Source organism: Empedobacter brevis, assembly GCF_965118635.1.
Lineage (GTDB): Bacteria > Bacteroidota > Bacteroidia > Flavobacteriales > Weeksellaceae > Empedobacter > Empedobacter brevis_A.
The window spans coordinates 1-57,671 of record NZ_CBCPHV010000009.1; the positions used below are offsets into that span (position 1 = coordinate 1).

Annotated in this window: 58 protein-coding genes (1 of these 58 running past the window's edge); 38 read left to right on the forward strand and 20 right to left on the reverse strand. The window is 30.4% G+C overall.

Translation table 11 applies throughout. The features are described from left to right. Nucleotides 1-329: 329 nt before the first annotated feature. Together ACMHJW_RS11425 and ACMHJW_RS11430 are read right to left on the reverse strand one after the other, a co-directional pair. Nucleotides 330-1,466: a hypothetical protein gene (locus ACMHJW_RS11425; protein WP_413533547.1), complete on the reverse strand. Its 1,137-nt coding sequence runs from the start codon at nucleotides 1,464-1,466 to the stop codon at nucleotides 330-332. Next, nucleotides 1,459-2,259 (reverse strand): hypothetical protein, encoded by an 801-nt coding sequence (locus ACMHJW_RS11430; protein ID WP_413533548.1) that lies wholly within the window; start codon nucleotides 2,257-2,259, stop codon nucleotides 1,459-1,461. Before ACMHJW_RS11430 ends, ACMHJW_RS11425 begins: the two co-directional genes overlap by 8 nt. Before the next feature lie 697 nt (nucleotides 2,260-2,956). On the opposite strand from ACMHJW_RS11430, the gene ACMHJW_RS11435 reads away from it, so the two are divergent. Together ACMHJW_RS11435 and ACMHJW_RS11440 are read left to right on the forward strand one after the other, a co-directional pair. Further along, nucleotides 2,957-3,493: an RNA polymerase sigma factor gene (locus ACMHJW_RS11435; RefSeq protein ID WP_413533549.1), complete on the forward strand. Its 537-nt coding sequence runs from the start codon at nucleotides 2,957-2,959 to the stop codon at nucleotides 3,491-3,493. 33 nt (nucleotides 3,494-3,526) lie between these two features. Beyond that, the gene (locus ACMHJW_RS11440; RefSeq protein ID WP_413533550.1) at nucleotides 3,527-3,934 is read left to right on the forward strand and encodes a hypothetical protein; all 408 of its coding nucleotides are present in this window, start codon (nucleotides 3,527-3,529) and stop codon (nucleotides 3,932-3,934) included. 5 nt (nucleotides 3,935-3,939) lie between these two features. Here the strand turns inward: ACMHJW_RS11440 and ACMHJW_RS11445 are convergent, their stop codons facing one another. From ACMHJW_RS11445 to mnmD, 3 genes are all read right to left on the reverse strand, one after another. After that, on the reverse strand, nucleotides 3,940-4,236 hold the full coding sequence (locus ACMHJW_RS11445; protein WP_171621907.1) for an ATP-dependent Clp protease adaptor ClpS: 297 nt from the start codon (nucleotides 4,234-4,236) through the stop codon (nucleotides 3,940-3,942). A gap of 11 nt (nucleotides 4,237-4,247) precedes the next feature. After that, on the reverse strand, nucleotides 4,248-5,075 hold the full coding sequence (gene prmA / locus ACMHJW_RS11450; RefSeq protein ID WP_413533551.1) for a 50S ribosomal protein L11 methyltransferase: 828 nt from the start codon (nucleotides 5,073-5,075) through the stop codon (nucleotides 4,248-4,250). 75 nt (nucleotides 5,076-5,150) lie between these two features. After that, nucleotides 5,151-5,867: a tRNA (5-methylaminomethyl-2-thiouridine)(34)-methyltransferase MnmD gene (mnmD, locus tag ACMHJW_RS11455; RefSeq protein ID WP_413533552.1), complete on the reverse strand. Its 717-nt coding sequence runs from the start codon at nucleotides 5,865-5,867 to the stop codon at nucleotides 5,151-5,153. A gap of 80 nt (nucleotides 5,868-5,947) precedes the next feature. Here mnmD and ACMHJW_RS11460 point away from each other — a divergent pair, with 80 nt between their 5' ends. The 3 genes from ACMHJW_RS11460 to ACMHJW_RS11470 all read left to right on the forward strand — a co-directional run bounded on the left by ACMHJW_RS11460 (nucleotide 5,948) and on the right by ACMHJW_RS11470 (nucleotide 8,621). After that, entirely contained in the window at nucleotides 5,948-7,009 is a 1,062-nt protein-coding gene (locus tag ACMHJW_RS11460; RefSeq protein ID WP_413533553.1) for a branched-chain amino acid aminotransferase, read from the forward strand. 106 nt (nucleotides 7,010-7,115) lie between these two features. Continuing rightward, nucleotides 7,116-8,138, forward strand: coding sequence for a DUF4407 domain-containing protein (locus ACMHJW_RS11465; RefSeq protein ID WP_413533554.1), 1,023 nt, complete (start codon nucleotides 7,116-7,118; stop codon nucleotides 8,136-8,138). A 54-nt stretch (nucleotides 8,139-8,192) separates the two neighbouring features. Beyond that, a complete protein-coding gene (locus tag ACMHJW_RS11470; protein ID WP_413533555.1) occupies nucleotides 8,193-8,621 on the forward strand; it encodes a hypothetical protein in 429 nt (142 codons plus the stop codon). Between the two features lie 33 nt (nucleotides 8,622-8,654). On the opposite strand, the gene folP is transcribed toward ACMHJW_RS11470, so the two are convergent. Continuing rightward, nucleotides 8,655-9,482: a dihydropteroate synthase gene (folP, locus tag ACMHJW_RS11475; protein WP_413533556.1), complete on the reverse strand. Its 828-nt coding sequence runs from the start codon at nucleotides 9,480-9,482 to the stop codon at nucleotides 8,655-8,657. 53 nt (nucleotides 9,483-9,535) lie between these two features. On the opposite strand from folP, the gene ACMHJW_RS11480 reads away from it, so the two are divergent. The 6 genes from ACMHJW_RS11480 (at nucleotide 9,536) to ACMHJW_RS11505 (ending at nucleotide 15,058) form a co-directional block, all read left to right on the forward strand. Next, the gene (locus tag ACMHJW_RS11480) at nucleotides 9,536-10,084 is read left to right on the forward strand and encodes a DUF1599 domain-containing protein (protein ID WP_413533557.1); all 549 of its coding nucleotides are present in this window, start codon (nucleotides 9,536-9,538) and stop codon (nucleotides 10,082-10,084) included. Then, nucleotides 10,081-11,205, forward strand: coding sequence for a BT_3928 family protein (locus ACMHJW_RS11485; RefSeq protein ID WP_413533558.1), 1,125 nt, complete (start codon nucleotides 10,081-10,083; stop codon nucleotides 11,203-11,205). The genes ACMHJW_RS11480 and ACMHJW_RS11485 overlap by 4 nt, the downstream gene beginning before the upstream one ends. Before the next feature lie 3 nt (nucleotides 11,206-11,208). Next, complete coding sequence (locus tag ACMHJW_RS11490; RefSeq protein WP_413533559.1) at nucleotides 11,209-12,291, forward strand: ABC transporter permease; 1,083 nt, start codon at nucleotides 11,209-11,211, stop codon at nucleotides 12,289-12,291. 77 nt (nucleotides 12,292-12,368) lie between these two features. After that, nucleotides 12,369-13,127 carry a triose-phosphate isomerase gene (gene tpiA, locus ACMHJW_RS11495; protein ID WP_413533560.1) on the forward strand — a complete coding sequence of 253 codons (759 nt, stop codon included), beginning with the start codon at nucleotides 12,369-12,371 and terminating at the stop codon, nucleotides 13,125-13,127. A 219-nt stretch (nucleotides 13,128-13,346) separates the two neighbouring features. Next, on the forward strand, nucleotides 13,347-13,967 hold the full coding sequence (locus ACMHJW_RS11500) for a hypothetical protein (RefSeq protein WP_413533561.1): 621 nt from the start codon (nucleotides 13,347-13,349) through the stop codon (nucleotides 13,965-13,967). Between the two features lie 176 nt (nucleotides 13,968-14,143). Beyond that, nucleotides 14,144-15,058 carry a helix-turn-helix transcriptional regulator gene (locus ACMHJW_RS11505; RefSeq protein ID WP_413533562.1) on the forward strand — a complete coding sequence of 305 codons (915 nt, stop codon included), beginning with the start codon at nucleotides 14,144-14,146 and terminating at the stop codon, nucleotides 15,056-15,058. 29 nt (nucleotides 15,059-15,087) lie between these two features. On the opposite strand, the gene ACMHJW_RS11510 is transcribed toward ACMHJW_RS11505, so the two are convergent. Further along, nucleotides 15,088-17,229: a DNA topoisomerase 3 gene (locus ACMHJW_RS11510; RefSeq protein WP_413533563.1), complete on the reverse strand. Its 2,142-nt coding sequence runs from the start codon at nucleotides 17,227-17,229 to the stop codon at nucleotides 15,088-15,090. A gap of 325 nt (nucleotides 17,230-17,554) precedes the next feature. Between ACMHJW_RS11510 and ACMHJW_RS11515 the strand changes: the two genes are divergently transcribed. The 4 genes from ACMHJW_RS11515 (at nucleotide 17,555) to ACMHJW_RS11530 (ending at nucleotide 20,577) form a co-directional block, all read left to right on the forward strand. Then, the gene (locus tag ACMHJW_RS11515; RefSeq protein WP_038336866.1) at nucleotides 17,555-18,367 is read left to right on the forward strand and encodes a MotA/TolQ/ExbB proton channel family protein; all 813 of its coding nucleotides are present in this window, start codon (nucleotides 17,555-17,557) and stop codon (nucleotides 18,365-18,367) included. Nucleotides 18,368-18,451: 84 nt separating this feature from the next. After that, a complete protein-coding gene (locus ACMHJW_RS11520; protein WP_413533564.1) occupies nucleotides 18,452-19,042 on the forward strand; it encodes a biopolymer transporter ExbD in 591 nt (196 codons plus the stop codon). Nucleotides 19,043-19,060: 18 nt separating this feature from the next. Continuing rightward, nucleotides 19,061-19,594, forward strand: coding sequence for an ExbD/TolR family protein (locus ACMHJW_RS11525; RefSeq protein ID WP_413533565.1), 534 nt, complete (start codon nucleotides 19,061-19,063; stop codon nucleotides 19,592-19,594). 32 nt (nucleotides 19,595-19,626) lie between these two features. Continuing rightward, nucleotides 19,627-20,577, forward strand: coding sequence for a hypothetical protein (locus tag ACMHJW_RS11530; protein WP_413533566.1), 951 nt, complete (start codon nucleotides 19,627-19,629; stop codon nucleotides 20,575-20,577). Nucleotides 20,578-20,897: 320 nt separating this feature from the next. On the opposite strand, the gene ACMHJW_RS11535 is transcribed toward ACMHJW_RS11530, so the two are convergent. Further along, nucleotides 20,898-21,965 (reverse strand): M20 family metallo-hydrolase, encoded by a 1,068-nt coding sequence (locus ACMHJW_RS11535; RefSeq protein ID WP_413533567.1) that lies wholly within the window; start codon nucleotides 21,963-21,965, stop codon nucleotides 20,898-20,900. Continuing rightward, the gene (gene argB / locus ACMHJW_RS11540) at nucleotides 21,959-22,726 is read right to left on the reverse strand and encodes an acetylglutamate kinase (protein WP_413533568.1); all 768 of its coding nucleotides are present in this window, start codon (nucleotides 22,724-22,726) and stop codon (nucleotides 21,959-21,961) included. Before argB ends, ACMHJW_RS11535 begins: the two co-directional genes overlap by 7 nt. Before the next feature lie 251 nt (nucleotides 22,727-22,977). On the opposite strand from argB, the gene ACMHJW_RS11545 reads away from it, so the two are divergent. The 8 genes from ACMHJW_RS11545 to carB all read left to right on the forward strand — a co-directional run bounded on the left by ACMHJW_RS11545 (nucleotide 22,978) and on the right by carB (nucleotide 32,268). Continuing rightward, a complete protein-coding gene (locus ACMHJW_RS11545) occupies nucleotides 22,978-23,556 on the forward strand; it encodes a GNAT family N-acetyltransferase (RefSeq protein WP_413533569.1) in 579 nt (192 codons plus the stop codon). A gap of 70 nt (nucleotides 23,557-23,626) precedes the next feature. Next, complete coding sequence (locus tag ACMHJW_RS11550; RefSeq protein ID WP_413533570.1) at nucleotides 23,627-24,079, forward strand: arginine repressor; 453 nt, start codon at nucleotides 23,627-23,629, stop codon at nucleotides 24,077-24,079. A 7-nt stretch (nucleotides 24,080-24,086) separates the two neighbouring features. Continuing rightward, complete coding sequence (argG, locus tag ACMHJW_RS11555; RefSeq protein ID WP_413533571.1) at nucleotides 24,087-25,268, forward strand: argininosuccinate synthase; 1,182 nt, start codon at nucleotides 24,087-24,089, stop codon at nucleotides 25,266-25,268. 125 nt (nucleotides 25,269-25,393) lie between these two features. After that, nucleotides 25,394-26,380, forward strand: coding sequence for an N-acetyl-gamma-glutamyl-phosphate reductase (gene argC / locus ACMHJW_RS11560; RefSeq protein ID WP_413533572.1), 987 nt, complete (start codon nucleotides 25,394-25,396; stop codon nucleotides 26,378-26,380). A 32-nt stretch (nucleotides 26,381-26,412) separates the two neighbouring features. Continuing rightward, on the forward strand, nucleotides 26,413-26,772 hold the full coding sequence (locus ACMHJW_RS11565) for a four helix bundle protein (protein WP_413533573.1): 360 nt from the start codon (nucleotides 26,413-26,415) through the stop codon (nucleotides 26,770-26,772). A gap of 36 nt (nucleotides 26,773-26,808) precedes the next feature. Further along, a complete protein-coding gene (locus ACMHJW_RS11570) occupies nucleotides 26,809-27,945 on the forward strand; it encodes an aspartate aminotransferase family protein (RefSeq protein ID WP_413533574.1) in 1,137 nt (378 codons plus the stop codon). Next, on the forward strand, nucleotides 27,938-29,026 hold the full coding sequence (carA, locus tag ACMHJW_RS11575; protein WP_413533575.1) for a glutamine-hydrolyzing carbamoyl-phosphate synthase small subunit: 1,089 nt from the start codon (nucleotides 27,938-27,940) through the stop codon (nucleotides 29,024-29,026). The genes ACMHJW_RS11570 and carA overlap by 8 nt, the downstream gene beginning before the upstream one ends. Nucleotides 29,027-29,037: 11 nt before the next feature. Beyond that, nucleotides 29,038-32,268: a carbamoyl-phosphate synthase (glutamine-hydrolyzing) large subunit gene (carB, locus tag ACMHJW_RS11580; RefSeq protein ID WP_413533576.1), complete on the forward strand. Its 3,231-nt coding sequence runs from the start codon at nucleotides 29,038-29,040 to the stop codon at nucleotides 32,266-32,268. A gap of 303 nt (nucleotides 32,269-32,571) precedes the next feature. On the opposite strand, the gene ACMHJW_RS11585 is transcribed toward carB, so the two are convergent. The 4 genes from ACMHJW_RS11585 to ACMHJW_RS11600 form a co-directional block, all read right to left on the reverse strand. Further along, complete coding sequence (locus ACMHJW_RS11585; protein ID WP_413533577.1) at nucleotides 32,572-33,201, reverse strand: hypothetical protein; 630 nt, start codon at nucleotides 33,199-33,201, stop codon at nucleotides 32,572-32,574. A gap of 95 nt (nucleotides 33,202-33,296) precedes the next feature. After that, the gene (locus tag ACMHJW_RS11590; protein WP_413533578.1) at nucleotides 33,297-34,004 is read right to left on the reverse strand and encodes a hypothetical protein; all 708 of its coding nucleotides are present in this window, start codon (nucleotides 34,002-34,004) and stop codon (nucleotides 33,297-33,299) included. A gap of 60 nt (nucleotides 34,005-34,064) precedes the next feature. After that, nucleotides 34,065-34,787 carry a ThiF family adenylyltransferase gene (locus ACMHJW_RS11595; protein ID WP_413533579.1) on the reverse strand — a complete coding sequence of 241 codons (723 nt, stop codon included), beginning with the start codon at nucleotides 34,785-34,787 and terminating at the stop codon, nucleotides 34,065-34,067. 11 nt (nucleotides 34,788-34,798) lie between these two features. After that, complete coding sequence (locus tag ACMHJW_RS11600) at nucleotides 34,799-35,458, reverse strand: TatD family hydrolase (protein WP_413533580.1); 660 nt, start codon at nucleotides 35,456-35,458, stop codon at nucleotides 34,799-34,801. 71 nt (nucleotides 35,459-35,529) lie between these two features. On the opposite strand from ACMHJW_RS11600, the gene mdtD reads away from it, so the two are divergent. Then, nucleotides 35,530-36,933 carry a multidrug transporter subunit MdtD gene (mdtD, locus tag ACMHJW_RS11605; protein WP_413533626.1) on the forward strand — a complete coding sequence of 468 codons (1,404 nt, stop codon included), beginning with the start codon at nucleotides 35,530-35,532 and terminating at the stop codon, nucleotides 36,931-36,933. Between the two features lie 59 nt (nucleotides 36,934-36,992). Here mdtD and ACMHJW_RS11610 read toward each other — a convergent pair whose 3' ends face one another. Continuing rightward, on the reverse strand, nucleotides 36,993-38,033 hold the full coding sequence (locus ACMHJW_RS11610; protein WP_413533581.1) for an asparaginase: 1,041 nt from the start codon (nucleotides 38,031-38,033) through the stop codon (nucleotides 36,993-36,995). A 125-nt stretch (nucleotides 38,034-38,158) separates the two neighbouring features. Between ACMHJW_RS11610 and ACMHJW_RS11615 the strand changes: the two genes are divergently transcribed. The 5 genes from ACMHJW_RS11615 to ACMHJW_RS11635 all read left to right on the forward strand — a co-directional run bounded on the left by ACMHJW_RS11615 (nucleotide 38,159) and on the right by ACMHJW_RS11635 (nucleotide 42,396). Beyond that, nucleotides 38,159-38,995: a hypothetical protein gene (locus ACMHJW_RS11615; protein ID WP_413533582.1), complete on the forward strand. Its 837-nt coding sequence runs from the start codon at nucleotides 38,159-38,161 to the stop codon at nucleotides 38,993-38,995. A 64-nt stretch (nucleotides 38,996-39,059) separates the two neighbouring features. Further along, a complete protein-coding gene (gene lysM / locus ACMHJW_RS11620; RefSeq protein WP_413533583.1) occupies nucleotides 39,060-39,515 on the forward strand; it encodes a peptidoglycan-binding protein LysM in 456 nt (151 codons plus the stop codon). A 146-nt stretch (nucleotides 39,516-39,661) separates the two neighbouring features. After that, the gene (locus ACMHJW_RS11625) at nucleotides 39,662-40,504 is read left to right on the forward strand and encodes an OmpA family protein (protein ID WP_413533584.1); all 843 of its coding nucleotides are present in this window, start codon (nucleotides 39,662-39,664) and stop codon (nucleotides 40,502-40,504) included. Nucleotides 40,505-40,591: 87 nt separating this feature from the next. Further along, complete coding sequence (locus ACMHJW_RS11630; RefSeq protein ID WP_413533585.1) at nucleotides 40,592-41,890, forward strand: cation:proton antiporter; 1,299 nt, start codon at nucleotides 40,592-40,594, stop codon at nucleotides 41,888-41,890. Next, on the forward strand, nucleotides 41,890-42,396 hold the full coding sequence (locus tag ACMHJW_RS11635; protein ID WP_413533586.1) for a hypothetical protein: 507 nt from the start codon (nucleotides 41,890-41,892) through the stop codon (nucleotides 42,394-42,396). Before ACMHJW_RS11630 ends, ACMHJW_RS11635 begins: the two co-directional genes overlap by 1 nt. A 578-nt stretch (nucleotides 42,397-42,974) precedes the next feature. On the opposite strand, the gene ACMHJW_RS11640 is transcribed toward ACMHJW_RS11635, so the two are convergent. Genes ACMHJW_RS11640 through dnaN form a run of 3 tightly spaced genes read right to left on the reverse strand, consistent with a single transcriptional unit; the run spans nucleotide 42,975 to nucleotide 47,005 of the window. Continuing rightward, nucleotides 42,975-43,409 (reverse strand): META domain-containing protein, encoded by a 435-nt coding sequence (locus ACMHJW_RS11640; RefSeq protein ID WP_413533587.1) that lies wholly within the window; start codon nucleotides 43,407-43,409, stop codon nucleotides 42,975-42,977. 12 nt (nucleotides 43,410-43,421) lie between these two features. Beyond that, nucleotides 43,422-45,851, reverse strand: coding sequence for a phenylalanine--tRNA ligase subunit beta (gene pheT, locus ACMHJW_RS11645; protein WP_413533588.1), 2,430 nt, complete (start codon nucleotides 45,849-45,851; stop codon nucleotides 43,422-43,424). 35 nt (nucleotides 45,852-45,886) lie between these two features. Beyond that, nucleotides 45,887-47,005: a DNA polymerase III subunit beta gene (dnaN, locus tag ACMHJW_RS11650; RefSeq protein ID WP_413533589.1), complete on the reverse strand. Its 1,119-nt coding sequence runs from the start codon at nucleotides 47,003-47,005 to the stop codon at nucleotides 45,887-45,889. 267 nt (nucleotides 47,006-47,272) lie between these two features. Here dnaN and ACMHJW_RS11655 point away from each other — a divergent pair, with 267 nt between their 5' ends. From ACMHJW_RS11655 to ACMHJW_RS11685, 7 genes are all read left to right on the forward strand, one after another. Then, nucleotides 47,273-47,551, forward strand: coding sequence for a GNAT family N-acetyltransferase (locus tag ACMHJW_RS11655; protein WP_413533590.1), 279 nt, complete (start codon nucleotides 47,273-47,275; stop codon nucleotides 47,549-47,551). 5 nt (nucleotides 47,552-47,556) lie between these two features. After that, nucleotides 47,557-48,183 (forward strand): carbonic anhydrase, encoded by a 627-nt coding sequence (locus ACMHJW_RS11660; RefSeq protein WP_413533591.1) that lies wholly within the window; start codon nucleotides 47,557-47,559, stop codon nucleotides 48,181-48,183. A gap of 63 nt (nucleotides 48,184-48,246) precedes the next feature. Continuing rightward, on the forward strand, nucleotides 48,247-51,075 hold the full coding sequence (locus tag ACMHJW_RS11665; RefSeq protein WP_413533592.1) for a hypothetical protein: 2,829 nt from the start codon (nucleotides 48,247-48,249) through the stop codon (nucleotides 51,073-51,075). Nucleotides 51,076-51,079: 4 nt separating this feature from the next. Beyond that, complete coding sequence (locus tag ACMHJW_RS11670) at nucleotides 51,080-51,829, forward strand: SDR family NAD(P)-dependent oxidoreductase (protein WP_413533593.1); 750 nt, start codon at nucleotides 51,080-51,082, stop codon at nucleotides 51,827-51,829. Between the two features lie 126 nt (nucleotides 51,830-51,955). Beyond that, a complete protein-coding gene (locus ACMHJW_RS11675) occupies nucleotides 51,956-52,465 on the forward strand; it encodes an RNA polymerase sigma factor (RefSeq protein ID WP_413533594.1) in 510 nt (169 codons plus the stop codon). Further along, nucleotides 52,437-53,138, forward strand: a complete 702-nt coding sequence (locus ACMHJW_RS11680; protein ID WP_413533595.1) for a hypothetical protein — start codon at nucleotides 52,437-52,439, stop codon at nucleotides 53,136-53,138. Before ACMHJW_RS11675 ends, ACMHJW_RS11680 begins: the two co-directional genes overlap by 29 nt. A 13-nt stretch (nucleotides 53,139-53,151) precedes the next feature. Next, a complete protein-coding gene (locus ACMHJW_RS11685) occupies nucleotides 53,152-53,631 on the forward strand; it encodes a DUF4252 domain-containing protein (RefSeq protein WP_413533596.1) in 480 nt (159 codons plus the stop codon). A gap of 29 nt (nucleotides 53,632-53,660) precedes the next feature. Here the strand turns inward: ACMHJW_RS11685 and ACMHJW_RS11690 are convergent, their stop codons facing one another. The 3 genes from ACMHJW_RS11690 to ACMHJW_RS11700 all read right to left on the reverse strand — a co-directional run bounded on the left by ACMHJW_RS11690 (nucleotide 53,661) and on the right by ACMHJW_RS11700 (nucleotide 56,438). Continuing rightward, nucleotides 53,661-54,119 carry a GNAT family N-acetyltransferase gene (locus ACMHJW_RS11690; protein WP_413533597.1) on the reverse strand — a complete coding sequence of 153 codons (459 nt, stop codon included), beginning with the start codon at nucleotides 54,117-54,119 and terminating at the stop codon, nucleotides 53,661-53,663. A 188-nt stretch (nucleotides 54,120-54,307) separates the two neighbouring features. Next, on the reverse strand, nucleotides 54,308-55,657 hold the full coding sequence (gene gdhA / locus ACMHJW_RS11695; protein WP_413533598.1) for an NADP-specific glutamate dehydrogenase: 1,350 nt from the start codon (nucleotides 55,655-55,657) through the stop codon (nucleotides 54,308-54,310). Nucleotides 55,658-55,856: 199 nt separating this feature from the next. Next, nucleotides 55,857-56,438, reverse strand: coding sequence for a DUF937 domain-containing protein (locus ACMHJW_RS11700; protein WP_413533599.1), 582 nt, complete (start codon nucleotides 56,436-56,438; stop codon nucleotides 55,857-55,859). 105 nt (nucleotides 56,439-56,543) lie between these two features. Here ACMHJW_RS11700 and ACMHJW_RS11705 point away from each other — a divergent pair, with 105 nt between their 5' ends. Then, on the forward strand, nucleotides 56,544-57,581 hold the full coding sequence (locus tag ACMHJW_RS11705) for a GyrI-like domain-containing protein (RefSeq protein WP_413533600.1): 1,038 nt from the start codon (nucleotides 56,544-56,546) through the stop codon (nucleotides 57,579-57,581). 86 nt (nucleotides 57,582-57,667) lie between these two features. Continuing rightward, nucleotides 57,668-57,671 carry the 5' portion of an excinuclease ABC subunit UvrA gene (gene uvrA, locus ACMHJW_RS11710; RefSeq protein WP_413533601.1) on the forward strand. It continues 2,819 nt past the right edge of the window, so the window shows 4 of its 2,823 coding nt (coding positions 1-4); the start codon lies at nucleotides 57,668-57,670; its stop codon lies off the right edge, out of view.

The following is a 57,671-nucleotide window of genomic DNA, read 5'->3' on the forward strand; positions in this document are numbered from 1 at the left end:
ATACCTTGAAAAGATTCTTAACTTTGCTGTTGCTACGTTCAGAATGACAGATTTATTTAATATTTACCGTTAGAAACTGTGTTAGGGATAGCAGTGGAAATCCTTTTATAGGATTTTAATTTTCTTGTTATGATTTTTATTTTTTTTCTACAAAAGATTGTAACGAATAGCCCGACCGAGCGATTGAATTAATTCTGTTTGATTTATTAGAATTTGTTCTAGGAAATATAGAATAGGAAGAAAAAAGAGCGAGGGAACGCCCAACTAATTTTCAAAATTGTATTGATATGAATTTACTAGATAAAAAATCCGACTATGAATCGGATTTACTATTTTTTTATAACTCGTTTGATTAAGTTAAACAGAATTAAGTAGAAAATAATTGATATAAAGATTAATTCAATGTTTACGTTTAAGTAATTGATTAATTCTTTTGGATGTTTTAAAGCTATTTTTACCAATTCTATTGGTCCTGTTATTAATTGATATTTGTAGGTAATAATAATATTAATAATCAGGTAAAACATGATCAATTGATTGAATAATCCATAAATAAGAAAAAAGAGCTCTTTCTTATTATCGAGTTTTAATTTTAGTGGATTTCTGAAAAAATCTTTTACTTTTTTAGAACTTACTGTTAATAAATTTGGTGTTTCTGTGATATCTGATAGAATCCAATATCCGTCAGTTCGGATGAATGGAATGAGCTGATAGAGAATAACCATTGTAGTTATCGCAATTATATCTTTGATATGATTATTTCCACTAATTAAATAGACTATAAATAAGCCTAGAATAGTAAATAATTGAATATAAACTCCTGCAAGATTTGTAATAATACGCTCTTGTTTTTTTACGGACCAAATTGGTGTTATATTAGAGTAGAATACCGGAAAAATGAAATAAACACCTATGCCTATTTCTCCATTTTTTTTAGCAAATCTATTACATGCTGCAATATGACCAAATTCGTGTATTAAAGCACTTATTAGATAGAAAACAAATAAATACAGCATATAATCCTTTTCAAAATTGATATGCTTAATTTGAGTAAGATTGTAGATAGAAAATAGGAATAATAATGTAAATGTTATCCAAAAGAAAGTAGGTTGAAATAAAGGTTGTAAAACTTTGGAAATTCTAGCTGCATTCTCTTTAGAGATTATTTTTGTTTCGAAGCGAATAAATGATTTTTTCTTTTTTATTTCTTCGTTTGCAACATTAAGCTCTAAACTATTTAAATTTTGTTCAACAATAGAATGAAAATCATCGTTGGAAACATAATCAAATTCTTCAATAAACTCGTTATAAGATTTATCTAAGTTGTATTGATTTCTTTTTAAAATTTCTAGAAGAGATTTTATTTCATCACTAACAATAAAGTATTTCTCGGAATGCTCAAATATCCAACTACGATCATTCTTTTTAGTGAATAAAAAATTTATATTTGTTAGAGAACTATACATTTCTAATTTCTTCAACCTTATTTTTCCATTCTTTTATTTGCGAATTGATAACATCAATCCAGTTTTCAATTTTAGTAAAATTATATTTTGTCACAATTTCTTTTGCTAATGAAAATTGTTCAATCATATAATTGAATTGTGGGTTGCATAATTCGTCAATTGCAAAAAATGCTTTGTGTGTGTACAATTGATTATCTGGATAATAATCTTTATCGTTCTTTAGATATTGAATGGTATTGGATATAATATAGGTAAATTGTTTTGCTTGCAAATCTTCTCCAATATCCGTAATATCATCATACATTTGGATTCCTTTGAAAATAAATGAAAGCATTAATTTTATATCCTCCGAATTGTAATTTGGTTGCAAAAGACTTATTCCATCAACAATAAAAAAAACAGGAATATGTTTTTCAACAGCAAGCTGCTCAAATTGATCTTTTGTAAGAATATGAGAATCAAAATCCCATAATTTTTCTTTAATTAAAACATCAAAATATATTTTACTGTATTTTGCTTTACTCTCAAAAATTGGAGAATTATCACCAAATAATTTGAGAAGTGTTTTTATGCATAATTCATAATGATCGGTTAAATTGACTAAAGGATTTGATTTCAATAAATTTTCATGAATTGGAATTTCATGATCAATCAATTTATCTAAATGAATTATATAATTATAATATGTTTTTGCAATAAGATCTAATTGACTTTTATTTTCATCTTTTAGTTCGATATTTTCAGTAAGAAAGTCGACAATTTCTTGAAAAAAAATTTGATTGATTTTGCTCATTTATGAACTTATTGTTTTGGAATTTTGTTTAGGTTGATAACTAAATTTTGCTGCGTAGAAAAAATAGGAATTTCATATACTTAATAGCAAAAAGTTTTTGTTTAAAGGATAAAATATGGTTAACCTTTTTGAGGTTAACCATATTTATGATTTTAATTACCTTCTTCTTAATTTTCAGGAACAGGTTTTTTGCATATTTTATCCAATAGGCAACAATAGAAAACAAACTCTTTTCTGTCTTCTAATTTTTCTACTTGAAAATCATTAATAGATTTTTTCATAATTAAATAGTTTTATGGGTTAATAAAAATTTATTCAAAATATTATCAAAGCATATATAGATATATCTAATGCTTGACGTAATGTATTCTTTTAAAAAATATGAGTGATACTTATTGAATGATATAAGTATAAATTGAAGTTTGTTTTTTCATAGGTAATTGAGTTATAGTTTGGTATTTTCAAATATAGAATAAATTCTAAATAATCTAAAAAAATGTGCGTATTTTAATTTATTGACATTCAATACTTTTTGTAAATCAAAAAAAAATAATTATTTAATAAATATTTATTTTTTCTTAGAATTATGATTTGAGATTAAATATCTTAAAAAAATGATAAATATTACATTTTTATGCATAATTGCCATTTTTGTATGAGCAAATTTAATAAGTTTACAGCTTCTTAAATTAATCGATTGGATCAAATTATTTTAAACTATATTCTTGAAAAAGATTTCGAAAAAGCATTTAAACTTATTGTAAAAGATTATCATCAAAAAGTTTATTGGCAGGTTCGTCGTATGGTTTTAATTCACGAAGATGCTGATGATATTACTCAAAATGTATTTATCAAAATATATCAAAATTTAAGTTCATTTAAAAGCGAATCAAAATTATCGACATGGATTTTTAGAATAACTTATAATGAAACAATTAATTTTATCCATAAAAATGCGAAAGAACAAAATGTTTCGTTTGAAGATTATTCAATAAATATTGCAAATGATTTATCTTCGGATGAATATTTTTCAGGTGATGAAATTGACCAAAAATTGCAAAAAGCGATTGCGAGTTTACCAGAAAAACAACGACTTGTTTTTATGATGAAATATTATGATGAGATGAAATATGAACAAATTTCAGAAATTTCAGGAACATCAGTTGGAGCTTTAAAAGCATCTTATCATCATGCGGTTACAAAAATTAAAGAATTTTTAGAAGATGAAGATTAAACCTTTTTAAATTTTTTTTGTCAAATGAATGATATGAAAACAAATGGATTAAAAAATAATTTTAAAGTTCCTAATGATTATTTTAAAGATTTGGAAAATGAAATTTATCTAAAAAGTATAAAACAAAAAGATAATTATACAGTTCCAAATAATTATTTTGATGATTTAGAGCAATCTATTTTATCGAAAACAATTCATAAGAAAGAAAATAAAATTATTCATTTTAAAATTTGGTGGGCTGCTGCTTGTATAATTATGCTAGCTTTAGTTGCAATTCCTTTTGTGATTAATTCAACTGAAAAATCTACAAATATTGTAGATACAAAAACAGAAACGCAGGTTTACGAGAAAATATATGATTCTTATATTGTGAGTGATCAAAATAAAAAATCGTCCAATATAACATTAGACGATTCTGATTTTGCTTTATATGATTATTAGAAATCTTAAATAATTTCTGCGCTCAAACCTCGGTTCAATAACTCTGTGCATCGAGGTTTTAAATCTTCTAATTCACCAGTCAATACTTCGCATTTACCTTTGTAGTGAATTAAAATTGAACATTGTTCAGCCTGTTCTGGTGTATGTTCACAAACATCAATCAAGGATTCGATAACCCAATCAAATGTATTAACATCATCATTGTAAACAATAATTTGATATTTGTGCGATTCCTGTTCCAATACATCAACAGCCGAATCTTTTTCCGTTTCCCATAATGGTTGCGTTGCGTATTTTATCATTTTATTTATTTTTATTTTTTGAAATGAAGTGCAATCCATTCATTTCGTTGTTTTTTAGATACAAATTTTAAACCATTTTCTGTACAAAAAGCCAAAATGTCATCAAAATCTTGTTCCATTAATCCACTTAAGAATAAATCTCCATTTTCATTCAAAACATTGATATAAGAAGGAATTTGACTTAATAGAATATTCTTGTTGATATTTGCCAAAATAATGTCAAAATGTTTGCTTCCTAAAAGTGAATTGTCACCCATTTTAGCATCTAAACTAACACCATTTCGTTTTCCATTTTCAATAGAATTTTCTACAGCCCATTCATCAATATCGATACATTCAGCATAGTTTGCACCACGTTTCATTCCTAAAATTGCAAGAATTGACGTTCCACAACCCATATCCAAAATATCTTTACCTGTAAATTCGGTTTCTAAGATATATTCTACCATTAAATGTGTTGTAGAATGATGTCCAGTTCCAAACGACATTTTAGGTTGAATGATAATTTCGTACGGAATATTTTCTACTGTTTCATGGAATTCTGCACGAATTAAACATTGATCATTTACTAAAATTGGAGTGAAATTTTCTTCCCAAGTTGCATTCCAATTTTGTTGTTCGATTTCTTGACGTGTATAAGAGAAATCAATATTTTCGATAGAATCTATAATCTCCTTAACTTGTTCAATATTTTCATCCGTTTTTGGCATATAAGCATCAAAACCTTCTTCGTTTTCAACAAAACTTTCAAAAGGTAATTCAGAAATCATTGCAATAATAATTTCATTAAAAGGCTCAACTTCCGCAACTTTAAATTTATATTCGATATAATTTGTCATAAAAAAATGTGGAAAACATCAAATTGTTTTTCCGGTGCAAATTTACGATTTTTATAATTAATTATAAAGTACAGATTATTTGTCGATAGCAAAGTCTTTTAGACCAACCATCATTTCTCTTTTACCTGGAGGTCCAGGACGTTTTTGTACAATATAGCCCAAATCTTTCAAGCCTCTTTTTATTGTTCCTTTTGCAGCATAAGTCGTAAAAATTGCAGATTTTTTAGTCAAAGAATCAACAATTTCTAATAAATCTTTTTCCCATAATTCTGGCTGAACACGAGAACCAAAAGCATCAAAATAAACCAAATCAAAATTATTTTCATTGATATTTTTTAGATGAAAGAAATCTTCTTTTACTTTTTTAATCTCGAAATAAGGAGATATTTTATGCCAATTTTCCCAACTTGAATGAAATAATTGTTCATAAAAATTCAAAAATTCATCTTTTCGATGTTCAAATTCGGGATAATGTTTAAAAACATCTTCGAAATAATTGACTAATTCAAATTCTTCATCCGAAACTGGAAACTTTTCAATTCCAACATATTGCACTTTAATTTTATTTTTTTCAGCTTCCATTAAAGTAATGAAAGAATTAAGTCCCGTTCCTAAACCAATTTCTATAATTTTAATCGGATTTGTTGTTTCAGTAAAATGATGAAATCCATTTTTTATAAATACATGAAAAGCCTCTTGTACAGCGCCGTGTTTTGAATGATAAGATTCATCCCAATCTTCAATATAGATAGTTTTTGATCCGTCTTCCGTTTCTTGAATAATTCTTTTCATCGTCGAAAGTTATGATATTTATTATGAAAAAGTGCAAATAAAATGTACCTTTGATAAGCACAAACAAAATATATCGCATAATGATTATAGAAAAAATTGCTGAATCTAAATTCAACGATTCAGTTTTCGACTCTACTGTTTTTGGTAAAGAGTTTACAGACCATATGTTAATTGCACATTACAAAGATGGTAAATGGGATGAACCAAAAATTGTTCCTTATGGACCAATTTCTATGACACCAGCCGCAATGTCTTTCCATTATGGGCAAACAATTTTTGAAGGAATGAAAGCCTACAAAAATGATAACGACGAAGTATTTATTTTCCGTCCAGAGAAAAACTTCGAACGTTTTAATTTATCTGCGGCACGTCTTAATATGCCTCAAATCCCAAAAGAAATTTTTATAGATGGTTTAGAAGCAATTATTGATTTAGATCGTCAATGGGTACCAAAAGATTATGGAACTTCTTTATATATTCGTCCTGTAATGTTTGCGACAGAAGAAGCTGTTTCTGCAAGAGCATCGAACGAATTTATTTTTGCTATTTTGTTAGCTTATGCTCCTAATTATTATGATAAACCTTTATCAGTAAAAATTGCTGATTATTATAGCCGTTCAGCTCAAGGTGGTGTTGGTTTTGCAAAATGTGGAGGAAACTATGCAGGTTCTTTCTTTCCAACTTCTGAAGCTCAAAAAGATGGTTATGATCAAGTGATTTGGACAGATTCAATCGAGCATAAATATATTGAAGAAGCTGGAACAATGAACGTAATGGTACGCATTGGAAATAAAATTTTAACTGCTCCAACATCTGAGCGAATTTTGAAAGGAGTTACTCGTGATTCTGTTTTAACATTGGCAAAAGATAATGGATATGAAGTAGAAGTTCGTCCAATTGAAGTACAAGAGTTATATGAAGCTTATAAATCTGGAGAATTAAAAGAAGTATTCGGTTGTGGAACGGCAGTTGTTATTACGCAATATGATGAAGTTGGTTTTGGTGAAGAAAGAGCTCAGTTACCAACTTTAGCTGAAGAAGATTCTTTTGCTTTACAATTGAAAGAAAAATTAAAAGACATTCAATACGGATTAGCAGAAGATCCTTATGGATGGAGAGTTAAAATAGAAGAAAAAGCTTAATCTTAATAGAAATAAGTTTTTTATAAATATAAGCTGACAATTTGATTGTCAGCTTTTTTTGGCACGATATTTATTATTATGTTATACAAAGTACTATATTTGAAAAATGAATGGACTACAGAAATTTTTAATCATCTGTTCAGGGAGTAGTCTTGAACTCTTGAAAAAAACACCAACAGATATCAATAAGCATGTCGGTATTGGCGGTGTCATATTATTTACAGGAATTTTGGCAGCTTTGTCTGCTGGCTATGCATTGAATACTGTTTTTGATAATATATATGCAGCAACTGCTTTTGGGCTTTTGTGGGGATTGATGATTTTTAATCTCGATCGTTATATTGTTACATCAATGAAAAAGTCAGGTGGATTTTTTCGTCAGTTTTTTGTGGCTTTACCACGTATTTTGGTTGCAATTCTATTGGGAATTGTAATTTCTAAACCATTAGAATTAAAAATATTTGAGAAAGAAATCAATAAGCAATTAAATATTATTGTCAATAGAAATAAAGCAGAATTGCAAAAAGGAATTGATGCGCGTTATGCAGAATTAGGAACACCCTTTTCGAATGAACGTAAAGAGATTTATGCTCAAATTGATCAATTAAGAGCTGAGTATAATTCTGCTTCTACAGAATTGGAAAAAGAAGTTGTAGGAACACAAACGGAAACAACAACTGGGAAAGAAGGTTATGGACCAAATGCTAAACGAAAAGCTGAATTGAAAAAACAAAAAGCTGCAGAAATCGAAACCTATATTCAACAATCTACACCGCGTTTAGTAGAAATCAATAAAGAATTAGATCGACTGAATATTGCCAAAGAGAAAGAAATTGAAGCTGCTAAACCGACAGAAGAAAATTACAATGGTTTTGCTGCGCGAATGCAAGCATTAGATGAATTGTCGGTTAATAATCCAATTTTAGGAACAGCTGCTATTTTTATAGCTCTTGTGTTTGTCTCCTTAGAAACAGCGCCAGTTTTGGTGAAATTAATTGCGCCAAAAGGCCCTTATGACTTTCTTTTAGAGAAACATGAACATTCATTCAAGGTTTTTAGTAAAGAATCCATTCAGATTATGGATATCAAAGCCGAAAAACGAATAAAAAATGAGTTAGAAAAAACATAAATAATTAAAAAAGTAACTTCTGTTTGAAGTTACTTTTTTAATTTTGTACAAGATATGGAAACTTATAAAATAGAAATTTACGGAGAAGACGAAAACCAAATTCAACGAATGGAAGAGGTGATCGCTCCTATAAAAGATATTCAGAATTATTTTTGGAAAATTCTTTGGATTGATGGCGAAAGCGAAACAGATGAATATTCTGTTTTCGAGTTGCAAGAAGTTATTGATCAACAAGACGGAATTTTTGTAGAATATGATCAATTGGAAAGTTTATGTTACAAAATGGAAACTGTAACAGAAGCATTGATTATTGGAGATAGAAAAGAAAATAATTTGCATGTAAATATTGAGGATGAAAATTTATATGATAACGAAGTTGTCCTTGAATTAGTGAAAGATTCGCATTGGCAAATTTTGACTTCGGATCTTAATATTGTTGATACATTCAAAGTTTTCTTTCCGAATAGTAAAATTATTGATTAAAAATAAAAGCCACTTTTTTAGTGGCTTTCTTATTTATTTTTGATTCAATTTATGAAAAATTTCTAACGTTTCTTTTGCTTCTTTTACATCGTGAACACGCAATATTTTTGCACCTTTTTGCAATGCAACCATATTTAGAACAGAAGTTCCATTTAAAGCTTCTTTTGGAGTTGTTCCAAATAAATTATAAATCATAGATTTTCTCGAAACTCCAACCAATAAAGGATAATTTTCAAATCCTAAAACATCCATTTTACTGAATAATTCATAATTATGATCTAACGTTTTAGCAAAACCAAACCCAGGATCTAAAATAATATCATTCACTTTTGCAGCTTTCAATTGAGCAATTTTCTCTGAAAAATATTCATTTACTTCTAACGTAATATCGGTATATTCAGGATTGTTTTGCATTGTTTGCGGCGTTCCTTTCATGTGCATTAAAATGTACGGAACTCGAAGTTCTTTAATGGCATCAAACATATTTTTGTCCAATTCCCAACCTGAAACATCATTTATAATAGAAGCGCCTGCATTTATAGCTTCGCGGGCAACATTTCCACGAAATGTATCAATCGAAATGATTAGTTCAGGATATTCAGCAATAATTTTTTCGATAATTGGCGCAGTTCTGTCAATTTCTTCTTGTTCCGAAATATTTTCAGCTCCAGGTTTTGTCGAATAACCACCAATGTCAATTATATCGGCACCTTCGGACAAATGTTTTTCGACTTTTTCTAAAATCAAATTGATTGATTGATTACTTCCGCCATCATAAAATGAGTTTGGCGTTGTATTCAAAATTCCCATAATTTTAGGTTCGTTCAAATCAATCAAACGACCATTACAATTAATTGTCATATCTTAGAAGTTCTTTAAGCAATTTCAATTATTTTTGAAATCGAAACGAAATTATGAAAAATACCTCAATTCAATTTAAAGAAATCATCTCAGTTTGTCGAGATTTATATACAAAAAAGTTACAAGATTATGGTCCGGCTTGGCGTGTACTGCGTTTGCCATCTTTGACAGATCAAATTTTTATAAAAGTAAATCGCATTCGTACTTTGCAAGAAGCTACGGAAAGATTGGTGGATGAAGACGAGGAAGGAGAATTTATTGCAATTGTTAATTATTCGATCATGGCATTGATTCAATTGGAACTTGGTTTTGTAGATCAACCTGATTTGACAGATGAACAAGCAATTGAGTTTTATGATAAATATGCTACAATAGCGCACGATTTGATGATGAAAAAAAATCATGATTATGGTGAAGCTTGGCGCGATATGCGTGTTAGCTCGATTACAGATTTGATTTATCAGAAAGTTTTACGAACAAAAAGTATAGAAGATAACAAAGGAAAAACGATTGTATCAGAAGGTTTGGATGCAAATTATTTGGATATGATTAATTATTCGATTTTCGCAATGATTTTAATTAACGAACAAAAAACATCATGAAATATCTTGTACAATTTTCCAGAATTATAGTAGGAATAATTTTCATTATTTCTGGATTTGTAAAAAATGTAGATCCAATAGGATTAAGTTTCAAATTAGAAGAATATTTTTCGCCAACAGTTTTAAACATTCCATTTTTAGAAAGTTTAAGTTTGCCTTTGGCTACATTTTTCTCACTTTTTGAAATCGTTTTAGGAGTTTTATTATTACTTGGCGTTTGGAGAAGATTTACGACAATTGCTTTATTGTTAACAATTATTTTCTTTACGTTCTTAACATTCTATTCAGCTTATTTCAACAAAGTAACCGATTGTGGATGTTTCGGAGATGCGCTAAAATTAGAACCTTGGACTTCATTTTACAAAGATGTTGTGTTATTGATATTGATTATTATTTTAGTCATTGGTCAAAAATATATCAAACCATTATTTGTAGAAAAAGCAAATTATGCAATCAATATTATTACAATTTTAGGTTCTGCAATTATTGCTTATATTGGAATTTATCATTTGCCAATTATCGACTTTAGACCATATGCTGTTGGTAAAAACTTGATAGAAGGAATGAAATCACCACAAGAATTAGGATTAAAACCAACAACATACAAAACTATTTATACGATGAAAAATAGTGTTGATGGAAAAGTAATTGAAATTGACGATAATCAATATGTTTCAGATGATAAATGGTACAAACATGGAACACCTTGGGTAATTGAAGCTGATAAAACGCGTACAATTGTGGAGAAAAAAGGTTATGAACCACCGATTCATGATTTTAATTTTGATTGTAATGGAGTTGATAAAACTTCTGAAATTTTAAACGCTCCAAAAGCAATTGTTTTTGTGATTCCTTTTGTTGAAAAAGTTAATAAAGAACAAATTGCAAAATTGAATGTTTTAGGAAAAGAAGCATCTAAATATAAAGGCTATAAAGTTGTAACAGTTTCCAATAATCCTATTCAAGGATTAGAACTTGAAAATTGTTTTATGGATCAAACAACGATGAAAACGATTATCAGATCAAATCCAGGTGTGATGATTTTAGAAAAAGGAACAGTAAAAGCGAAATTTCATTACAATGATTTTCCATCTCTTGATCAATTAGAAGAATTATTTTAAAAAGTGATTAATTATATTTTAAACAAAATTTTCTACGGATTTCTAACACTTTTTGGTGTAGTAACTGTTGTATTTCTATTGTTTTCAGTTCTTCCAGGAGATCCTGCACGAATGATGTTAGATCAGAAAGAAGATCCAGAACAATTGGCTCAAATTAGAAAAAACTTAGGTTTAGATCAACCTTTGTGGAAACAATATGCTTTTTATATAAATGATTTATCGCCAATTTCATTTCATAATATTGATGAAAAAAATACAACTTATACTTCATTAAGCTCGAATAAATACACGTATACAAAATTGTTGAATTTCGGAACAAATGAAATGGTTCTGAAAGCGCCTTACTTGCGAGAATCATTTCAAAAACAAGGAAAAAGTGTAAGTACAATTATCGGTGAAACTTTGCCAAATACAATGGTTTTAGCTATTTCAGCAATTATTATTGCAACTTTAATTGGAGTTGCATTGGGAATTGTTTCTGCTTTATTGAAAGATACTTGGGTAGACAGAGTTTTATTAGTTGTTACAAGTTTTGGTATGAGTATTCCATCTTTCTTTTCGGCGATTATTATCGCGTATATTTTTGCCTTTTTGTTACATAATGTTACGGGACTTAATATGATTGGAAGTCTGTACGAAGTAGATGATTTGGGCGAAGGAAAACATTTGGTATTGAAAAATTTAATTCTTCCAGCAATTACATTAGGATCTCGTCCATTAGCTGTTTTTACACAATTAACTCGAAATTCTTTGTTAGAAGTTTTGAACCAAGATTATATTCGAACAGCTTTTGCAAAAGGACTTTCAAGAAAAACAGTCATTACAAAACATGCCTTACGAAATGCAATGAATCCTGTTGTAACAGCAATTTCTGGTTGGTTTGCATCTATGTTAGCAGGTTCTGTTTTTGTGGAATTTGTTTTTGGTTGGAATGGTTTAGGAAAAGAAATCGTAAATGCATTGAACACTTTAGATCTACCAATCGTAATGGGAGCAGTTTTGGTAATTGCTGTAATGTTCATCATTATAAATATTTTAGTAGATATTCTTTACGGAATTTTAGATCCGCGCGTTCGCATAAAATAAATCAGTTATAAATTCGCGATAAATAATTATCTTGCAATAAATATTAAAACAAAAAATCAAATAAAATATACATTTTTATGCGTGATAAAATAATAGCAGGAAACTGGAAAATGAACTTAAACTTTGAAGAGGCAATTCATTTAGCAACTAATCTTAATGCTTGGGTAGCAGACAATCAACCAATTGCACAAGTTATTATTGCGCCTTCTTCTATTTATTTGCAAACATTATTAGAAACTGTTGATGAACAATATGTGAAAGTTTCTTCTCAAGATATTTCGGCTCACGAAAAAGGAGCATATACAGGAGATATTTCAGCAGAACAATTAGATAGTATCGGATTAGATTTCGCTATAATTGGACATTCTGAACGTAGAGAATATCAAGGAGAAACTGATACTATTATTGCTCAAAAATTAAAGCAAGCTTTCAAACATCAAATTAATCCAATTCTTTGTGTTGGAGAAAAATTGGAAGAGCGCGAAGCAAATGATCATTTTCAAGTCGTAAAAAATCAATTAATGAGTGCATTAGTTGAACAAAAACCAGAAGATCTTTCTCGTTTAATTATTGCTTACGAACCAGTTTGGGCAATTGGAACAGGAAAAACAGCTACACCAGAACAAGCACAAGAAATTCATGCCTTTATTCGTCAAATTCTGAATGATGAATTTGGAGTAGAAGTAGCGAATGATACAAGTATTTTGTATGGAGGAAGCGTAAATGCTCAAAATGCAAATGAAATTTTTGCTCAACCAGATATCGATGGTGGTCTTGTTGGTGGTGCTTCATTAAAATATGATGATTTCGTGCATATCATTACAGCATGTAAATAATTCAAATTATAAAATAGTCAAAAAGCTCAACATTGTTGAGCTTTTTTTATGTTCAATATTTTCATCAACAATGTTCAACATTCTAGTTCTTCACTCAAACTTGATATAAATAACTCTTCTATTAAGAAAATTATAACATTTATTAGGATTAATTAAGATTTTTCGGAACGGTGTCTGCAAAAATTTATAAATATATACAAACAGAAAAAACACATTATTATGAAAAAATTAATGCAAGTATTAGGAGTCGCAGCAATAGGATTAGTTTCTTTCTCTTTTAGTACAAAAAATGAAGCTCCAATAACAAAATCTCAATACAATGTAAATATTGTTGATGAAGCTCCAAAAGTTGTTATTCTCGATATTGTAGATAATATCGCAGCACCTTCAGAAACTAATATTGCAACAGAATTTAAATCTAAAGTTGAAGCTTTAAATAAAGAAAACGTTCAAGTACTTTTATGGAAAGATTTAACAAAAGGATTGAAAGAAGAAGAAAAAAAATCAATTATCGATAGTTTAAAACCAGAATTAATCATGACTTTAAGCTTTGATAAGTCGGATGATAACACAAATAAAGTTGCAGCTGTTGTTTCTAAACAGAATGTAGCTTTCGAAGATACATTCAAAGTTGCACGCGATTTAGCTGAAAATCTAAATTCAACTTCAGTTAAAAATGATGGAGTATATCAAAACGACTCAAATTATATTCAAGATAATTTGGCTCCTTCAATCTTTTTAAGTGTAAAAGTGAAAAATGAACCAACTTCAAATGCTGAAATTATCAATAAACTTTCTAATTTCATCGAAACAGTTCAAGTTAATGAGCAAGAATTGTAAAATTCACAACAAGAATTTATAAATATTCATTTTGCAAATTCAGCAATAAATAATAGAATAATTTTTTGAATATTACATTTTTATTAATGGAAAAAAGTAACATTTTATAAGGAAATGTTACTTTTTTTTGTTTTTAATTGTAGATGACTTAAGTTTGTTCAAACACTTACAACTCAATGTCAAAACAAGGTTATATTGCGCGTTATTTCAATATTGTTCGTAAATTATCACAACAAAAGTATTGTTCTTATGAAGATTTAGAACGTTTTTTGGAACGAGAATTTGAGATGTTACAACTTCAAGATGATACATTAGAATTTAATTTTTCGAAAAGAACATTGCAGCGCGATATACGAGAAATTAGAACTATTTTGGGAATCGACATTATGTACAGTCGCAGTCAGCGCGGATATTATATTATTCAAGATAATTATAGCGATGATTTATTTCTGAAAACTTTAGAAGAAATCAATAGTTTTTCTGCTTTAAAATTGACGAATTCATTGGATTCTATTGTCTATTTAGAAAAAAGAAAACCAAAAAGAGCTGAGTTTTTACCAGATATTATTCAAGCAATTCAGAAGAAAAAGAAAATAGAATTTCATTATCAAAAGTTTGGAGAGGAAAAAGAAACAGTTCGTAAAGTTTCGCCAATTGCGATAAGAGAACACAATAACCGTTGGTATTTAATTGCTGATGATAAAGGAATTATCAAAAATTTTGGTTTGGAACGAATGAATAAAGTTTCGATTCATCGCGAAAGAATTGATGATAATATTGAGTTTAATTACGATGATAAGTATAAATATTCATACGGAATTATTGTTCCAACTTCTGAAAAGCCAGAAAAAATAATCCTTTCTGTGACCAAAAAACAAGCAGCATATTTAGAATCTTTGCCTTTGCATGAATCGCAACAAATTTTAGGAACTAAAAATGATGAAGTTTTAATTGGTTTAGAATTATTTTTGACCGAAGATTTTATTAGCGAAATTCTTTCTCTCAGCCGAACAGTTACGATTATTGAACCCAAAAAACTGAAAGAAAAAGTAAAAACAATTTTACTAGAAACGTTAGAGAAATATAATTAACGAGTTTCGAATTTCGAAACTCGTTTTTCTTACATTTCTTCAAATTCTAAATCGAAATTCATTCCCAAAATAGCTTTCCCAGAAACTTTAGCTCCATTCTCAGGATTGATTAATCCAGCCATTTTTCCAGTTTTTTGTTTGGTTACTAAATCTAAAATCTGTTTATCAGTTAATTTTTTGCCCATAAACTCAAATGGAATTTTAAATCCACATTCTTTAAAATTAGAACAACCGTAAGCTGCTTTTCCTTTAACCAATTTGTGTGATTTACATTTTGGGCAAGTGGCATCTTCTAGATTAATTTCTTCTTTTGGTTTACGTTCTTTTTTAGGTTTTTCCGTTGTTTGAACTGAATTTTGGTGAGAAGCAATTGGTCTGTAATAACTGTTTTTAACATCAAATGTTAATTTCGAAACCATTTCAATTAATTCTTGTTTAAACTGGTCCAATTCGTATTCACCTTTTTCTATTAAACGAAGTTTTCTTTCCCAAACACCTGTTAATTCAGGAGATTTTAATAATTCATCTTGAATCGTATCAATCAAATCAATACCAGTTTGTGTTGCAACTATATTACGTTTTTTCTTTTCAATGTATTTTCTACGAAACAATGTTTCGATGATATTTGCTCGAGTAGAAGGGCGGCCAATTCCGTTTTCTTTCATCAATTCGCGCATTTCTTCATCGTCTACTTGTCGTCCAGCAGTTTCCATTCCACGTAACAGCGTTGCTTCTGTATAATGTTTTGGTGGAGTTGTTTTTCCTTTATGAATAAAAGGTTCGTGAGGACCTTTTTCACCAATCTCGAAAATTGGCATTATCTTTTCTTCGTCCTTTTCATCCTCTTTTTTATCCTTTGCATAAACTTCACGCCAGCCCATTTCAAGGATTTGTTTTCCTGTTGCTTTAAAATTTATTGCAGAAAGTTGTCCATCTTTTCCTGTGTTTTCAACTTTTCCTTCGACAGTTGTATTTGCCACTTTACATTCTGGATAAAAAACAGCAATAAATCGTCGTGCAACCAAATCATAAATACGTTTTTCTTCGTTCGATAAACCTTGCGGAAAGATTTCGGTCGGAATAATCGCATGATGATCAGTTACTTTTGTATTATCAAAAACAGCTTTTGACATTGGGATAGGTTGCGTCATCAAAGGAGCAACCAAATTTTGATAAGCTGTAAGTTTATTCAAAATCCCTGGAACTTTAGGATAAATATCTTCAGATAAATAAGTTGTATCGACACGCGGATAAGTCACAAATTTTTTCTCGTAAAGACTTTGTATATATTTTAAAGTATTCTCCGCAGAAAATGCATATTTTTTATTCGCTTCTACTTGTAAAGCTGTCAAATCAAACAAACGAGGATTTTTTTCGCGTCCTTCTTTTATTTCGAAATCAATGATTTCAAATTCTTGATCTTTTATAAAATCTAAACCTTGTTTGGCTTTTTCTTCAGATTTTAAGCGAGGAATTGTCGCATTAAATTCAACTTCTTTGAAAATTGTTTTTAATTCCCAATATTCCTCTACAATAAATGCATTGATCTCCTTTTGGCGCTGAACAATCATCGCTAAAGTTGGCGTTTGTACTCGACCAATAGAAAGAACAGTTTTGGGTGGAGCAAATTTTTTGGTAAACAATCGTGTAGCATTCATTCCTAATAACCAATCGCCGATTGCACGAGCTTGTCCAGCAGAAAAAAGATTGAAATATTTTTCACCATCTTTTAAATTCTCGAAACCTTCTTTTATAGCTTCTTCTGTTAAAGAAGAAATCCAAAGTCGTTTCATGGGTGCTGTCGCACGTGCTTTTAATAATACCCAACGTTGTATCAATTCACCTTCCTGTCCAGCATCACCACAGTTTATAATCTCTTGAACTTGATTATTTGTTACTAATTTTTCAATAATATGAAATTGTTTTGATACACCTTTGTCAGCAATTAATTTAATCCCGAAACTTTGCGGAATCATTGGTAAATAATTAAGATCCCAACTTTTCCATTCAGGTGTATAATCTTGCGGTTCTTTTAGCGTACATAAGTGCCCGAAAGTCCAAGTTACTTGAAATCCATTACCTTCATAGTATCCATCATGCTTCTGATTTGCACCAATTACTTTGGCAATATCTTTAGCAACACTTGGTTTTTCGGCGATACAAACTTTCATAGGATTTATAATTATTGATGTGCAAAAATCAAAATAATAATTTAATTCTTAAAAAAAAATATAAATATGTATAATTATTGAATAAATTTGCGATAGGTTAGGTTTTTGTGAAGAGGCTGATTTAAATAAAATTATTAATTGTTTATTATTAGGTATATTGTTTTTGAATTGTTTTTAATTATCAAATCAAAAAAAAAATCTATTGATTTTAAATAGATTGTAAATTTAATATGATAACAACGTAAAAAATTTAGAAGAATTAAAAAATTTTCACTTAATTTACACCCACATTAATAAAAATCATAATATTTAAAAGAATTAGTAAATGGAAAAGAATGTAACAGTACCAGCTAAAACTAAAAAGGGAGGTCTTAACCCTGTGATTACTATGATCATTTTAATTGCAATTGCAATGGGGATCTTCAAGTTTGTATTTGGAGCAGAAGGTAATTTTGAAGGAGGTGATGTAGAAAAAGGTAATCCTCTAAACTTTTTAGGAATTATTCATAAAGGGGGGGTAATCATCCCATTCTTAATGTCTTTCTTCTTTATGGTAATCGTTTTCTCAATCGACCGTGTTATCGCTTTAAACAAAGCTAAAGGAACTGGATCTGCTGAAAAGTTTGTTAACGACATTCGTGCTTTATTAAACAAAAATGAAGTAAACAAAGCAATTGAATTATGTGACAAACAAAAAGGAGCTGTAGGTAATGTAGTTAAAGAAGGTTTAACAACTTACAAAGCTTTAGAAAATGATACAACTTTAAACAAAGAGCAAAAATTAGCTCAATTAGGTAAAACGTTAGAAGAGGCTACAACATTAGAAATGCCAACGTTAGAGAAAAACATGACAATTATCTCTACAATTGCTTCTGTAGGTACGTTAATTGCCTTAATGGGTACTGTAATCGGTATGATTAAAGCATTCTTCGCATTAGGTGAAGGAGGAGGATCTCCAGATGCTGCACAATTATCAGTAGGTATTGCCGAAGCCTTAATTAATACAGGTATGGGTATTGGTGCTTCTGCATTCGCTATCATTATGTACGCTTTCTTAACTTCTAAAATTGATGACTTAACATTCAAAATTGACGAAGTAGGAATGAGTATTCAACAATCTTTCTCTGCTCACAATTAATATTCATTGACGAAGCCTTAGAAGGATAGTATAAGGACAAAATCAAATAAAAAACAATTTAGAATATTAAATAATACAGAGAAAATGGCAAGAGTAAAACCAAAAAGAAGAGGTCCTTCGATGGACTTAACAGCTATGTCTGACATGGCTTGGCTTTTGTTAACTTTCTTTATTTTGACATCTAACTTTAGAGAACCTGAAGTTGTTCCTGTCGTAACACCAACATCTGTTTCGAACCAAAAAATGGCTGCAGAAAACATGATGGTTATCAAAATTGATAATGAAGGGAAGTTCTTATTCGGATTAGAAGAAAAAGATCGTATTCCTACATTAGAAAGAATGGGTGATAAGTACGGAGTGAAATTTACAGATGCTGAAAAGAATGCATTCAAAAGCATAGTAGAGTTTGGTGTACCAATGAATGAAATGAGAAATTATTTAAATCAGTCTACTGATAAACAACAATCATATCATCCAGGTATTCCATTAGATACGATACCTAACAAAAATCAAGAATTAATTGATTGGGTATTTGAAGCAAAAGAAGCGAACCCAGATATTTTCTTAGCAATTAAAGGTGATCAAAAATCTGAATATATTAAATTCAAGACATTGATCCAACAATTGCAAGAAAAGAACATGAATAAGTTCCAGTTAATTACATCTCAAGAATAATTATTAAGAAATTAAAAAATGGCACAAATAGAAAGTCACGATGACGGTGGCGGAAAGAAAGTCCGTTCCAAAAAGAATTCGACGAAAGTCGATATGGCTCCTTTGGTTGATTTAGGTTTCTTATTAATTACTTTCTTTATGTTTGCAGCGACTTCGATCAAACCAAACGTAATGAACTTGAACATGCCTCCAAAGATTCCTCAAAATGTTGTACCTCCAACAGAAGTTAAAATTGAAAACTCAGTTACAATTTTAGTTGCAAAGGATAATAAATTATTTTGGTATCAACAAGAGGCTGGTAAATTAAATGCCGGAAACTTAAATGAGACTGATTACTCTGCTGAGGGTATTCGTAAAGTAATCACTACTGCTGCATCTAGAGCAAGTGACAAAGAAAAATTTACTGTAATTATCAAACCAATGGATAATGCTACGTATGATAATTTAGTAAATGTGTTAGATGAAATGGAGATTACTAAATCTACACGATACGGTATCGTTCAAGTAACACCTGAAGAACAAAAGGTTTACGATGAAAAAGTAGGTAAATAATTAGTTTAATTGTTAAATTTAAAAGAATTAAAATGTCAGAAAATAACAACAAACTAAAATCCTTAGACGAGATTGTATTTGAAGGTAGAAATAAAGCGTACGGTGCTTATGATATGAGAATGTCTGAGAAAAGTACATTATTAAAAGCTTTCATACGTGGATTTATAGTAATTGCGATTTTAGCTTTCGCTCTTATTGCATCTGCAACAGGAATGTTCAATAGTAAAAAGACAGAAGATGTAGTCGTAGACGTACAGCTTGAAGATTTGAATATGCCTGAACCTCCAAAAGAGGAAGAAGTGGTAGAACCAGAACCGGAGCCAGAACCAGAACAACAAGAAAATCATTATCAAGAGGAAACTGCCCAAGAGAAATTCGTGATGCCAGAACCTAAAGAACAACCAAAGAAAGAGGAAACGATTCCTCCTAAAGAAGAATTGGTTGGTAAAGATTTATCTTTTGAAAAACGTGAAGGGAAGGAATCTGATGGTCAAACTGGAGGGGGACCTGTTAATTTAAATAAAGAAGCTCCTAAAAATACAACTCAAGCTCCTAAAACAGAGGATAAAGGTGAAAAACCTGCTGCTCCTTCTACAGTAACTGCTCGTACAGCTGCTGTAATGGCAGTATATCCTGGTTGTGAAAAGGAAGCTGCGAAAGGTAAGGATGCCGCGACAAAATGTTTATCAGACAGATTGTCAAGAGATTTGACGGATGAGTTGCAAGATTTTGCAAATGATCAAGCTGGTCAAGGATCTGGTATAGTTTCAGCTAAATTGACTTTCCAAATTGATACTGAAGGTAGAATTGTTGGAATCTCTCCAATGGGTGATGCTAAGTTAGGACCTGAAGCTAAAAAAGCTTTAGAGCGTATTACACAACGTCAACAAAGAAGAGGAAAAACGATTAAACCTGCTCAGACAGAAGATGGTCGTGCTGCGAAGTTGAATTTCAACATCCCAGTGAAAATGCAAATTGAGTAATACTTAATTACATTATATACGAAAAGAGGCTAATTTTATTAGCCTCTTTTTTATGTTAATAACTTTTGATATTAATAAAGTTAAGCAACTTCCATTCAAAACATAAGGAAGACTTGCTAAAAAGCCACGTAGCTTTTAACCAAAAGGTAAGCTTGAGTTACTGAAAACCTGCGCAGCTTTTTATCGAAACCTGTGCGGCTTTCTATTGACTATTGCTTAAGTTGTATGCTTAATGTAGTTTATGATGAAAAAGAAAAGCATCTTCAATACTCTTGAAGATGCTTTTGTTCTTTATTTATGTGAGGGATATTATCTTTCGATTAAAATATGAAATCTTTTAATAGACTGGTATATCGCTCAATTCCATGCTCTATTTCTGATAGATAAATATACTCGTCGGGTGTGTGCGAACGTGCTGAATCTCCAGGTCCCATCTTTACCGTTTCAAAATTCATCATTGCCTGATCCGACATTGTTGGTGATCCGTAAGTAGAGCAACCTAATTCGATTCCTTTTTGTACAATTGGATGATTTTCTGAAATACGAGAAGAGTTTAATCGTAATGAGCGTGCTTTTACTTCTGCATTTGGTAGAGAACTTGTAATAATATCAAAAACTTCTTGATTCGAATACAATTCATTTACACGACAATCAACAACTAAATGGCATTCATCTGGCACGACATTGTGTTGTTTTCCTGCTTCTATTTGCGTAACAGTCATTTTTACTGGTCCTAACATATCTGAAACTCTTTCGAATTGATAATTTTTGAACCAATTGATGACTTCTAACGCTTCGTAAATCGCATTTACACCTTCGTTGCGTGCCGCGTGTCCTGTTTTACCTTTTACAATAACATCCATCACAACTAAGCCGCGTTCTGCAATAGCCATATCCATTTGCGTAGGCTCGCCTACTATTCCCAAATCTATTTTTGGTAAGTTAGGCAGAATACTTGCGACATTCAATTGCCCAGAGCTCTCTTCCTCTGCCGTAATTGCAACGATAAGGTTGTAAGGCAAATCTTCATTCAAGAAATTGATATAAGTAGCCAACAAACTTACTGCCGAAGCACCCGCGTCATTGCTACCTAATCCTACTAATTTGTCGCCTTCGATAGTTGCTTGTAGGGGATCATATGTCCATGTAGAGCCGAATTTTACTGTATCGTGATGCGAGTTTAGTAATATTGTTTTCTTATTCTCATCGAAATTTGGATGAATACTCCAAACATTGTTATTTTGACGATGAGCTGTTGCGCCATGATCGGTTAAAAACTTGAAAATAATATCGGCTGTTTTGTCTTCTTCACTTGAAAAAGATTGAGTTTCGATTAATTGGCATAACAAATCGACAGCTTTCTTTTTTAGAACTGCTAATTCTAACATAAAATTGTTTTAATCTCTGAGTTAATGTTGCGCGCGTGAACTAAACATACATTTTTTACACCCGCTTTAATTACTTTGAATGAATTGTCTAATTTCGGAATCATTCCTTCGAAAATTACACCTTCTTCTTTTAATTGCAAATATAAAGTTTCGTTAATTTCTGGGATCAATGTTTTGTCATCATGTACATCGCGAAGAACACCAATTTTATCGAAGCAGAAATTAAGCTCAACCTCATTTTCTTGTGATAATGCAACAGCAATTGTGGAGGCTATTGTGTCTGCGTTTGTATTTAGCAATTGTCCATTTCCATCATGTGTAATGGCACAAACAACTGGCGTAATATTATTGTCGATTAACAATTGGAATAATTCTTTGTTAACGCTTTCATCTGTTAAATCTCCAACAAAACCATAGTCAATTGTTTTTACAGGTCGCTTAGAACCTTTGATAGCATTGCCATCAGCACCAGATAATCCTAATGCATTACAATCGAATTCTTGTAGTTTAGCGACAATTGTTTTATTGATATTTCCGGCATACAAACCTGTTACAACATCTAGTGTTGGTTTGTCTGTTATGCGACGACCTTCTACCATATTTGGTTCTATTCCGAGTTGATTTAACATCTTCGAAGCACCTTTTCCTCCTCCATGTACCAATATTTTTGGACTATCAATTTCTGCAAAAGTTTTAAGAAACTGCTCTAACTCTTGGCTGTCGTCTATAATTCCACCTCCGATTTTAATAATTTTCAACATCTTAATAAATATGTAAATTTTGTTTGCTTTTTTTTGGTGTTACAAAAATATAATATTTAACTTTGCATCTCAGTATAATAACTGAATATCTTGTTGATTAATGGAAGAAATTATTGAAATTATTCTTCTCAATTATGAGAATAGCTTTCTATCAGAAAGCGGCCTTTCGGGTTCTCAAATTTTACTTAAATGTGATGACAAATGGTCGTTTGTTTTCAAACCCTCTTTATTAATCAACTTTCCCTTAAATTATGTATGTTAGAATAGCAAATGCAGATGATGCCCAGTACACAGAATTGCTGTGCGAATGGTACGAAGAATCCGCTCGTATGAGAAAAACGGGTATTGCTAAACGAAATCCAGTTTATCTAGAACGCAAAATGCGTAATGGAAATGCTGTGATAGCTTTTGATGATGATGATCAATTAGCAGGGTTTAGCTACATAGAAACTTACGAAGAAGAAAAATTCGTGGTAAACTCAGGTTTAATTGTTCGTACAGATTTAAGGAGTTCAGGAATTGGACGCGAAATAAAACAAGCTGTTTTTGAATTGTCTCGTACTAAGTTCCCGAAATCAAAAATCTTTAGTATTACAACTTCTTTAGCTGTAATGCGTATGAACACTAAATTAGGATACAAGCCAGTAACTTTTTCAGAATTAACGCAATCAGATGAATTTTGGAATGGATGTAAAAGTTGTAAAAATTATCAAATCTTGATGGACAATGATCGCGAACGCTGTATTTGTACAGGCTTGGTTTATGATAACCTTGATGATGAGTACGTGAAACGTGCAAAAGAAAACGATAATAAAAAAGAAAATGAATAAATATACGAATTAAGGTTTTTTTTTGTCTAAAATGAGTATATTTGCCTAAAATCCCGAATAAATATTCAAAATGAGTAATAAAAAATACAGATTCCAGATTATAAAAGATTTAATAATCGATCAAGAAATTAGTAATCAAGACGAATTATTAAAAAAATTAATTGATTTAGACATCTCCGTTACTCAAGCTACTTTATCCAGAGATTTGCGCGAATTGAAAGTTTCAAAAGTTCCTAATAATTCGGGACAATACATTTATCGCCTTACAGAAAGTGCTGCACCAACTGCAACAGTAACACATAATGAAAACGCAAGTTTAATTTTCTCAAATAATTTGGGAGTTATTAAAACAAAGCCTGGTTATGCAAACAGAATTGCTTTTGAGATAGATAACATACATTTCAATACAATAATTGGAACAATTGCTGGAGACGATACAGTGTTAATTGTAATGAAAGAAGAATGTAGCCGAGAAGAGGTTATTAATGAATTAAGAAGAATTATTCCCAATATAAACAAATAAACAAACAATGAGCAACAAAGCAGTTTTAGCTTACAGTGGAGGTCTCGATACATCGTACTGTTTAGTAAACTTAACAAAAGACCAAGGAATGGAAGTGCATACAGTAATTGTAAATACTGGTGGATTTTCAGCAGAGGAGTTAAAAGATATCGAAACACGTGCATATGAATTAGGATCTTCTAAACACGTTACGATTGATATTACAGATAAATATTATAACGATTGTGTTCGATATTTAATCTATGGAAATATCCTGAAAAATAATACTTATCCATTGTCAGTGAGTGCAGAACGTATGTTTCAATCAATTGCAATTGCTCAGTACGCAAAAGATGTAGATGCAGAATATATTGTTCATGGATCGACTGGAGCAGGAAACGATCAAATTCGTTTTGATGTTGCGTTTGCAGTCATTTCACCACAATCAAAAATTATTACACCAATTCGTGATGAAAAATTATCTCGCCAACAAGAAGTAGATTATTTACAAGCAAATGGTGTAAACTATAGTTGGGAAAAAGCTAAATATTCTATCAATAGAGGGATTTGGGGAACATCTGTAGGAGGAGTAGAAACTTTAACATCAGATTTAGCTTTACCAGAAGAAGCTTATCCAACACAATTATCAAGAACAGAACCATCTGTTATAGAAATTGAATTTGAAAAAGGAATTCCTACAGCTTTAGATGGAGAAAAATTATCTCCAGTAGCTTTAATTCAAAAATTAAATGAAATAGGAGGCGAATATGCAATCGGTCGCGATATACACGTAGGGGATACAATTTTAGGAATCAAAGGACGTGTAGGTTTCGAAGCACCAGCAGCTTATATCTTAATCAAAGCACATCACTTATTAGAAAAACATACTTTAACAAGATGGCAATTGTTGCACAAAGATTCTTTATCAAACTGGTACGGAACTTTATTGCACGAAGCACAATACTTGGATCCAGTAATGCGTGATATCGAAGCATTCTTAGAATCTTCTCAAAATCATGTAACAGGAAAAGTGAAAGTACAATTAAATCCTTATCATTTTTCAATGATAGGAATCGAATCGCCTTATGACATGATGCAATCTAAAGTCGCTACTTATGGAGAAGAGAACGAAGCTTGGGATAGTAGAGATGCAAGAGGTTTTATCAAAATATTTGGTAATCAATTAAAGATTGTTCATAGTTTCGATTAATTGATTTTTTAAAGTGGATTTCAACGAGTCCACTTTATTTTAGATAAATAGATGTTAAAGTAATAAAAACATCAAAATAAAGTAGGTGACATTTACCTTAAAAAAACACGCGCAAAACATAACAAATGACAAACAAAATTAACGTAAGCATTGTAGGAGGTGCTGGCTACACAGCAGGCGAACTGCTAAGAATATTGATTCATCATCCGATGGTTAATATTTCGTCTGTGTACAGTACATCAAATGCAGGCAACCCCGTTACCAAAGTGCACGACGATTTGTTTGGAGAAACTGACATCGTATTTTCGGATAAAATAGACGAAAATGCTGATGTCGTTTTTTTATGCCTTGGTCATGGAAAATCGGCAGAGTTTTTACAAAACAATAAATACTCAGCCAACACAAAAATTATTGATTTGAGTAATGATTTTCGATTAAATGCGAACCACATTTTCGAAGATAGAACCTTTGTTTACGGTTTGCCTGAATTGGACAGACAAGCAATCAAAACAGCTCAAAATATTGCAAATCCAGGTTGTTTTGCAACAGCTATTCAGTTAGCATTGTTACCATTGGCAGCGAAGAATGAAATCAAAAATGATATTCACATCAATGCTGTAACAGGTTCTACAGGAGCTGGACAGAGTTTATCTGCTTCCACACATTTTAGTTGGCGAAATAATAATGTTTCTTTTTACAAAGAATTTACGCACCAACATGAAGGAGAAATTTATCAAACATTGAATCTATTAGAAAAAGATTTCAATAACAAAGTATATTTCTTACCAATGCGAGGAGATTTTGCGCGCGGAATTTTAGCAGGTGTTTATTTAAAATCTGATTTAACAGAAGAAGAAGCAAAAAATATCTTCAACGAATATTATAAAAACGAACCTTTTACGCATGTTTCTGAAGCACCAATAGCATTGAAACAAGTTATAAATACCAACAAATGTTTTTTACACGTACAGAAACAAGATGATGTATTGTTAATAACTTCTGTTATTGATAATTTAACGAAAGGAGCTTCTGGACAAGCTATAGAAAATATGAACTTGATGTTTGGTTGGGAAGAAAACTTAGGACTGAATCTTAAAACAGTTGCGTTTTAAGAGTTGTGAGTATTGAGTTATAAGTTTTGAGTATGCAAGATTATAGAAAATTACAAGTTTGGAATCGTTCACATCTCTTGGTTTTGGATTTATATAAAATTGTAAATCAATTTCCAAAAGAAGAACAATTTGGATTAATTTCTCAAATCAAAAGAGCATCATCTTCTGTACCTGCAAATATTGCAGAAGGTTGTGGAAGAAACTCAAATAAAGACTTTGCTCAATTTTTAAATATTTCTTTAGGCTCTTTAAATGAAGTAACATACTTTATTTTACTAGCTAAAGATTTGAATTATATAAATATTGAAGAATATTCAAAATTAACGGATGAGTGTAATGAAATTAAAGCAATGTTAATTGGATTAATCAATAAAATTAGAACAATCGCTTAACTAATTACTCAAAACTCATCACTTAAAACTTATTAAATGAAACTATTCGACGTATATCCATTAATGAATGTAACTCCGGTAAAAGCTAAAGATTGTATTCTTTGGGACGAAAACGGAAAAGAATATTTGGACCTTTATGGAGGTCATGCAGTGATTTCTATTGGTCATTCGCATCCATATTATGTTGAGAAATTAACAGAACAAATTAATAATATCGGGTTTTATTCAAACTCAGTAAATATTCCAATTCAACAAGAATTGGCAGAAAAATTAGGAAAAGCATCAGGTTACGAAGATTATACATTATTCTTAATTAACTCTGGAGCAGAAGCCAATGAAAATGCTGTAAAATTAGCTTCTTTTCATACAGGAAAAGATCGTGTAATTGCTTTCAAAGATGCATTTCATGGACGTACTTCCGGAACAGTTGCGTTAACAGATAATCCAAAAATTGTTGCACCATACAATGCTCATCACAAAGTATCTTTTGTAGAATTTGATATTAATCAAGTAAAAGAAGTTATCGCAGGAGGAGATGTAGCAGCAGTAATTTACGAACCAATTCAAGGAGTTGGAGGAATTATTTTGCCTTCTGATGAATTTGTACAAGAATTGAGAAAAGTTTGTACAGAAAACGGAGTAATTTTAATTGCAGATGAAATTCAATGCGGTTACGGACGTTCAGGAAAATTCTTTGCGCATCAACATTCTGGTATCAAAGCAGATTTGATAACTATGGCAAAAGGAATGGGGAATGGATTCCCAATTGGAGGAGTTTTAATCTCGCCAGAATTCAAAGCTTCTTATGGATTATTAGGAACTACTTTCGGTGGAAATCATTTAGCTTGTGCAGCTGCAGTAGCTGTTTTAGATGTGATTGAAAAAGAAAATTTAATCGAAAATGCAAAAGAAATTGGAGAATATGTAGGAATCCAATTAAACAAATTCCCTAAAATTAAAGAAGTTCGTGGACGTGGTTCTATGATTGGAATTGAATTTGATTTCCCAATCAACGAACTAAAAAATAACTTAGTTACAAAACACAATATTTTTGTTGGATATGCTGGTACAAACGTTATTCGTTTATTACCACCTTTAACAGTAACAAAACAATACATAGATAAATTCATATCAGCTTTAGAAACTGAAATTAACATTATCATCAATGGATAAGACAGTAAAATTAGTATTCCAAGACGGATTAGAAATCGAAGGAAAATCTTTCGGTGCATATACTTCTGCCGCAGGAGAAGTAGTATTCAACACAGCTTTAGTTGGATATAATGAAAGTTTGACTGACCCTTCTTACAAAGGGCAGATTATGGTGATGACAGCTCCAATGATTGGTAATTATGGTGTTCCGGATGATAAAGCAATGATTAATGAAATTGAAGCTTGGATGGAATCGAACCAAATTCAAGTAACTGGATTGGTTGTTTCTTATTATGCTGATGATTATTCTCACTGGAATGCTATTCAAAAATTAGGAGCTTGGCTAGAAAGTCAAAATATTCCTGGAATTTATGGCGTTGATACACGTATGATTACTAAAAAATTACGTGAACAAGGTTCTACTTTAGGAAAAATAGTAGCAGATACAGATATTGAATATTATGATCCAAACGAAGATAATTTAGTAGATCAAGTTTCTTGTAAAGAAGTGATTCGTTACAACGAAGGAGCAGCTATCAAAATAGTTTTAATTGATTGTGGAGTGAAAAATAATATTATTCGTTGTTTTGTGAATCGTGATGTTGAGGTGATTCGAGTTCCTTGGGATTATGATTATTCAACACTAGAATATGACGGATTATTCATTTCGAATGGACCTGGAGATCCAGCTTTATGTGTTCCTACAATCAATCATATCAAAGAATCTTTGAAAGCTGATAAACCAATTTTCGGAATTTGTTTAGGAAATCAATTGGTAAGTTTAGCTGCAGGAGCATCTACTTTCAAATTAAAATATGGACATCGTTCGCATAATCAACCAGTGCAATTAGTTGGTACAAAAAGATGTTTCATCACTTCTCAAAACCATGGTTTTGCTGTAGATGATTCAAAATTACCAGAAGGATTCAAAACATTCTTTACAAACTTAAATGATGGAACATGTGAAGGAATTCGTCACGAATCAAAACCAATCTTCACGGTTCAATTTCACCCAGAAGCAATGGGCGGACCAGTTGATACAGAATATTTATTTGATGAGTTTATTGAAGAAGTAAAAAAATATAAAAGCGCAAACGCATAATCAGAATCACGATGTTAAAAAAAGATATTAAAAAAGTATTAGTATTAGGATCAGGAGCATTAAAAATTGGTCAAGCTGGTGAGTTTGATTATTCTGGTTCTCAAGCGTTAAAAGCGTTAAAAGAAGAAGGGATTAAAACAGTTTTAATCAATCCAAATATTGCAACTGTTCAAACCTCTGAAGGAATTGCAGACGAAGTTTACTTTTTGCCTGTAACACCTTACTTTGTAGAAAAAGTAATTCAAAAAGAAAAACCAGACGGAGTTTTAGTCGCTTTTGGTGGACAAACTGCTTTAAACTGTGCAGTAGAATTAAACAAAGAAAAAATATTCGAAAAATATGGAGTTGAGGTTTTAGGAACACAAATTCCTGTAATCGAAGCAACGGAAGATCGCGATATTTTTATTGAAAAATTAGATCAAATCGGTGTTTTAACAGCTCGTTCAGAAGCAGTAGAAACTGTTGCAGATGCAATGGAAGCAGGAAAACGCATCGGTTTCCCATTAATCATTCGTGCAGCATATGCTTTAGGAGGTTTAGGTTCTGGTTTTGCAAATAACGAAGAAGAATTATTAGATTTAGTTGAAAAAGCATTCAATTATTCTTCTCAAGTTTTAGTGGAAGAATCATTAAAAGGATGGAAAGAGATTGAATACGAAGTAGTTCGTGATGCTTACGATAACTGTATTACAGTTTGTAACATGGAAAACTTCGATCCAATTGGTGTGCATACAGGAGAATCAATTGTTATTGCGCCTTCTCAAACTTTATCAAACTCAGAATATCATAAATTACGTGAAGTTGCCATTCGTACAATTCGTCACCTTGGTGTTGTTGGAGAATGTAACATTCAATATGCTTTCGATACAGTTTCTGAAGAATATCGTGTAATCGAAGTAAATGCTCGTTTATCTCGATCATCAGCTTTAGCATCAAAAGCAACAGGTTATCCATTAGCTTTCGTAGCTGCTAAATTAGCTTTAGGTTATTCATTAGACAAATTAAAAAATAGCGTAACGCAAACAACATCTGCGATGTTCGAGCCAGCGTTGGATTATTGTGTAGTGAAATTGCCTCGTTGGGATTTGAATAAATTCTATGGAGTTCGTCGTAATATTGGTTCTGCAATGAAATCTGTTGGAGAAGTTATGGCAATTGGACGTTCTTTCGAAGAAGCAATTCAGAAAGGAGTTCGTATGTTAGATATCGGACACAGAGGTTTCGTAGCAAATGGATTCAAAATTCCAGAAGGAGAATCATTGGATACTTGGTTATCAGAGCCAAATGATGAGCGTTTATATGCCATTACAGAAGCTTTTAAAGCAGGATATTCGATTGAAAAAATTCATGATTTAACAAAAATCGATTTATGGTTTTTACAACGTTTAGAAAGAATTTTTAATGTATCAAAAGAATTTGAAGCTTTAGAAAGATTCGAACAAGTAGATGCTGATTTAGTAAAACGTGCAAAATTATTAGGATTCTCGGATCAACAAATTGCAGTTTTAGTAAAAGGTGATCAAAATGTACATCGAAATGAATTAACTGTTCGTGAATTACGTAAAAACTTTGGAATAAAACCAGTTGTAAAACAAATCGATACATTAGCAGCAGAATTCCCAGCACAAACAAATTATTTATACGTTACTTATCATGGAACTGAAAATGATTTAGCGCCAGAAACAGAAAAATCAGTTTGTATTTTAGGATCTGGAGTTTATCGTATCGGTTCATCTGTTGAGTTCGATTGGTGTTCTGTAAATGCAGCACATACTGCTTCTAAAAATGGATATAAAACAATCATCATCAATTATAATCCAGAAACAGTTTCTACAGATTATGATGAATCGGACCGTTTATATTTCGAAGAATTATCGTTTGAACGTGTAATGGATATTTTAGATTTTGAACAACCTGAAGGAACAATTATTTCGACAGGAGGTCAAATTCCAAATAACTTAGCAATGAAATTGTACGATCAATCAATCAATATTTTAGGAACATCTCCTTTAAGAATTGATGATGCAGAAAATCGTCACAAATTCTCTGAAATTTTAGATGAATTAGGAATCGATCAACCACGTTGGAAAGAACTTTCTTCTCTAGAAGCGATTCACAAATTTGTTGAAGAAGTTAATTTCCCAGTATTGATTCGTCCTTCTTATGTCTTATCTGGAGCTGCGATGAATGTTGTTTCAAATACAGAAGAATTAGATGCTTTCTTGAAATTAGCAAAAGAAGTTTCTCCAGATTATCCAGTTGTTGTTTCGGAATTCGTACAAGGAGCAAAAGAAATTGAGTTGGATGCAGTTTGTCAAAACGGAGAAATTGTAGATTATGCAGTTTCTGAACACGTAGAATTTGCTGGAGTTCATTCTGGTGATGCAACGATGTATTATCCACCACAAAAAGTATATATCGAAACAATTCGTCAAATGCGAAAAGTAGCAGCTAAAATTGCAAAACGTTTCGAAATTTCTGGACCAATGAATATTCAATTCTTATCAAAGAATAATACAGTTCGTGTGATCGAAACAAATATTCGTGCTTCTCGTTCGTTCCCATTTGTATCGAAAGTTGCAGGAAATAATTTAATCGAAAAAGCAACAAAAGTTTTATTAGGATTAGAAGTAGAAAAAGGACATTCAGAAATCGTTTACGATTTAGATTATGTAGGAGTTAAAGCTTCACAATTTTCATTCACGCGTCTTGCAGGAGCCGATCCAGTTTTATCTGTGGATATGTCTTCAACAGGAGAAGTAGGATGTATTGGAGATACAGCAGAAGAAGCGTTATTAAAATCGATGTTATCTGTTGGATATGAAATTCCAGAGCGAACAGTTTTAATTTCTGGTGGACCAATTGCTTCTAAAGTTGCTTTATTAGAACCAGCAAAACAATTAATTGCGAAAGGTTACAAGATTTATGCAACGGAAGGAACACACAAATTCTTTACAGAAAATGATGTGTATTCTACTTTAGTATATTGGCCTTCGGATAAAAAAGAACCAAATGTAATGTCTTATTTACACGATAAGAAAATTGATATGGTGATTAATATTCCGAAAAACTTAACAAAAGCGGAATTAGATAACGATTATCAAATTCGTCGTACAGCAGTAGATTTCAATATTCCATTAGTTACAAATGAGCGTTTAGCTTCGGCTTTCATAAATGCATTTACAACATTATCAATGGATGATTTAAAAATTAAAACTTGGAACGAATACCGTAATAAGTAATCTGTTTTAAGGATTGAGTTATAAAAGAAAGCCTCGCATTTGCGAGGCTTTTTATGTTGGTGAATTTGTCATTCCAAGGAATCTTTATTAAACATTTAAATAAGAATAAACCAAAATTCCAAGTATAATAAAGCTAAAGATAAAAGTATTAATTCCTAAAATTAAAATTCCTTTGATTGCCAAGAAAAATGAGTTTTTTATCTTTATATATTTATTGTAAAAAAATCTATAAGATTCATCATTTCGTAGTCGCTCCGTTCTGAATGACAATTGAGTTTATGTCATTCCGACAAAAGCAGGAATCTAAATTTTTTTTCTTTTTCTAAAGTTGAAAAATAAACTAATTATTAAGATAAGAGTAAGACTACAAATTAAAATAATATAAATTTTATGAACTGATTTTAGCTTTAGAATTTCATTTTCATATTCAGACAATAATTCATTATTGTGATCTGAATAATCACCATAAATATCAATATCAACAATATCTTTTTTATTTTGGAAAAATTGATCACTTTTTAATTGTAAAGAATCTAATTCAATTTTTTCTACAAATTCTAAATCAGAAGTTCTTGTACAGATACTTGTAATTGTTCCAATTTCAGAACGATATCCATAAACTAAATATGTTTCATTTAAACTAAATGAGCTTCCACAGCCTCCACCTATAGAATATGATGGAGTATAGATAGTAGTATAAAATTTTTCAGATTTATTTTCTTGATGTTTTCGTTTGAAATCTTTTGTTATTTCGAATGTATAGGCATAAACCCGGTTGGAAGAGAAATCATATTTTGTTTCATCTATTCCAATCACTTTTCCCATAAATACAGCGTCAGCTTTATCAAAAGATTCATTTATTGATGATTGAGCACAACTACAACCAAAAGTAAAAGTTGAGAATAAGAATATGAAAGTAAAAAAGTATTTCATTCAATTAGTGTTTCCTCTAATTTACAATATTTATTCAAACAAAAAATCCACTTCAATAGAAGTGGATTTTTTTATTTCTTGTAAAAATTGTTGTCTTAAAACTCAGTAAAAAAAGCTTCTACTTTTTCTACGCCGTTTGCGTCCAAGGTTTCAACTAATTCTTTTTTGATTTCTGTTAATTCTTTCTTTTTTGCTTTTTTCAAAACAGGTTTTGCAGTTTCCAAAAAGTTTTCGATTTGTTCTAATCCGCGAGAACTTAAGAATTTTTCGTCTGTTTTTTTCAATTTAGTATAAACTTGCAACAACATTTTACATTGTTCCAAAGCCAAAGCATATTCTTTTACAGAAGCTAATGTAATCATGTAATGTAGCATCAATTGTACAGATGGCATATTACGTTGATGTCCAAATTTTGTGTATTTTTCCAATGCAATTCCAAAAGATTCTTGGCTACGTTCGATGTTTTTATTTAATGTTGCAGAAATAACAACATTAAACCAATCGTCCGAATTATCAGAATTCTGAGCAATATCAAAAAATGCATTATCAGCATTCTCAAAATCTTGTAAACTGTAATAAGATAAAGCAATTAGCTTTTTTGCATCGTACAATTGTTTTGGATCTTTTGCATCTAATAAGCCTTCACAAACTTTGATACACATCTCGAAATTGCTATTTCCAAATAAATCTCTCGCAGTGTTCAACAACGAATTAGTCGCATTCTGTTCCAACGCTTGCTCGTACATAAATTGACGTGCTCTCAAAACATCCTCGTATGTGATATAATCGTAATTGATTTTCATTTTTTTGTCTCTTTGTTAATATGCAACTAAATTAATTAAATCTTTAAGAAAGAACTTATATTATTTATCTTTTTTTAACAAATAATGAACGACAGTTTCTGCTGCATACAAACCAAATAATGCGGGCATCCATGAATTAGTTCCGTAAAAAGATTTTTTATAATTTTTTCCATCAGTCAATTTCAAAGATGATTCATCTGGAAATTCTGTTGAGAAAACAGCTTTTACACCTTTATTAATTCCTTCTTTTTTTAATCTTTTTCGAACATTTTTAGCCAAAGGACAAACAGCAGTTTTACTAATATCGCGAACTTGTACTTTGCTCGCTTGAGTTTTTCCTCCAGCGCCCATGTTACTAATGACTTTTACTTTTTTGCGTTTTGCAGCCATTATTAAATGAACTTTTGGTGTAACAGAATCGATACAATCTAATATATAATCAAAATCGTTTGTAACGATTTCTTGTGTTCGTTCCGGACTTAAAAATTCATTGATTCGTGTTAATTGTAATTCTGGGTTTATATCCATCAAACGATTACCAACAACATCTACTTTATGTTGTCCTACTGTAGAATGTAAAGCAGGTAATTGACGGTTAATATTTGTAATATCTACCGTATCTCCGTCAACAATTGTCATTTTTCCTACACCAGCTCGTGCAATAAATTCTGCTGCAAAAGAGCCAACTCCTCCCAAACCAACAATTAAAACGTTTGAATTTTTTAGGTTTTCTATACCTTTTTCTTTAAATAATAACTCAGCTCTTTCTTGCCAAACTGCCATTGAAATTTATTTTATTTTGATTGAACTTCGTAACCGAAAATTGCTTTCCAATTTTTTGCTTGTTGAAGTTGTAATTCCTCGATTGTAATCTTTCTTAAATCTGCTGCGAAAGTATAAATTTCTTCAATAGAAATATCACTTGCATCATTCTCTAAAAAGAATTGATCTGCCGAAAGATTTGCAAATATAATTTGTAAGTTTTTGTTAGAAAGAAGATTTTTTCCAAAAGATGCAAAACAATTTTGCGCAATAATTTGATTGAGTAATTGTTCATTCTTATTAAAACCATGAAAAATAAACGGAATTGTCAATTTCATCTGTTTTCGAATTTGTAAAATTTCTTGATAAGCACGAACCGAATGTATAATAACAGGAAGTTGATGTTGTGCTGCAATTTCTAATTGTTTTTCAAAAATATTTATTTGAACATCAAAATCTGTTTCGCATAATTTGTCCAATCCAATTTCGCCAATTGCTAAACAATTTTTCGTTAAAATAGTTTGATTGATAATTTCTATTTCTTCTTCTATTGTTGAGGTTTTGATATAAGCTGGATGAATCCCAATCGAAAATATTTTGGCATTTATATTCAGCTCATTTGGAAACTGATTATACAATTCCAAAATATTTGATTGTTTCGATAAGTTATGTGTATGTGCGTTGAGAAACATAATTCAAATTTAATCTTTTCATATGATTGAAAAAAGTAGAAATAGGAATAGATTTTGCTGTGTCAGGATTAATGAATTCAGAAAATATTTTAAGTCCAAAAATTTCTAAGTTTTTGCCATGGCTCGGCGCGATGGCAATTTTTATGCAAGCTTTGGACGCTACGATTTTAAATACCTCTTTACCTACAATTGCAAAAGAATTAGGAAAATCGCCTTTAGAAATTCAATCTGTTATTGTTGCTTATACTTTAACAATCGCTTTATTAATTCCTTTGAGTGGGTGGCTTTCGGATAAATATGGAACGAAAAAAGTTTTTCAATCAGCGATATTCATTTTTACACTTGGTTCCACGCTTTGTGCTTTTGCAACAACTTTACCTTTTTTAGTTATTTCGAGAATTGTACAAGCAGTTGGAGGATCGATGATGGTTCCTGTCATTCGATTGGCAATTTTGTATGCTTATCCGAAAAGTGAATTATTGAAAGTGATAAATTTTATTACCATTCCAGGATTAATAGGACCACTTTTAGGGCCAACTATTGGAGGAATTTTAGTCGAAACATTGTCATGGCATTGGATTTTTATAGTGAATATTCCGTTTGGAATTATTGCGCTTTGGATGACAACTTTTGCATTGCCTGATTTTAAACATCCTGTTTTTAAATTTGATATTAAAGGTTTAATTCTTTTTAGTGGTGGTGTTACAGTTTTAACATTGATTATGGAACTGACATCTACTCGTGTTATTGGTTTAAAAACCATTTTGATACTAATTGTTGTTTCTGCTTTTTTGATAGGCTCATATATTTATCATGCTAAACATAAGGCACATCCTTTAATTGATTTGAAATTATTTAATATAAGAACCTTGAGAATAGGTATTATTGGGAACCTTATTACACGTTTGGGAATAGGAGGAATTCCTTTTTTAATTCCGCTTTTATTACAAGTTGGTTATGGATATTCGGCAACTGTTGCAGGTTTGATAATGATTCCTGCTGCGGCGAGTAATATTATTGCAAAATCATTTGTTGTACCAATTGTGAATAAATTTGGTTATCGAAATACATTGGTTTCTAATACAATTATTTTAGGATTAATTATCTGTATGTTTTTTTTCTTAGAATCTGAATCGCCAATTTATTACATTATTCCTTTAATGATTTTAAATGGATTTTTTAGTTCTATACAATTCACAGCAATGAATACTTTGTCTTTAGCAGACTTGGACGAAAAAACATCTAGCGAAGGAAATAGTTTGTTATCGGTTACACAAAAATTATCATTAACCTTTGGGATTTCTGTTGCCGCATTAATTTTAGGAATTTTTAGAGAAGCAGCTTTTGTAAATGGAGTACAAGTGCAAGCTTTCCGATATTCGTTTTTAACAATGGGAATAATGACGATTCTGTCAACATATATTTTCTTTAGATTAAGAGAATCTGATGGTTCTTCGATGTCAGGAAAGAAATAATCTATAAAAATGAAAAAATCTCTACTTAGTAGAGATTTTTCATTTTATATTATTTTGATTTAATCATTGTAAAAATGATGACGAAGTTCACCTTTCAGGTTTGTTTCGTATTGCGTTTTGAATTCTTCTTTCGAAAGATTTTGGCCTAATAAATAAATAGCTTTGGTAATGGCAGCTTCCATTGTCAAATCATAACTCGAAATTGCGCCCATATTTAGCAACGCATCACTTGTTGCATAACGTCCAAGTTCTACCATTCCTCCAGCACATTGCGTATTGATGATGAGATGAATTCCTTTGTTTGTTATTTCTTCCAACAATTCGATAAACCAATCATCGGTAAAAATATTTCCTGTTCCGAAAGCTTCAATAATAAAGGCTTTCATATTTGGAGCATTCAAAACACTTTCGATAAATGAACGATTCATCCCAGGAAAAATTTTCAAAACACCAACATCAGCATTTAGATTTTTGTTGATAGAAAGTTTATCCGTAACAGTATTTTTTAATAACAAATCTTCTTTCACTTCAAGATGAACACCAGAAACACCAATTACTGGATAATTTGGAGATTCGAAAGCATCAAAGTTTTCTGCATTAATTTTTGTAGTTCTATTCGCACGAAACAATTTATATTCAAAATACACACAAACTTCTTTAATAATTGGTTTGTCATTTTTTCGTAGCGAAGCCAATTGAATAGAAGTAATTAAGTTCTCTTTTGCATCAGTTCGCAAATCTCCAATTGGCAATTGAGAACCAGTGAAAATAACTGGTTTTTCAAGATTATCAATCATAAAACTCATTGCAGAAGCTGTATAAGCCATTGTATCTGTTCCATGCAAAACAACAAAACCATCGTAGTTTTCGTAATTCTGTTGAATGGTTTCAGCAATTTCTATCCAATATTTTGGTTTCATATCAGAAGAATCTATCGGCGTATCAAAACTATGATAATCGAAAGAACAATCTAACAGCGCTAATTCTGGAATTTGTTTTAATAAATTATCAAAATTAAAGGGTTTCAAGGATTGGTCGCCATAATCTTTTGCCATTCCAATAGTTCCTCCTGTATAGATCAATAAAATTTTTGTTTGCATGCAGCTTGATTAATTTCTGGTTAAAATTAACCATTATAAAAAATATGTACAACATCTGCTCTTAAACTTCTATTTTTTGTATTTTGGATAAATTATTGTGTATTGAATTTTTAAAACTTAATTTGATGAAAATATTACTTTTAACCCTTACTACTTTTATAACATCAATATGTGTTAATGCACAATCAGACGAAGGTTTGTTTGAAGTTGAATATGAAATGAATGGACAACAATTAAAATCTTTCGCTTTTTCTACAGACAATTGTGCTCAAAATTTAATTATAAAATCATGGGAAAATTGGATTTCGAACAAAGAAGGTTCTTTTGGATTTTTAAAAAAGTATGAAGCGAGTAATGTTAAATTTAAAAACTCACAAGATGTTTATAAATCTGTCATTAGTTTGGTTGATGAAGAAAACGGAAAAACAACCGTTATAAATACATTGACAGATCAAAATGGAATGACATTTAATAGTAATTCGGCAGAGTATGATAAGATTTATTCTCAATTGCAAGATTTAGCGATTAAGACAAAACAAGGTTGCGTGCGAAATGAGTTGAGGTTAGCAAACGAAAATATGATTCGTTTAACCAAAGAAAATGCAGATGCCCAATTGAAAAAAGGAACATCAATAAAATCATATCTAAAAGATAATAATACATTATTGAAATTAGAAAGCAAGAAGCAAGCTTTGGGCGATAAGCTAGATTTGGTAGTGAATCAATTAGAAAGAGAATCGGAAGATAAAGTCATTGATGGATTAATGAAAAAGAAGTTAAAAACTGAAAATAGTTTGAAAACAATAGAAGATCAGGTTGTAAAATTGAACGGAAAAATCCAAATAGCAGAAGAGAACGATAAAGGTTTGGATGCAAAAATTAATCAATTGACAAATCAAATTCAACAACAACGTTCAATGACCGAAAATTTAAAGAAGAAATATTCATCAATTGCACGATAATTGTAATAGAATATTATATATTTACTAAATATCAACAAATAAATATTATTAAAATCAACTCGTTATGGGATTATTTTCATTTATTAAAAATGCCGGAGAAAAAGTCTTCGGAGGAGCAGAAACTCCAGAAGAAAAAGCAAACAAAGTAAAAGATCAAGTAGCAAAACAAGGATTTGATTTATCAGGAGTAACTTTTTCTGCTGATGGAGATAAAATTGTAGTAGCTGGAGAAGTTTTAGATATCAACGAAAAACAAAAAATATTAGCTACAGCAGGTAATATTGATGGAGTAGAGGAAGTAGAAGATAAATTAACTTTGAAAACACCTTTAAAAATTGAAATTCCGGATATTTCTAAAACAATGTATACTGTAAAAAGTGGAGATTCTTTATCTAAAATTGCAAAAGAAGTTTATGGAGATCCAATGCAATATCCAAAAATTTTCGAAGCAAACAAACCGATGTTAAAACACGAAGATAAAATTTATCCAGGTCAGGTTTTATATATTCCTCAGGATTAATAAAATAGGAATCTAATTATTATATAAAACTCCTACAATCGTTCGATTGTAGGAGTTTTATGTTTTTACAGCATGGTTTTTGCGGAATATTACTTGAAATAAAAAATAATAACATATATTCGTATAACTGAAATAAAAAAATAATTATGAAAGTTTCAATTTTGCCAGTAGCGGTTATCGCTGCATCAACTTTATTTAGTTGTGTGAGTCAGAAAAAGTATGATGAATTACAAAATAAATTCAACTCTGCTTATTCTGAAAATCAAGGATGTCAAACAGAATTGGCTGTAGCGAAAGCTAAATTAGCTAATTTTGAATCTAACCAAGGTCAATATGAAAACACAGTTCAGAGTGAAAGAAACCAAATTAAACAATTACAAGAACAATTGAAAAATTGTATCAATGGTGGTTCTAAAAATGTTTCTGAATTAGTGAACGAAATCAATCAGTCTAATAAATATATCAAACATTTAATTGATGCGAAAAGCAAATCAGATAGTTTGAATATGGTTTTAACAAACAACTTAACTCGATCTTTATCTAGTAGCGAAGCAAGAGATGTTGATGTTAAAGTATTGAAAGGAGTTGTTTACATCTCTTTAGCTGATAACATGTTGTATAAATCTGGAAGCTATGAAATTTCACCTGCTGCAGGAGAAACTTTAAGTAAAATTGCGAAAATCATTAACGATTATAAAGATTATGATGTATTGATTGAAGGTAACACAGATAATGTGCCAATTTCTAAACCAAACATTCGTAATAACTGGGATTTATCTGCATTACGTGCATCTTCTGTTGTACAAGCATTACAAAACCAATATGGTGTTGATGGTAAACGTTTAACTGCTGGAGGTCGTGGAGAATACAATCCATTAACTTCAAATGCAACGGCTGAAGGAAAATCTAAAAACCGTCGTACACAAATTATTATCTTACCTAAGTTAGATCAATTTATGGATTTAATTGGACAAGCTCCAAAAGGTTAATTAGATAAATAAATCAAATTATTATAGAAAGAGCCATTCAAAAATGGCTCTTTTTTTGTAACTTTTTCCAAATTTTAAACTTTATAAATGGAACTATATTATTCTTTTTCGGTTCTAATTGTTCTTGCCGCATTATTTTCTTATGCAAATCTTCGATTTCTAAAGTTACCAGGAACAATTGGAATTATGATTATCGCAATGCTTGTATCTGTCGCCATCCGCTTATTAGGTGATAGTTATTTTCCAGATGCCACAAAAGACTTCTTTCAACTATTTAATAGTTTAGATTTTAATGAAATATTGATGGGAGCAATGCTGAACTTTTTGCTTTTTGCAGGAGCAATGCATGTTAATATTTTAGATCTAAAAAGCTTAAGATGGACAATTGCGACATACGCAACAATTTCTGTTGTGCTTTCAGCTTTTATTATTTCAGGAATTCTATTCTATCTCGCACCATATTTTGGAATACAGATTCCATATATTTATTGTTTATTATTCGGAACATTAATTTCACCAACTGATCCAATCGTAGTTTTAGGGATTTTGAAACAAGCCAAAGTTCCGAAAGTGATTGAAACTAAAATTACAGGAGAATCCTTATTTAATGATGGTGTAGCTGTTGTAATGTTCGCAGTAGTTTTACAAATTGCAACAAATCCAGGCTTTAATGCAGACTTTGCAAGCATCTCAAAATTATTCTTGATGGAAGCTGGAGGCGGTATTTTACTTGGACTTTTATTAGGGTTCACAGCTGCTAATGCAATGAAAAAAATTGATGATTATAAGGTTTCGGTGCTTATTACTTTATCAATTGTAATGGGCGGATTTTTGATAGCGAAAGAACTTCATATATCAAGTCCGTTGGCTATGGTAATTGCTGGATTAATTATCGGTAATTATGGTAAAAAAGTAGCAATGAGTAAAACAACTCAAGATTATTTGACCAAATTTTGGGAATTGATAGATGAAATAATGAATGCTATTCTATTCCTTTTTATAGGATTTGAATTATTACTAATAGAAGATTTAATGGGACAAATTCTATTGGGAATTGCTGCAATTTTTATTGTTCTATTAGCGCGTATGTTCTCAATTGTAATTCCTGCTCGTACCATTTTACGAAAACATACTTATTCTAAAGGTTCACTTATTGTCTTGGTTTGGGGAGGAATTCGTGGTGGAGTTTCCATTGCATTAGTACTTTCAATGCCTAATTCGGAGTGGAAAGATTTACTATTAGAAATTACGTATATCGTCGTTTTATTTTCAATTGTCATACAAGGTTTAACGGTTGGTAAAGTTGCGCGTCGTGTGTTAAAAGATGAATCTGAAGAAGCAAAAGAGGAAGAGATGGAAGATTATCTTAATTCATCAAAATTATAATGTTCGAAAGTCAATTAAAATTATTTACGCAATCTTATAATGGCGCAATTTTTTATAATAATGACGCTAAGGTTGATGGTACAATTGGATCAAAGTTGCACTTGTCTTACTATTATATAGACATTCCCTATAAAAATTGTTTGATTTATGTAGAACAAGAATTAGGAAATCATAATCTAGGAAAAATTCGAGTAACCTTAGAAAAAATATCATTACCAATTTTTACCATTACGAATATTAATCATCTTGTCAATTTATTTTTAAGAAAGAAACAGATTCTAAAAGTTGATTGTAGCAATAAATTTTTTAAACATTATTTAAAGGATTTATTGATTGAAACTAATCTTGAAAAAATAGCAAAGGATAATTTATTCGAACCTAAAATATCAAGTAAAATTGAAGGTGAAAATTTGGTTATAGAAACAATTTATCACTTAGAATTTGAAGAAAAAATAGAAGCTTTGAAAGCTTTAATAGAATTTTACAAGAAATTAATTTCATATTAATAAAATCAACAAGCTCATCTATAGATGCGCTTGTTGATTTTACAGAAGTTTAGAACTTAAAATGGTCTAGTTCACGAATTAATCTTTATTTTTAATAGAAATTTGAACAAGCCAACAGAATGAGATTAAAAACATTTCAGCAATGCGAAGATTTTTCTGATAAAAATTTAGTCGGTTATACTGATTAATTTTACACAATCGCTTAAAAAACGTTTGTATGCGTTGTTCAGAAAAGATGAAACGAAAAATATTGTGATGATAGAAAAGTTATTGTTTTCGGCTTTTCAAGAAGCCAAATCGAAATTAACGTCTGATTATCTAAAAACATTGCGCAATTTTCTTAACAGAAGCCAAAAAAAAATTGGTCAAGATTTTTCATATCGTTTGATCTAATTAAATGCTGATTTAGAGTTTTATTTATCATCAAAAGAAATTTCGATTACTAAAATTGGTTTCAAATAAAGTGATGAAGCAATTTCTCCTACAGATCAACAGATAGTTGAAGAAAATAAAAAATAATATAAACCACATAAAAAAAGCGCTCATAGAGCGCTTTTTTTTATTTTATAATATAAAACTTATAAAGTTTTAAATGTTAATAATAAGATATTTCCTTTGTAAAAATGTAATTCTTTTCCAGAAACTTCGTAACGATTTACGCTTTTTAACATAGACAAAAATGCTTTTTCTTCTTGTAAATTAGGGCAAGCCATTTTAGTTTCAGAGAAATTTACGAAGCTTGTTACGCCGCCAACTTTTGTGAAAACAGCATTGAAATTGTTGCAACCAGCAAATCCACTTACAGTCGAATTAGCTTCATCAATAGTCAACATAACGTCTTTATCGTACAAACCTTTTACAACATTGTTATCGTTTATCAAATACCAATTTTGATTTGAAATCGAAACTTCTGCTTTGGGTTTTATTTTCGCAGTACTTGCACTCGTAGAACAAGAAGTAGCTATAAAACTCATCAAAATAGTTGCTGAAAATAGGGTTACAATTTTTTTCATTTTTGGAATATTTTATCTCAACTCAGCGTTGAATTTTTCTTGATACAATTTGATTAATTTATTCATTAAACCATCAATTTCTTGATCACTTAATGTTTTATTTTCGTCTTGAATCATAAAACTTAATGCATACGATTTTTTTCCAGCTGGCAATTTATCACCTTCGTAAACGTCGAATAGATTAACAGCTTTCAGTAAATTCGTTTTCACTTCTTTTGTTGCTTTGTACAAATCTTCATATTTCACAGAAGAATCAAGCAATAATGCTAAATCTCTACGAGAACCTGGGAATTTAGAAATTTCTTTGTATTTCAAATCGTGTTTTGTTGTTAAAGCAACCATTGTATCCCAATTTAATTGAGCAAAGAAAACATCTTGATTAACGCCTAATTTTTTCGCTAATTTTTTACTGATGATTCCAATTTTTCCCAAAGATTTTTTTCCAGCTACAAATTCTATTCCATCTAAGAAATTATCATCTTTTGCTGGTAATTCATCTGTAATTTGAACATCCAATCGTACAAAAATTTGTTTAACCAAACCTTTCAAATCGGAAAATGAAGCTTTACGTAAATTTCCTGTCCAAGATTCACTATTAAAGTTTCCTGAAAGAACAATTCCTAAACATTTATTTTCTTCATAAATACCATCAAACTTGCGGTAAACTTTACCAAATTCGAACAATTTAACATCCGAATTACGACGATTGATATTGAATGCGACATTCTCTAATAATCCATTCAACAAAGTACGACGCATAACAGCTAAATCAGCTGAAAGCGGATTTAACATCGCAACACTTTCTCCTTCTGGATAAAAGAAAATTTCTTCGTATTCTCTTTTTGTTAATGAGTTGTTCATCGCTTCATTGAATCCGAAAGAAATCAATTGACGCGCAATAAAATCCTCGATCTTATCTGGACTAACCTTTTGATTAGGAACATAAGAAAACGAGAATTTTGAAGGAATTTCGATGTTATCGTATCCATAAATTCTCAAAATATCTTCGATTAAATCCACATCACGTTGCACATCTACACGATAAGCAGGAACTTCTAAATCTAAAATTCCATCATTCTCTGACAAAATTTTAATTTCTAAATTCTCTAAAATCGATTTGATTTTATCTTCTGGAATTTCAACTCCTAATAATTCAACCACTTTATGTAAACGTAATTTTACATTAAAATTAGCGATTGCATTAGCATAAATATCTTCAATATTCGATGCAATTTCTGCGCCAGTAATTTCAACTAACATCATTGCAGCTTTTTTCAAAGCATCGATTGTTGTGTTAGGATCAATTCCACGTTCAAAGCGGAAAGAAGCATCTGTATTTAATCCGTGAGTTTTTGCACCTTTACGAATTGTGACAGGTTCAAAATAAGCAGATTCTAAGAAAATAGATGTTGTTTCATTAGAAACGCCTGAATCTTTTCCTCCGAAAACACCTGCAATACACATTGGATTGTTTTCGTTGCAAATCATCAATTCATGTCCTTTTAATGTACGTTCAACGCCATCTAAAGTTGTGAATTTTGTTCCTTCTGCTAATTTTTGAACGATAACTTTGTTTCCTTCAATTTTATCTGCATCAAATGCATGTAAAGGTTGACCTAAATCGTGTAAAATATAATTAGTAATATCAACAACATTGTTGATTGGAGATAAACCAATTACTTTTAAGCGGTTTTTTAACCAATCTGGTGATTCCGCAACTTTTACATTTTTTAAGTAAACACCTGCATAACGAGGTGCTGCTTCTGTATCTTTAACCTCGATAGAAATAGGATTTTTTCCGAAATCTGTTGTAGGATAATTTGATACATCATATGTTTTGAATGTTGATGCGATATCACGTGTTTTAAGTGCAGCATATAAATCACGTGCTACACCAAAATGAGACATTGCATCTGCACGATTTGGTGTTAAACCAATTTCAATTTCGTAGTCAACTTCATCATTTTTACCGAAAAGGTCAAATGTAGATGTCCCTGGTTTTAAATCTCCTGATAAAACTAAAATCCCTGAATTATCAGTACCAATTCCTAGTTCTACTTCAGAACAAATCATTCCGAAAGATTCTTCACCACGAATTTTTGCTTTTTTGATTTTAAATTCACCATCTGGCGAAGGTAAAACCGTTCCGACAGTTGCTACTGGAACATTTTGTCCTGCTGCAACATTAGGAGCACCACAAACAATTTGTGTTTCTTTTCCGTCTCCTAAATCTATTTTAGTAACTTTTAATTTATCTGCGTTTGGATGTTGTACAGCTGATAAAACTTTACCAACTAATACAGTTTCCAAATAATTCTTAGCTCCACCTACTTGTTCTACACCTTCTACTTCAAGTCCTGTACTTGTAAGTATAGCTGATACTTCATCAAGTGTAATATCTGTATCAATGTAGGTTTTTAGCCAATTGTATGAAATTTTCATTGTATTGTAAAATGAATTTTATGTATTCTTTTTAATTATGCGTTTAACATAACTGGCATAACTAGCATTAAGATCTCTTCACCATCTTCAAGTCCATCAACTGGTTTGATGATTCCTGCACGATTTGGTTCAGACATTTCTAGTGTTATTTCTTCTGATTGTAAATTATTCAACATTTCGATTAAGAAACGAGAATTGAAACCTATTTGTAAGTCAGTTCCGTTATAATCACAAGGAAGTCTTTCTTCTGCTTTGTTAGCAAAATCAATATCTTCAGCAGAAATTGTTAATGAATTTCCGATTAATTTTAATCGAACTTGATTTGTTGTTTTGTTAGAGAAAATTGCCACACGTTTTAATGATGTTAAGAATAAGTTTCTATTAATCGTTAATACGTTTGGATTTTCTTTTGGAATTACCGCTTCATAATTTGGATATTTCCCATCAATCAAGCGACAAGTTAAAACGATGTTTTGGAATGAAAAACGTGTATTTGTATTGTTGTATTCGATAATAACATCATCATTATTTCCTCCTAAAATATTTTTCAATAAGTTAAGTGGTTTCTTAGGCATGATATATTCAGCAGGTTGCAAATTATTTAAACCATTGCGTGTATATTTTACTAAACGATGTGCATCTGTAGCAACAAAACGGAAAACATCTTCATTTGCTTGGAAGAAAACGCCTGTCATAATTGGACGTAATTCGTCGTTTCCTGTAGCAAAAATAGTTTTGATAATTGCTTCTGATAAAATGCTTGCGCTAAGAGTTGTAGAGCTTGCGTCTTCGATATCTTGCGTTTGAGGATATTCATTTGGATCTTCAAATGCTAATTGATAATTTCCCTGCTCTGAAACAATTTCCAACGTATTTCCTTCTTTCTGAATAAAAGTAAGAGGTTGTGCTGGGAAAGTTTTTAACGTATCAGTTAAAATTTTTGATGGAATTGCAATTTTTCCATTATCATTAGATTCAACTTCTAGAGTTGTTGAAATTGTTGTCTCTAAATCAGAGCCAGTGATAGTTAATTGGCTACCATCCAATTCGAATAAAAAATTATCAAGGATTGGTAATGTATTATTAGAGTTAATAACTCCTCCGATTAAGTTAACATTTTTTAATAACGTGTTGCTCGATACAATAAATTTCATATGAAGAATATTTCCTTAAAATATCTAACAAATGTAATAAATAATCAAGTAAAAAACTCAAACCTATACATTAAATATTATATAGAATGGCTTGTTGTTGATAATCAAATAGAAAGATGATTGTAAATTGATTGTTATTTTTTGTTTAAATTTTCTTTGAAATAAAAAATTTTCACTCGTAAATTTGTCTTGTGTATTAAGTTTTTTAACAATATTTTTGACCGAATCTCAACTAAAAAGATTAATTTAAATTTAAAATAATATTCTATGAAAATTGAATTGAATTTAGAAGGAAAAAACGGCGTATTTACTCTTCTTGATGAGAATAAGAAAGAAGTTGGAGAGTTAACTTTTATGTTGAAAGAAGAACAAATGCTGATTAATCACACTGGTGTTAACCCAGAATTGAGAGGACAAGGATTGGCCGAAAAATTAGTCTTAGAAGCTGTAGATTACGCAAGAAAAAATAAGTTAAAAATTATACCATTTTGTAGTTATGTTAGTGTTTACGTTGGTAAACATCCAGAAGTACAAGATGTAATTTAGAAATTATGAATTTAGAAAAAGTTTTTGAACACAATAAAGAGTGGATAAACAAACGCTTGTCTCAAGATGAGAAATATTTTGATAAGTTAGCAGCAGGTCAAAAACCAGAAGTGCTTTATATCGGTTGTTCAGATAGTCGTGTAACAGCAGAAGAGTTATTGGGAGCAGAGCCAGGAGAGGTTTTTGTACATCGCAATATAGCCAATATGGTAATTAGTTTGGATATGAATACAACTTCAGTTTTAGACTATGCTGTAGAAAGCTTAAAAGTGAAACATATTGTTATTTGTGGACATTACAATTGCGGCGGAATAAAAGCTGCAATGATTCCGAAAGATTTAGGAATTATGAATCCTTGGTTGCGTAATATTCGCGATGTTTACCGTTTACATTCAGAAGAATTGAATGCAATTGATAACGAAGGAATGCGTTACAATCGTTTGGTAGAGCTAAATGTACAAGAACAATGTGTAAATGCTGTGAAAAATCCTTTTGTACAACGAGCAATGAAAAATGGATTGGAAGTACACGGTTGGGTTTTCGATTTATTTACAGGAAAATTAATTGATCTGCATTTAAATTTCGATAAAATTCTGCAAAATATCAAAGAAATTTACGATATCAACGAATAATTTTAACAATTCATTATAGTTTGGTACAATAATTGTTTTAACTATCTTAACCAAACTATATCAATGATTAACAACCGTTGGATAAAAAGAATCGGTATCGCTTTAATATCTATTATTGCGATACTTTTTATTTTAAGTTTTTACATTTCTTATTTTCTGAATGATCGTCTTCCAAAGATTATTGCAGAAAAAAATGATACGGCTTATAATCTTACTTATGAAGATTTAAGTTTCTCTATTTTTAATTCTTCCTTATCATTAAAAAACATAGAAGTTTCTCCAAAAGATTCATTGTTGATAAAAGATTCCATCGATGCTACAGGAAAAGTAAAAGAAATAAATGTTGTCGGAATTAATTTTTTTAAATTAATTGTCAACAAAGAAGTTGCAGCATATTCTATTAACATCAATAATCCTGCTGTAAATTATTATCTGAAAGATAAAAAAGATTCAATCAAGAAAGATACAGCACAGTCAAAAGTTGGACAAAGTATAGATGTTTCGAATGTAAACATCAAAAATGGACAATTCAATTTATTTTCCCAATCAGGGAAAAAACATATTGCAAATGTTTCTAATTTTTCGATAGATTTTGATGGAGTTCGATTTAATGAAAGAACCGCAGATAAAAAAATTCCATTTAGATATTCTGATTTTGATATCAAATTAGATTCTATGTTTTTTGTAGTGAAAGATGAACAATTAATCAAAGCACGAAAAGTTCATTTTAACGAAACAGATTTTGAGTTGGATAATTTTAAAATGAAACCACTTAAAATGAATGGAAAATTATATCTTCCAAACGATTCGGATAATGATTTGTTGGATATAGAAACGCCGCTTCTTTCATTATCTAAAATGGATTGGGGATTTACGACAGAAGATAAACTATATTTTAAAACGGAGTTAATCAAACTTAAAGATCCTAGAATTACGATTATTTCTAGAAAAAATGAAAACAAAGTTGAAAAGAATTCAACGAACCGTAAAGTAAATCTAAAAACTGGAGATACAGAGCTAATAAACATTAAAAAATTACAACTAGAAAATGGTAGAATTCGTGCGCTTTTCTCGAATGCAAAAACGGTAAAATATGCGATCAATAATGTTGCATTGAACATAGAAGGAATAAAAATGAACGATTTAACGCGTACAAATGAAATTCCGATTGATTATAAAACTTTCCGTATAAAATTGGATTCGATGTATTATCGATTGAATGAAATGCACACATTAACAGCTTCTAATTTTGATTTGACAGAAAAGAAATTGATTCTGAAAAATTTCAAAATGAAACCATTAATTTCTAAAAATCAATTTAAGAGAAACTATACAAAATCAAATACATTATTAGATGTCGAAGCTCCAATTTTGACTTTAAATAATAACAGTTGGGGAATAAAAAATGGTGATTTTTATTTTCATACAAATTCTATAAAATTAGATGAGGTAAATGTAAAAATCATCGATCAAAAGAATGAAAAAGTTATTGCGAAAAATGCTGAAAAAACAACAGAAAAGTTTTTAATAAATTTTAATCTCGGAATTGATACTATTCAAATAAAACAATCGCGATTTATTGCTTCACAGAAATTTGATTTCAATAACGTTAATTTAACCGTTTTAGGATTAAAAAATGATTATGGAAAAGAACTTCGAATTAATCATGTTATTTTTAAAAATCCAAAATTTACAATTTATGGACAGCCAAAACGTGTAGCGCAGCGAGAAGGAAAAACATCACAAGAATTCCATGATATCATAAAAGTTGAAAAAGTTTCTTTGGTAAATGGACATTTGGATATGATTCCTTATCAACAAAAAACACCAAATTTAACGTTGAAACAAATTCAATTAGCTTTCAATAATATCCATGTTGATCCAAAAACAGTTCAAGAAGCAATTCCTTTTACCTATAAATCTGTTTTATTAAAATCTTCGGGAGTTGATTTCGATATAGATAAAACTTATCGATTGAATACAGGATCTTTGCAATTTCACGATGGAAATCTAACCTTGAATCAGTTAAAATTAAAACCAAAACTTTCTCGAAAAGCATATACAGCTTCATTGAAAAAGCAAGCAGATTTGTATACGGTTTCTGTTCATCAATTACAAGGAAATGGAATTCAATGGGGAATTTCTCCGTCCAAAGATTTCTTTTTGAAAGCGAATCAAATAAAGTTAAATCAACTTTACGCGAATATTTATAGAAGTTTGGTTCCTCCTGATGATACAAAACGTAAAACAATGTTTTCGCAAAAATTACGCGAAATGAAATTCGATTTGGGTGTAAAACAATTGCAATTGGTAAACTCAAAATTAGAATATGAAGAAGAAACAGAAAAAAGTATTGGCACTGGAAAATTAACCTTTTCGTCGATAAATACAACAGTTAAAAATGTTAATTCGGGTTATCGAAAAAAATCTTTGCCAGATGTTATTGTAGATTGGCGTTCAGAATTTATGAATGGAGATTTGCGTGCAAATTGGACGTTTAATCCAATGAATCGTACAGAGAAATTTAATATTCATGGATCGATAACAAAACTTCCTGCAAAAAATCTTGATCCATTCGTTAAACCTTATTTAAAGGTTTCTGTTGACGGTTTATTTAATCAAATAAAATTCAATTTTGATGGAAATGATAAAGTTGCTGGTGGAACTTTTGGAATAGATTACCAAGATTTGAAAGTGAATGTTTTACGTGATGATGGTTCGAAACGAAAAGTTTTATCAGCTATAGGAAATGCTGTGGTGAAGAACGATTCACGAGGAAAAATGAAAGAGGAAAAAGTAGAAAATATCGAACGAAAACAGGATAAATCATTTTTTAATTTCTTTTTAGCTTGTATCTTAGACGGTCTTAAAAAAGCACTTTTAATTATTTAAGAAAATGAAAAGAACAGCCTTTATAACTGGAGCAACATCGGGCATAGGAATGGCTACAGCAAAGAAATTAGCACCAAATTATCGTTTAATTTTATGTGGACGTCGTCAAGAACGATTAGATGAAATTCAGGCAGAATTAAGTCAAATTACAGATGTGAAAACCATTCAATTTGATGTTCGTGATAAGGAAGCTGTTTTTAATGCCGTAGATAACTTAGAAACGGAGTGGAAAAATATTGATATTTTAATCAATAATGCAGGAAATGCTCATGGATTAGCATCTTTTGATTCAGCTGATTTAGAAGATTTGGAAGCAATGATTGACATTAATGTAAAAGGATTAATTTATGTTTCGAAAGCAATTATTCCAATTCTTAAACAATCATCAAACGCACATATTATCAACCTTTCTTCAATTGCAGGAAAAGAAGTTTATCCAAATGGAGGAACATATTGTGCTTCGAAAGCAGCGGTAGAATCGTTGAGTAAAGGAATGCGTTATGATTTGTTGCCTTACGGAATCAAAGTTTCGAATATCGCTCCAGGAGCAGTGAAAACAGAATTTTCTTTGGTTCGTTTCAAAGGAAATCAAGAACTTTCGGACAATGTTTACAAAGGTTTTGAACCATTAGTTGCAGAAGATATTGCAAATGCAATTGAATATTTATTGCAACAACCAGAACATGTACAGATTGCCGATCTTACAATTTTTCCAAAAGCGCAAGCAGGAGGAACTGTTATTTATAAAGGATAATTTACATAAAAATAAAATCAATTGAAAGCCTCTATTTTGGAGGCTTTTATAATTTATTCAAAAAAAGTTAGAAATCGATGTAACACTTTTTAGTATTAAGCTGTCTTATTAGTAAAAGCACTTAATATGAATCAAGAAACGTTTAAAACATCGGTATTTGTCCACAAGGATAAGCTGTATCGTTTTGCGCGTAGAATCTTGATTAGTGATGATGAAGCATTTGATGTTGCTCAAGAAATATTAATGAAATTGTGGGAAAAGCGCGAAACATTGGTAGATGTGAATAATATTGAGGCTTATGCGATGCGAATGGTAAATTATGAATGTATTAATAGATTACGAAAATTTGATGTTCGTGAAAATTATAAAAACACAACACAAATAAATTTGAGTATTCAAGAAGAACAACAGGAAATAAAACCGATTATTCTAAATTTAATTAATCAATTACCAGAAAAACAACGCAAAGTAATGCATCTAAAAGATGTGGAAGAACTCGAAATAAAAGAAATTGCTGAAATTTTGGAAATGGAAGAAAATACAATTCGAGTAAATTTGATGCGAGCAAGACAAAAAGTAAGAGAACAATTAGAAGTTTTTTTTGAAAATGAAAAAAGAGCAATCTATTATAAATAAAGATGATTTTTTTGCTGGAAAATTAACCAATGAGCAAGAAAAAAAGTTAAGAAATGACGATAAAGATTCTTTTTTTGAAACATTAAAAGATGAGAAAGAAATCAAAATGGAATTGAGTTTTGATGATTTTATGACAAAAGTTGAAGAAAATCAACCAAAAGTCTTAGATAAGTCAAAAACAAAGGAATTTACTTTATGGAAAATTTCAGGAATTGCCGCTTCTGTTTTAATTGTTGTAGGATTATTTTTTTTCTTGAATCAAACAAATGAAAGTCAGAAAAATCAAGAAATTGTCAAAACAATCGAACCTCAGAAGAAAGAACTAGAAGTTGTAAATAATAAAGAAGAAAAAGCTGAAGAAAAACCTATTTTTACAAATTCTAAAATAAATAATATTGAAACAAAAGATGAGGTTGTAGAAATTGTAAAGGTTACAAAATCAATAAAAAAAGAAAATAAAAAATCAAATATTCAATCAATCGAATCAGAAATAAAATCTTCTGAAAACACAGAAGAATATTCATCAGATTTTGTAATAGTAAATGGTCAACCTGTTGAAAATTTAGAAGAAGCGAAAGCTTTGGCTTATTCTACAATGAAATTATTTTCGAAAAATGTTGATCAAGGAGTAAAAGCAATTGGACAATTAAAGGCATTACCAATAGAACTTTAAAAAAAGAAAAAACATGAAAAAATATGTATACATTTTTGCATTATTCATTGTTGGATTTGCAAATGCACAAACAAATAAATTTGTAGAAGTTTATAACCAACTTCAAGACAAAAAAGGCGTTACAACGATTACTATAAACAAGGCAATGTTTAGTATGATGAATAATTTGACAACAAATGATTCGGATATGAAAGAATTAGATGGATTGTTCAAAAAAATGAATTCGATTAAAATGATTATGATTGATAAAGCAAACAAAGAAGCTAAAAATCAAGTAAAATCGACTTTTGATAAAATGAATTTAGAAGAATTGATTTCGATAAGTAAAGAAGGAAGTAAAGTTCGTTTTCTAACAGAGAATGCAAATGCCAAGGTTTTCAAAAATGTATTGATGAGTATCAATAACGATGATCAACAAATATACATGATTATGGATGGTGAAATTACTGCTTCCGAAATGAACAAAATGGTAAAAGAATCTAATCATAAATAATAAAAAAGCTGAACGTTTGTTCAGCTTTTTTATTTCAATATTTTCTCATAACAAACACTTTCTTCCACATCTTTGTATTGGTCGTAATTTTCTATTCTTGTGTAACCACATCGCTCATATAAAGCAATTGCTTCAGGTTGTTTCAATCCAGTTTCCAAAATACATCGTTCATAACCTAATTCGATTGCCCAATTTTCTAATTCATCTAGAATTTTGACAGCAATTCTATTTCCTCTAAAATCAGGATTTACATACATTCTTTTTACTTCCATCGTCGTGTCAGAATAATGTTTTATCGCTCCGCAACCAACAGGATTTTCGTTTAGGTAAGCAATAACGACGTGATTTATCTTATCAACTTTATTGAATTGTGTAAAGAACGAATGAGATTCTCCATCTCTAATTTTTAAATCAGCATCTAGTTCTTTGATTAAATTTTGAAATTCTTCATTAGATGAATTTGTTCGAATGATTTTGACTGAATTCATTTTATTGCTTTTCTCAAATTTAGTGAAAATTATATCGTTTATGATATTAAATTCTATTTTGTTCTGTTGTTTTTTGAACTTGTTTTGCTTCTTTTACTTTTTGATTTCCAAGATTGTATTTCTTACTTTAATAACAAACAATTGAATCTTAAATTCAGTAATGTGAACCGAATTTTATAAATGGATTTTTATATTCCTTGAGCAATCATAGTATCTGCAACTTTTACGAAGCCAGCTATATTAGCACCTTTGTAATAATTTATATTTTCTTGAAATTGACTTTCTCCATATTTTTTACATTGATGATGAATTTTAATCATAATTTCTTTTAATCGATAATCTACTTTTTCTCTATCCCAATTTTGACGAATCGAATTTTGAGACATTTCCAATCCAGAAGTTGCAACACCACCTGCATTAGCAGCTTTTCCAGGTCCATATAAAACATGATGATCCAAGAAATAATGAACAGCTTCTGGCGTCGTTGGCATATTTGCACCTTCGGCAACCAATTTACAACCATTGAGATGTAAAGTTTGTGCATCATCTAAATCCAATTCGTTTTGTGTTGCACATGGCAAAGCTATATCGCAAGGAACTTTCCAAGGTTTTTGTTCAGAGAAAAATTTCGCATTTGGATAATAATCTACATATTTTGAAATTCTTTCATAATCTTCATTCTTAATTTTGAAAATAACTTTTAGTTTTTCTGTATCAAAACCATCTTCATCATAGATATATCCAGAAGAATCAGAAAGTGTAACCACTTTTGCACCCATTTCCAGAGATTTTTCAGCAGCATATTGCGCAACATTTCCAGAGCCAGAAATGGTAATTGTTTTATCTTTTAATGTTTCTTTTTTTTCGGCTAACATACATTCTACAAAATATAATAATCCGTAACCAGTTGCTTCAGGGCGAATCAATGAACCACCATATTCTAATCCTTTTCCAGTTAAAACACCTGTAAATTCATTTCGCATGCGTTTATATTGGCCAAATAAATAACCGATTTCTCTTCCTCCAACTCCGATATCTCCAGCGGGAACATCGACATCTGCACCAATATGACGTGATAATTCAGTCATAAAAGATTGGCAGAAACGCATAATTTCCATGTCTGATTTTCCTTTTGGATCAAAATCAGAACCTCCTTTTCCGCCGCCCAAAGGCAATGTTGTCAAACTATTTTTGAATACTTGTTCAAAAGCTAAGAATTTAAGAATTGATAAATTAACAGATGGATGAAAGCGCAATCCGCCTTTGTAAGGACCAATCGCAGAATTCATTTGTACACGATAACCTTTGTTGATTTGGATTTCACCTTTATCATCTACCCAAGTTACCCTAAACTGAATAATACGTTCTGGTTCTGCAATTCTTTCAAGAATTTTGAATTTCTTGTATTTTGGATTTTCTTCTATAAATGGTAAAATGGTTTCGGAAACTTCTTCAACTGCTTGTAAAAATTCTTTTTCGTTTGGGTTTTTTGATTTAATTCTTTGAATGAATTTTTCTGAGTAAAATAAAGTATCCATGTTATTTGTGTTTAATTATTAATAAAATTACAATTGTTAATAATTTATATCATGCATTTTGTAAAATAAACTTTTAATATTTATAAAGTTGATAATTTTAATTACTCAATATTTGTAGGTTGATAATTTTAGAAACAAAAAAAGCAGGAAATTTTCCTGCTTAATAAATTTTGTATTTTTATTCAATTTAAGACAAGATCTATTTTTTGAAGAATCCTCCTAATAATCCCATTGCATCGCTAAGTCCTAATTTTCCGTTGCCATCTTGATCTAATAATTTCTCAAAACCACCTAAATTAATTCCTTCTTTTGCTGATGTTCCGCTAACTAAACCTCCTAATAATCCTGTAATTCCATTAGAATCTAAACTTTCAGATTGTTTTTGTTTTCCCAAATATGCCATTACAATAGGAGCAACTAAAGCTAATATTTGTGTTACTTGTTGCATGTTTAGACCAGATTCTTGAGAAATGGCAGCCTCTACATTCTGTTGTTTATTTCCTAAAATATGACCTAAAATACCTAAACCATCTTGTTGATTTCCTCCTTTCCCTAAGAAACCAGAAAGGTCATCTAGAATACTTCCGTTATGTTGATTTAATGCGTTTGAAATATTTTCTGCTCCTCCATTTTGAGCATTTTTATTTAATGCTGATAATAAAAAAGGAACCGCTGCAGCAACTGCTGTTTGTGCTTGAGATTCATTAATACCTAATTGTTTTGCGGCAGAACCAACTACTTGTTGACCAATAGCTCCCTGAATTAAATTTGTAAAGTCCATAAGTTTATATTATTTAATCAAATATAAATATATTTAACAGATTAATTTGGATTAATATTTCGAGAGCTACAAAGTATTTCTATTTTTGTAAAATCAATTTTATAAATGAAACAAATAAATCTTTTTTTAGTCATCATAATTGCAATTTTAGCATTATTGCCAATGGTTTTACCAGATCGTTTCGACGAAGAAATACAGTATGAATTTGACGCGCCTGTTGGTTTGGTATACGACGAATTTTATAATTTTCGTCAATTCTCCAAATGGGAACAATTTACAGCTTCAGATTCTTTAATAATCAAAAAGTTTTCGAATACAAAAGAAGAAGATGAAAATTACATGATTTGGGATTCTGAAGATGCTTCGATTGCTTCTGGAAAAGTAACGATTGATAATTTTTCGATTAACCGATTTGTTAATTATACGATAAAGTATGATGGTTGGGAAAAATTGGATAGTTTAAATGTAAAATTTGAACAACAAGATAATGGTAAAACAACGACTAAATTAAATTATCTAAGTCAAGAAATCCCTTATTTCTATCGTTATTTTGCTTTCTTCAAAAATCCAAAATCCAAATTCGAAGAATCTTTAGATTATTTGAATAAACAAGTAAAATTAAGATTGGATAAAGATCAAAAAGAAGGTCGTTTAAATTATGGTGAATACAGAATTGTAGAATTGGATCGAATAAATTTATTAGCAATTCGTAAACAATCAAGTTTATCTGAGAAAGATGTGATGGATAAAGTAGATGGAGCTTTTGAAGTTATTTATAAAGCATTGATGAACAAAGAAGAAGGTGGATTTGATTTCGATTTAGGTTTTCCATACATTTATTTTACTGATTTTAATAAAGAAAAAGATCAAGCAACATTTTTTGCAGGAATACAATTAATCGAAGATTTACCTTTGCAAAAGGAAATGAAAAAAGTAGTTATTCCTGGAGGAAATTATTTATTAACATTACATTTTGGTCCACATTCTAAGCATAATCAAACAATCGAAAAGATGAAAAATTATGCGAAATCTAAAAAACTAGAATTAGGCACAAAGCAATTAGAAATTATGCTAAATGATCCAAAAGAAACAGATAGTTTAAAATTAATTTCTCGAATTTATATTCCAATAAAAAAACAATAAACACTTAATAATTAACAATTTTTAAAGTATACTTAGCCACAGAAATGTGGCTTTTTTTGTATTTTTGTAACTTCTTACAAACGAACATGG

Coding starts and splice junctions, on each gene's coding strand:
- ACMHJW_RS11425 (WP_413533547.1), bottom strand. CDS start 1,466: ATGTATAGTTCTCTAACAAATATAAATTTTTTATTCACTAAAAAGAAT.
- ACMHJW_RS11430 (WP_413533548.1), bottom strand. CDS start 2,259: ATGAGCAAAATCAATCAAATTTTTTTTCAAGAAATTGTCGACTTTCTT.
- ACMHJW_RS11440 (WP_413533550.1), top strand. CDS start 3,527: ATGAAAACAAATGGATTAAAAAATAATTTTAAAGTTCCTAATGATTAT.
- ACMHJW_RS11445 (WP_171621907.1), bottom strand. CDS start 4,236: ATGATAAAATACGCAACGCAACCATTATGGGAAACGGAAAAAGATTCG.
- prmA (WP_413533551.1), bottom strand. CDS start 5,075: ATGACAAATTATATCGAATATAAATTTAAAGTTGCGGAAGTTGAGCCT.
- mnmD (WP_413533552.1), bottom strand. CDS start 5,867: ATGAAAAGAATTATTCAAGAAACGGAAGACGGATCAAAAACTATCTAT.
- ACMHJW_RS11460 (WP_413533553.1), top strand. CDS start 5,948: ATGATTATAGAAAAAATTGCTGAATCTAAATTCAACGATTCAGTTTTC.
- ACMHJW_RS11465 (WP_413533554.1), top strand. CDS start 7,116: ATGAATGGACTACAGAAATTTTTAATCATCTGTTCAGGGAGTAGTCTT.
- ACMHJW_RS11470 (WP_413533555.1), top strand. CDS start 8,193: ATGGAAACTTATAAAATAGAAATTTACGGAGAAGACGAAAACCAAATT.
- folP (WP_413533556.1), bottom strand. CDS start 9,482: ATGACAATTAATTGTAATGGTCGTTTGATTGATTTGAACGAACCTAAA.
- ACMHJW_RS11480 (WP_413533557.1), top strand. CDS start 9,536: ATGAAAAATACCTCAATTCAATTTAAAGAAATCATCTCAGTTTGTCGA.
- ACMHJW_RS11485 (WP_413533558.1), top strand. CDS start 10,081: ATGAAATATCTTGTACAATTTTCCAGAATTATAGTAGGAATAATTTTC.
- tpiA (WP_413533560.1), top strand. CDS start 12,369: ATGCGTGATAAAATAATAGCAGGAAACTGGAAAATGAACTTAAACTTT.
- ACMHJW_RS11500 (WP_413533561.1), top strand. CDS start 13,347: ATGAAAAAATTAATGCAAGTATTAGGAGTCGCAGCAATAGGATTAGTT.
- ACMHJW_RS11505 (WP_413533562.1), top strand. CDS start 14,144: ATGTCAAAACAAGGTTATATTGCGCGTTATTTCAATATTGTTCGTAAA.
- ACMHJW_RS11510 (WP_413533563.1), bottom strand. CDS start 17,229: ATGAAAGTTTGTATCGCCGAAAAACCAAGTGTTGCTAAAGATATTGCC.
- ACMHJW_RS11515 (WP_038336866.1), top strand. CDS start 17,555: ATGGAAAAGAATGTAACAGTACCAGCTAAAACTAAAAAGGGAGGTCTT.
- ACMHJW_RS11520 (WP_413533564.1), top strand. CDS start 18,452: ATGGCAAGAGTAAAACCAAAAAGAAGAGGTCCTTCGATGGACTTAACA.
- ACMHJW_RS11525 (WP_413533565.1), top strand. CDS start 19,061: ATGGCACAAATAGAAAGTCACGATGACGGTGGCGGAAAGAAAGTCCGT.
- ACMHJW_RS11530 (WP_413533566.1), top strand. CDS start 19,627: ATGTCAGAAAATAACAACAAACTAAAATCCTTAGACGAGATTGTATTT.
- ACMHJW_RS11535 (WP_413533567.1), bottom strand. CDS start 21,965: ATGTTAGAATTAGCAGTTCTAAAAAAGAAAGCTGTCGATTTGTTATGC.
- argB (WP_413533568.1), bottom strand. CDS start 22,726: ATGTTGAAAATTATTAAAATCGGAGGTGGAATTATAGACGACAGCCAA.
- ACMHJW_RS11545 (WP_413533569.1), top strand. CDS start 22,978: ATGTATGTTAGAATAGCAAATGCAGATGATGCCCAGTACACAGAATTG.
- ACMHJW_RS11550 (WP_413533570.1), top strand. CDS start 23,627: ATGAGTAATAAAAAATACAGATTCCAGATTATAAAAGATTTAATAATC.
- argG (WP_413533571.1), top strand. CDS start 24,087: ATGAGCAACAAAGCAGTTTTAGCTTACAGTGGAGGTCTCGATACATCG.
- argC (WP_413533572.1), top strand. CDS start 25,394: ATGACAAACAAAATTAACGTAAGCATTGTAGGAGGTGCTGGCTACACA.
- ACMHJW_RS11565 (WP_413533573.1), top strand. CDS start 26,413: ATGCAAGATTATAGAAAATTACAAGTTTGGAATCGTTCACATCTCTTG.
- ACMHJW_RS11570 (WP_413533574.1), top strand. CDS start 26,809: ATGAAACTATTCGACGTATATCCATTAATGAATGTAACTCCGGTAAAA.
- carA (WP_413533575.1), top strand. CDS start 27,938: ATGGATAAGACAGTAAAATTAGTATTCCAAGACGGATTAGAAATCGAA.
- carB (WP_413533576.1), top strand. CDS start 29,038: ATGTTAAAAAAAGATATTAAAAAAGTATTAGTATTAGGATCAGGAGCA.
- ACMHJW_RS11585 (WP_413533577.1), bottom strand. CDS start 33,201: ATGAAATACTTTTTTACTTTCATATTCTTATTCTCAACTTTTACTTTT.
- ACMHJW_RS11590 (WP_413533578.1), bottom strand. CDS start 34,004: ATGAAAATCAATTACGATTATATCACATACGAGGATGTTTTGAGAGCA.
- ACMHJW_RS11595 (WP_413533579.1), bottom strand. CDS start 34,787: ATGGCAGTTTGGCAAGAAAGAGCTGAGTTATTATTTAAAGAAAAAGGT.
- ACMHJW_RS11600 (WP_413533580.1), bottom strand. CDS start 35,458: ATGTTTCTCAACGCACATACACATAACTTATCGAAACAATCAAATATT.
- mdtD (WP_413533626.1), top strand. CDS start 35,530: ATGAATTCAGAAAATATTTTAAGTCCAAAAATTTCTAAGTTTTTGCCA.
- ACMHJW_RS11610 (WP_413533581.1), bottom strand. CDS start 38,033: ATGCAAACAAAAATTTTATTGATCTATACAGGAGGAACTATTGGAATG.
- ACMHJW_RS11615 (WP_413533582.1), top strand. CDS start 38,159: ATGAAAATATTACTTTTAACCCTTACTACTTTTATAACATCAATATGT.
- lysM (WP_413533583.1), top strand. CDS start 39,060: ATGGGATTATTTTCATTTATTAAAAATGCCGGAGAAAAAGTCTTCGGA.
- ACMHJW_RS11625 (WP_413533584.1), top strand. CDS start 39,662: ATGAAAGTTTCAATTTTGCCAGTAGCGGTTATCGCTGCATCAACTTTA.
- ACMHJW_RS11630 (WP_413533585.1), top strand. CDS start 40,592: ATGGAACTATATTATTCTTTTTCGGTTCTAATTGTTCTTGCCGCATTA.
- ACMHJW_RS11635 (WP_413533586.1), top strand. CDS start 41,890: ATGTTCGAAAGTCAATTAAAATTATTTACGCAATCTTATAATGGCGCA.
- ACMHJW_RS11640 (WP_413533587.1), bottom strand. CDS start 43,409: ATGAAAAAAATTGTAACCCTATTTTCAGCAACTATTTTGATGAGTTTT.
- pheT (WP_413533588.1), bottom strand. CDS start 45,851: ATGAAAATTTCATACAATTGGCTAAAAACCTACATTGATACAGATATT.
- dnaN (WP_413533589.1), bottom strand. CDS start 47,005: ATGAAATTTATTGTATCGAGCAACACGTTATTAAAAAATGTTAACTTA.
- ACMHJW_RS11655 (WP_413533590.1), top strand. CDS start 47,273: ATGAAAATTGAATTGAATTTAGAAGGAAAAAACGGCGTATTTACTCTT.
- ACMHJW_RS11660 (WP_413533591.1), top strand. CDS start 47,557: ATGAATTTAGAAAAAGTTTTTGAACACAATAAAGAGTGGATAAACAAA.
- ACMHJW_RS11665 (WP_413533592.1), top strand. CDS start 48,247: ATGATTAACAACCGTTGGATAAAAAGAATCGGTATCGCTTTAATATCT.
- ACMHJW_RS11670 (WP_413533593.1), top strand. CDS start 51,080: ATGAAAAGAACAGCCTTTATAACTGGAGCAACATCGGGCATAGGAATG.
- ACMHJW_RS11675 (WP_413533594.1), top strand. CDS start 51,956: ATGAATCAAGAAACGTTTAAAACATCGGTATTTGTCCACAAGGATAAG.
- ACMHJW_RS11680 (WP_413533595.1), top strand. CDS start 52,437: ATGAAAAAAGAGCAATCTATTATAAATAAAGATGATTTTTTTGCTGGA.
- ACMHJW_RS11685 (WP_413533596.1), top strand. CDS start 53,152: ATGAAAAAATATGTATACATTTTTGCATTATTCATTGTTGGATTTGCA.
- ACMHJW_RS11690 (WP_413533597.1), bottom strand. CDS start 54,119: ATGAATTCAGTCAAAATCATTCGAACAAATTCATCTAATGAAGAATTT.
- gdhA (WP_413533598.1), bottom strand. CDS start 55,657: ATGGATACTTTATTTTACTCAGAAAAATTCATTCAAAGAATTAAATCA.
- ACMHJW_RS11700 (WP_413533599.1), bottom strand. CDS start 56,438: ATGGACTTTACAAATTTAATTCAGGGAGCTATTGGTCAACAAGTAGTT.
- ACMHJW_RS11705 (WP_413533600.1), top strand. CDS start 56,544: ATGAAACAAATAAATCTTTTTTTAGTCATCATAATTGCAATTTTAGCA.